This window comes from Rugamonas rubra (assembly GCF_900114705.1).
GTDB lineage: Bacteria > Pseudomonadota > Gammaproteobacteria > Burkholderiales > Burkholderiaceae_D > Rugamonas > Rugamonas rubra.
The window spans coordinates 1-57,264 of the sequence record NZ_FOTW01000012.1; the positions used below are offsets into that span (position 1 = coordinate 1).

The following is a 57,264-nucleotide window of genomic DNA, read 5'->3' on the forward strand; positions in this document are numbered from 1 at the left end:
CCGTCGAGGGGATCAACCAGGAGATCTGGGGCGCGTGCATCGCCTACAACCTGGTGCGCCTTGAAATGGCCAACGTCGCCGCCGACGCTCAATGCAACCCCACCGACATCAGCTTCGTCCGTGCATTTCACATCATTCAATACGAACTAACATGGGCCGCCGCGACTCGCGCCTATGGCAAGCTGCCTTCCCTACTACAAAGAATGCGGCAAAGGCTAGTCACAGAACTGACTGTCAAACGACCCGGCCGTCATTTTGACCGGGTCGTCAAATCAAAGGCACAGCGCTACCCATACAAGAAGTCAAAAGCTTAAGTCAACGGCATTAGGGTCAGTGCCGACATTCGGACACGGGCTCGGCAGTTGGCCTAGCCGGCCAGCGCCGCGCCGTCCTGGGCGCGGCCGGCGCCGTCGTCGGACTGCTGGTGGGCGATCGGCGGTAGCAGGGCGGCGGCCTGCCACACCGGCGCCGTGTCGAAGGCGCTGACCCAGGGCAGCACCTCGGCCGACGGCATCGGCCGGGCGATGCCGAAGCCCTGCGCCAGGTCGCAGCCGAGCCGCATCAGCAGCGCGCCGTGCGCCACCGTCTCGACACCCTCGGCGATCACGCCCAGCTCGAAGGCGCGCGCCAGGCCGATCACCGCGCTGACCAGGTGGCGGTCGTCGCGGTCGACCAGCATGTTGCGCACGAAGCTCTGGTCGACCTTCAGGACGTCGGCCGGCAGCCGCTTCAGGTAGCTCATCGACGAGTAGCCGGTGCCGAAGTCGTCCAGCGCGAAGCTGATGCCCAGCGCCTGGCAGGCCAGCATGATGGCGCGCACGTGGCCGACGTCGCTCAGCGCCGACGACTCGAGGATCTCCAGCTCGAGCATGTACGGCGGTACGTCGGGGAATTCGGCCAGGATCGCCGTCAGCCGTTCGACGAAGTCGTTGCGTTGGAAATGGCGCGCGGCGATGTTGACGCTGACCACCCAGTCCGGGTCGAAGCCGCGCCAGCTCTGCAGCTGGCGCAGCGCCTCGCGCAGCACCCATTCGCCAATGTCGACGATCAGGTCGGTGTGCTCGACGAAGGGCAGGAAGTCCATCGGCCCGACCACGCCGCGCTCCGGGTGCTGCCAGCGCAGCAGCGCCTCCATGCCGACGATGCGGCCGCGCCGCATGTTCAGCTTGGGCTGGTAGTACAGCCGCATCTCGCCGCCGCGCAGCGCGGCGCGCACCTCGGTGCGGCGGTTGTGGTGGGTGCGCACCTGTTCGTCGAGGTCGGCGTCGAAGAAGTGGTAGCGGTTGCGCCCGGTGATCTTGGCCTGGTATAGCGCCTGGTCGGCGTGGCGCAGCAGCTGGTCGGCGCTGGTCTCGCCGTCGCGGTACAGCGCCACGCCGACGCTGGCCGACATCTTGACGGTCTCGCCGTCGCACTGGTAGTCGAGCGCCAGCGCCGCCAGCAGCCGCGCCATGGCCTGCTCGACGGCGCCGCGGCCGTCCATCTGCGGCAGCAGCAGCACGAACTCGTCGCCGCCCAGCCGGGCGACGTAGTGGCGCTGGCCGGCGAAGTCGTGCAGCCGGCTGGCGACCTGCTTGAGCACCTCGTCGCCGACCGCCTGGCCCAGGCCCTGGTTGATCCCTTGGAAGTGGTCGAGGTCGAACAGGCACACCGCCAGCAGTTGCTGGCGTTCGCGCGCCTGCTCGAGCTCCTGCTCGAAGCGGCTGCTCAGCGCGGCGCGGTTGGGCAGGCCGGTGAGGACGTCGTGGTTGCTCTGCCAGGACATCTGCTGGATCAGGTGGCGCTTCTCGCTGACGTCGCGGAACACCAGCACCGAGCCCTGCACGCGGCCGGCGCTGTCGCGGATCGCGGCGGCGGTGTACTCGACCATGCGCACCTGGCCCGACAGGTGGCGCAGGCTCTGGCCGCCGGCCTTGACCACCGCGCCGCCGGCGTAGATCGCGGCCATCGCCTTGAGCAGCGAGTGCTGGCCGAAGTTGTTGGCCAGCACGAAGGCCTGGTGCAGCTCCATGCCGCGCGCCTGCGCCTCGTCCAGGCCGGTGAGCGTCTGCGCCACGGCGTTGAAGGTGAGGATGCGGCCGGCCAGGTCGGTGGTGACGACGGCGTCGCCGATCGAGGCCAGCGTCACCTCGATGCGCTCCTTCTCGGCAAGCAGCTGGGCCTGGGCCGAGCGGGTCTGCGCGAGCTGCTCGCCGAGTTGCCGCTGGCTGCGTTGCAGCGAGCCGACCAGCGCCTGCACCTCCTGCGCCATGTTGTTGAAGGTGGCGGCCAGCGCGCGCGCCTCCAGCGTGCCGCGCAGCGGCAGGCGCACGCCGTGCTCGCCGGCCTGGAAGCGGTCGGTGGCGCGCGCCAGCCGCGCCAGCATGCGCTTGTTGGAGTAGATCAGCAGGCCGAGCAGCAGGTAGATCAGGCCGACATTGAGCGCCGAGATTTGCGCCTGCTGGCGCACCGTGTGCCAGACGCGGTTGAGCGGCAGCGTCGGCTCGAACGTCATTTCCAGGGTGGCGTTGGTCGACAGGGCCAGCTCGCGGCTCAGCGGCTGCAGCGCGTGCAGCGCCTGGAACCAGGCCGGCCCGGTCGGCTCCGGTTTGACGCTGCGCACCGCCTCGAGGTGGCCGCCGGGATAGTCGAGGCGCACGGCGCTGGCGTCCTGGTTGAGCAGCAGGGCGCCGGCCAGCGCCGTCTCCAGCGCGGCGCGGTCGGGCAGCGCCAGGCCGCTCTTCAAGGTGGTGTTCAGATAGTCGCCCAGCTCCTGGGCGTCGAGCTGGTAGCGCAGGTTGGCGTCGGCCGCCTCGGCCTCGATCAGCAGCGAATAGCGCACGCAGACGACCACCGCGATGAGGGCGAAAATGGGCACGAACAGGCGCGTGTAGGTGCCCATCCGCAGCCAAGACGACAGTAGTTTCCTCAGCAACGGCATAGGTGGTGGGTAGGTTCCGGCAATATTGTCCTCAAGCATTATTACCGAAAATTCCGGCGCGTTGCATTTTTATTTGAAAACGGTTTCAAAGTGGCGGTTCCTGCCGTGTGTAGCGTGCGGTTCGCCTGCCGGACGAGACCAAGCGTGCAGCGACACGAGGCGTTAGCGGAGGGGGCGGGAAAATCGCCTCCACAGTCGGGACGGTCAGCGGAAGTGATCGTGTATAAACGATCTTGAATAAACACTTTGATCGTCTATACTGAATCAATTATGGAGTAGCGCATACCTACTAGGCGATCAAATGGAATTTCAAAAATTGCGTCTTTCGCAGGTTGATCGGGCAGTGAGGTTGGCCTCTGCGCCGCCACGCCCGTCGCCGGGCTGGATTCAGACGATTCGAACGGCACTCGGTATGACAACACGCCAACTCGCCGGACGTCTTGGCGTTAGTCAAAGCACGCTGACAGCGTTGGAAAAATCAGAGGCGGAGGACCGGATCACCTTGCAGTCGTTACGTAGGGCCGCCGAGGCGCTCGATTGCGAGCTTCAATATGTCCTGGTGCCGCGTTCCTCGTTGAAACGGCGAGTCGAGGATCGCGCACAAGATGTTGCGCATGAGCGTGTCGCTCGTGTCTGGCACAGCATGCGTCTGGAGGAACAGGCGCCTACCGCGCAGTTGGATAAAAAAGAGGTGTCCAGGGTACAGCGTGACCTTCTGGATAACAATTGGAAGCAACTGTGGGACTAGGCATCGGCCAGGTGCACGCGCCAGGCGCAACGCCACTTGACCCGGATGAGATGGCGGGCCTCATTCCAAGACATATCACGCTAAAACGCGAATTGGACGAATTCGAGCAGGCGAACATACTTGCCGCGCAGGCGTGGGCGGAAAAGCGTGTGAAGCAGAATGTACTGAGCGAGGCCTATGTTCGGCGCTTGCACAAGAAAATGTTCGATCGCACCTGGCGATGGGCTGGTACCTTTCGCAAGACTGAAAAGTCCATCGGTATCGATCCTCTGCAAATTGGCGTCGGCCTGCGCAATTTGTTGGACGATGTTCAATGCTGGCGCGAGTTCAACACCTTCTCCCTCGACGAGCAGGCCACACGCTTGCACCACCGGCTGGTGTGGATTCATCTTTTCCCCAACGGGAACGGCCGCCACGCCCGACTCTTTACCGACGTGTTTTTGCGTTCATGCGGCGCGCGTCCGTTTTCCTGGGGGCGGATCGAACTGGTGCATCCATCGACGACACGCAGCGCGTACATCCATGCATTGCAGGCGGCGGACCGCAGGGACTATGCGCCCCTGCAGGCTTTCGTGCGCACCTAGTACGACGACACTACTCGGCCAGCAGCTTCTCGATGTCGCCGACCAGCTCCTCGGGCTTGGTGGCCGGGGCGTAGCGCTTGTAGACGGTGCCGTCCTTGCGCACCAGGAACTTGGTGAAGTTCCACTTGATCGCCTCGGTGCCGAGCAGGCCGGGGGCCTCCTTCTTGAGCTGCTTGAACAGCGGGTGGGCCTGCTCGCCGTTGACGTCGACCTTGGCGAACAGCGGGAAGCTGACGCCGAAGTTCTTCTCGCAGAAGGCGCCGATCTGCTCGGCGCCGCCCGGCTCCTGGCCGCCGAACTGGTTGCAGGGAAAGCCCAGCACCACCGCGCCGCGCTCCTTGAACTGCTGGTAGACCGCCTCCAAGCCCTTGTACTGCGGCGTGAAGCCGCACTGGCTGGCGGTGTTGACGATCAGCAGGACTTGGCCCTTGTATTGGGCCAGGTCGGCGGGCGCGCCGGCCAGCGTGGCGGCGGCGTGGTCGTAGATTGTCGTCATCAGATGATCCCCAAGTGTTCGGTTCCGGCCGAGAGGTCGCGGTTTTTCGCCGCCTTGCCCTCGAGCTTGATGGCCAGCCGCAGGTCGTTGACCGAATCGGCGTTGCGCAAGGCGTCCTCGTAGCTGATTCTATCCGCTTCGTGCAAATCGAACAGCGACTGGTCGAAGGTCTGCATGCCCAACTCGCGCGATTTCTTCATCAGCTCCTTGATCTCGTGCACCTGGCCCTTGAAGATCAGGTCGGAGATCAGCGGCGAGTTGAGCAGGATCTCGATCGCCACGGCGCGCCCGGCGCTTTCCTTGAGCGGCACCAGGCGCTGCGAGATCATGCCCTTCAGGTTCAGCGACAGGTCCATCAGCAGCTGCTGGCGGCGCTCCTCGGGGAAGAAGTTGATGATGCGGTCGAGCGCCTGGTTGGCGCTGTTGGCGTGCAGCGTGGCCAGGCACAGGTGGCCGGTCTCGGCGAAGGCGATGGCGTGGTCCATGGTCTCGCGGTCGCGGATCTCGCCGATCTGGATCACGTCCGGCGCCTGGCGCAGCGTGTTCTTCAGCGCCACCGCCCAGTCCTCGGTGTCGACGCCGACCTCGCGCTGGGTGACGATGCAGTTCTTGTGCGGATGCACGTACTCGACCGGGTCCTCGATGGTGATGATGTGGCCGTAGCTGTTCTGGTTGCGGTGGTCGACCATCGCCGCCAGCGTGGTCGACTTGCCCGAACCGGTGGCGCCGACCATGATCACCAGGCCGCGCTTGGACATGACGACGTCCTTGAGCACCTCGGGCAGGCCGAGGTCGTCGAGTTTCGGGATCTCGCTGGTGATGGTGCGCAAGACCATGCCGACCGAGCTCATCTGCACGAAGGCGGAGACGCGGAAGCGCCCCAGCTCGCCCGGGCTGATGGCGAAGTTGGCCTCCTTGCTCAGCTCGAAGCCGGCGCTCTGCTTGTCGTTCATGATCGAGCGCGCCAGGTCGACGGTGTGGGCCGCCGTCAGCACCTGGGCCGAGACGGGCGTCAGCTTGCCGTCGATCTTGATGGCCGGCGGGAAGCCGGCGGTGATGAACAGGTCCGAACCTTTTTTGCTGACCATCAGGCGCAGCAGGTCGGACATGAATTTGAATGCCTGGTCGCGTTCCATGCTGGTTCCTATCCGGGGAAGTTGTCGGGGATCTTGGCGGCGGAACGGGCCGCCGCCGCCGAGATCACGTTGCGCCGCACCAGGTCGGTCAGCGTCTGGTCCAGCGTCTGCATGCCGACGTTGCTGCCGGTCTGGATCGCCGAGTACATCTGGGCGATCTTGGCCTCGCGGATCAGGTTGCGGATGGCCGGCGTGGCCACCATGATCTCGTGGGCGGCGACGCGGCCGCTGCCGTCCTTGGTCTTGAGCAGGGTCTGCGAGATCACCGCCTGCAGCGACTCCGACAGCATGGCCCGCACCATCTCCTTCTCGTCGGCCGGGAAGACGTCGACGATGCGGTCGATGGTCTTGGCGGCCGACGAGGTGTGCAGCGTGCCGAACACCAGGTGGCCGGTCTCGGCCGCCGACAGGGCCAGGCGGATGGTCTCCAGGTCGCGCAGCTCGCCGACCAGGATCACGTCCGGGTCCTCGCGCAGCGCCGAGCGCAGCGCGTTGTTGAACGACAGCGTGTGCGGCCCCACCTCGCGCTGGTTGATCAGGCACTTCTTCGACTCGTGGACGAACTCGATCGGGTCCTCGATGGTGAGGATGTGGCCGTACTCGTTCTCGTTGACGTGGTTGACCATCGCCGCCAGCGTGGTCGACTTGCCCGAGCCGGTCGGCCCGGTCACCAGCACCAGGCCGCGCGGCTTGGAGGCCAGCTCGGCGAAGATGCGCGGGCAGTTCAACTCCTCCAGGCTCATGATCTTCGACGGGATGGTGCGCAGCACCGCCGAGGCGCCGCGTTCCTGGTTGTAGGCGTTGACGCGGAAGCGCGCCAGGCCGGGGATGGCGAAGGAGAAGTCGACCTCGAGCATCTCCTCGTAGGCCTTGCGCTGGCCGTCGTTCATGATGTCATAGATCATGCCGTGGACTTCCTTGTGCTCCAGCGGCGGCAGGTTGATGCGGCGCACGTCGCCGTGCACCCGTATCATCGGCGGCAGCCCGGCCGACAAGTGCAGGTCCGAGGCCTTGTTCTTGACCGAGAATGCGAGAAGTTCTGAGATGTCCATTTATAATCCCTGTGCCTGGGGTTGAGGGCGGGGCCGCCGGGATCGCACACCGGCCGCCGCTGAAACTGTTCCACGCTGATGCTTAACCGATGTTGCCCACACTATACGCTCACTGATTATGTCCACAATCGCCCAGAACTTGCAAGCCGTCGCCTCGACAATTGTTTCCACAGCCCAAGAAGCCGGCCGCGCGGCCGACAGCGTGCGCTTGCTGGCGGTGTCCAAGACCTTCGGCGCGGAGGCGGTGCTGGAGGCGGTGCGGGCCGGCCAGCGCGCCTTCGGCGAGAACTACCTGCAGGAGTCGCTCGACAAGATCGCCGCCGTGCGCGCCGCGCTGGCCGCGCGGCCGGACGAGCCTGCGCTGGCGGCGCGGCCTGGCGAGCCGGCGCTCGAGTGGCACTTCATCGGCCCCATCCAGAGCAACAAGACGCGCCCCATCGCCGAGCACTTCGACTGGGTCCACACGGTCGAGCGCGAGAAGATCGCCCAGCGCCTGTCCGAGCAGCGCCCGGCCGGCATGGCGCCGCTCAACATTTGCCTGCAGGTCAACATCAGCGGCGAGGCCAGCAAGAGCGGCGTGGCGCCGGCCGAGCTGGCCGAGCTGGCCCGGCGCGTCGCCGCGCTGCCCAATCTGCGCCTGCGCGGCCTGATGGCGATCCCCGAACCGACCGAGGACTACGCCGAGCAGCGCGCCGCCTTCGCCCAGCTGCGCCAACTCTACGAACAACTGCGCGCCGACGGCCTGGCGCTCGACACCCTGTCGATGGGCATGTCGGCCGACCTGCGCGCCGCCGTCGTCGAGGGCGCCACCATCGTGCGCGTCGGCAGCGCCATCTTCGGCGCGCGCCACTATCCGGCCGCCCACTAATCCATCCAGACCACCACGAGAGACAGACATGAACGCAAGCGCACTGAAAATCGCCTTCATCGGCGGCGGCAACATGGCCTCGGCCCTGATCGCCGGACTGGCCGGCAAACTGACGGCCGGCGCCAACATCCACGTGGTCGACCCCAACGCCGCCGCGCTGGACAAGCTGCGCCAGCAGTTCGGCGTCAGCACCGCGCCGGCGGCCGACGCAGCGCTGGGCGCGGTCGACGTGATCGTGCTGGCGGTCAAGCCGCAGAGCATGCGCGAGGTGGCCGCCCAGCTGTTGCCGCTGCTGAACCCGGCGGCCAGGCCGCTGATCCTGTCGATCGCCGCCGGCATCCGCGCCGCCGACCTGTCGCGCTGGCTGGGCGGCTACGGCGCCATCGTGCGCTGCATGCCGAACACGCCGGCGCTGATCGGCCTGGGCATCACCGGCATGGTCGCCGCCGACGGCGTCAGCGCGGCGCAGAAGGAGGCCGCCGACGCCATCCTGAAGGCGGTCGGCGCCACCGTCTGGCTGGCCCACGAAGGCTTGATCGACCCGGTGACGGCGGTCTCGGGCAGCGGCCCGGCCTATGTGTTCTACTTCATCGAGGCGATGCAGCAGGCGGCGCTGGAGATGGGCCTGAGCGCGCAGCAGGGCAGCGAGCTGGCGCTGGCCACCTTCGTCGGCGCGGCGCAACTGGCGGCGCAGTCGAGCGAACCGGTGGCGCTGCTGCGCGAGCGCGTCACCTCGAAGGGCGGCACCACCTACGCCGCGCTGAGCAGCATGGAGCAGAGCGGCGTCAAGGACGCCATCGTCAAGGCGATGAAGGCGGCCGCCGAGCGCGGCCGGGAATTGGGCAATGAGCTGGGCGAGGAGCTGGGCGGCGCCTAAGCAGGGCGCCGGCCCGCTCAGGGCGTTGGATCGCCGACGTACTTCTGGTAGATGGCGGCGTAGCGGCCGCTGTCCTTGAGCTGCTTGAGGCCGGCGTTGAAGTCGTCGCGGATAGTTTTGTCGCGGAACACCGGGCGGTAGTCCTGCGGGTTGAGCTTGACGAAGCGTTGCTCGACCGTCGGCTTGGGGACGAAAGCCTGCTCGCGCTGCAACTGCAGGGTGAAGTAGCGGAAGATGTTGCGGTCGCTCAGCGCCACGTCGTAGCGGCCCTTGTCCAGGGTGAGTACCTGCAGCGTCTGGTTGTTCTGCTCGTAGTAGCGGCCGGCCTGGCGCACCGGGTCGAGCCAGTCGGGATAGCGCTTGATGGCGCCGACGAAGGCGATCACGTTCAGGCCGCGCAGGTCTTCGGGCTTGCGGAACTGCAGCTTCCTGTCCTTCAAACTGATCAGCACGTTGTCGTAGAACACCGCCGGCTCGCCGTAGTGGCCGCCGACGGCCGCCAAGTCCTCGCCCAGGTCGGTCATCGCCGCGTCGACCTCGCGCGCCTTGAACACCATCGGAATCCGCACGAAGGAGTAGTACTTCGGCACCAGCACGTGGCCGCGATAGGCCAGCGCCTGGCCGATGACCTCCAGTTCGATGCCGGAGTTCGTTTCCGGGAAGCAGTAGGGCGGGATCTTTTCGCCGAAGGCCATCTTCACGTCGGCGGCGCCGGCGGCGTCGAGCCAGGCCAGCGACAACAATAGCGCCCGCGCCGACGGCGCGGCCAGGAGGCGGTGAAAGAGGGGCCGGCGGAGGGGGCGACTTGCCATGGGTTCGATTCGGCGGGCGGTTTGCTGAATCCTATTGTCGCGTCAAGTTGCCATGCAGATCAACTAGTTTATGTCGTATAAGCTTGCCCCGCCGGGGAAACGGCGGCGGCTCCGCCCGCCGCCGTCCGCGCTTATTTACGGGCGATCAGCATGCCGGCGATGACGCCGATCGCCGCGCCCAAACCGACCGCCTTCCACGGATTGTCCTGCACATACACCTGGGTGCTGCGGGCCGCCTGGCGGCCGCGCGCCAGCACGCCTTCCTCCAGCTTGCGCAGGTCGGTCTTGGCGGTCAGCAGCGCGTCCTCGAAGTGGCGGCGCGCCTTGCCGACCTCGGCGCCGACCTCGGTCTTGCTGTCGTCGAGCCAGGTCTCGGCCTCGTGGATGACGTTCTGCAAATCGCTCATCAGCTTGTCGCGCGCGGTGGCGTTGGCGGCCTGGCTGCGAGCCAGGTTGTCGTCGCCGGCCTTGCCGTTCTGTTGGGTGGGTTCCATGCTTGACCTTTCGAGGGATGCGCGGGCGCGCGGGAAAAAAGCCAGTGTATAGGCTGCGGCCCGGCGCCGGCTATGCGCCAGATCAATTCCGCGCTAGCGCAGCGCGTAGTCCAGCGCCACGCCGGCGAACACCACGGCGCCGAGGATGTTGTTGTGGCGGAAGGCGTAGAAGCAGGCGTCGCGCTGGCGGCCACGGATCAGCGTGTAGTGGTAGACGGCGATGGCGGCGGCGCCCAGCAGGCCGGCGACGAACCAACCGCGCAGGCCGGCCTGCCAGCCGCAGGCCAGCGTCAGGCCGAGGTGGACGGCGTAGCACAGCATGACGGCGGCGACGTCGTAGCGGCCGAAGGTGATGGCCGAGGTCTTGATGCCGATCTTCAAGTCGTCGTCGCGGTCGACCATGGCGTACTCGGTGTCGTAGGCGACCGCCCAGAACACGTTCGACACCAGCAGCACCCAGGCCAGCGCCGGCACCTGGTTCTGCACGGCGGCGAAGGCCATCGGCACGCCGAAGCCGTAGGCCACGCCCAGGTAGGCCTGCGGGATGGGGAAGAAGCGCTTGAAGTAGGGGTAGGTCAGGGCCACCAGCAGGGCCACCACCGACAACTGCTTGGTCAGCAGGTTGAGCGGCAGCAGCAGGCAGAAGGCCAGCAGGGCCAGCAGGGCGGCGATGCCGAGCGCCTCCTTGCCACTGACCTTGCCGCTGGTGACGGGGCGCTGGGCGGTGCGCTTGACGTGCTTGTCGATGTCGCGGTCGGCGTAGTCGTTGACGGCGCAGCCGGCCGAGCGCATCAGGAAGGTGCCGAGCGAGAAGATCAGCACCAGCGTCCAGTCGGGCTTGCCGGCCGAGGCGATCCACAGCGCGCTCAGCGTCGGCCACAGCAGCAGCACGACGCCGATCGGTTTGTCCAGCCTTAACAGGCGCGCGTACAACTCCAGCTTGGTCATGGAAAGCATCATGGTGTCGGGAAGGGCAAAACCGGCATTATCGCAAATCGCCGCCGGCGCCGCGCAATGCGCTGCCGGGCGGCCACGGCGCAGGGGCGCTTGCCGGCTATTTGTCGCCCAGGCACAGCGTGCTGACGCCGGGCAGTTCGCAGTCGCGCACCACCTCGCAGATGGCGTCGATGGCGGCCTTGCGGGTGAAGCTCTTGCGCCAGACGATGACGACGCGGCGCGACGGCTCCGGCGCGTCGAAGCGGCGGAAGCGCAGCATGCCGTCGGTGGTGTCGAGGTCGGGCACCGAGGCGCGCGGCAGCACGGTCAGGCCGATGCCGCTGGCCACCATGTGGCGGATGGTCTCCAGCGAGGAGCCCTCGAAGGTGCGCTGCATGCCGTTGCCGGGCGAGGAGAAGCGCGCCATCTCGGGACACACCTCGAGCACCTGGTCGCGGAAGCAGTGGCCGTTGCCGAGCAACAGCATGTTCTCCGTCTTCAGGTCGTCGGCGGGGATGGACTGGCGGCCGGTCCAGGCGTGTTGTTGCGGCATCGCCACGACGAAGGGCTCGTCGTACAGGGCCTGCATGGCCATGCCGTGTTCGGGCAGCGGCAGCGCCATGATGGCCGCGTCAAGCTCGCCCTGGCGCAGCATCTCGAGCAGGCGCACGGTGAAGTTCTCCTGCAGGATCAGGGGCATCTGCGGCAGCTTGGCGATCATGCCCTTGACCAGCGGCGGCAGCAGCGAGGGGCCGATGGTGTAGATCACGCCGAGCCGCAGCGGGCCGGCCAGCGGGTCCTTGTTCTGCTTGGCCAGCTCCTTGATGGCGGCCGTCTGCTCGAGCACGCGTTCGGCCTGGGCGACGATCTGCGCGCCCAGCGGCGTGACGGAAATCTCGGCGCCGCCCCGTTCGAACAGCACCACCCCCAACTCGTCCTCCAGCTTCTTGATCGCTACCGACAGCGTGGGCTGGGCGACATAGCAGGCTTCGGCGGCATGTCCGAAGTGTTTCGCTCTTGCAACGGCGACGATGTATTTCAGTTCGGTCAGGGTCATGAATGTATTTGAACACAGGCAATGCTTCGGCGCAATGCATGAAAAGCCACAGGGCGGCGCGGGGAAAGGCGGCGCGCGGCGGGCCGGCGGGCTGGGCAAGAAAATCCATTGTAGCGGAACGCAGTCGATATAATGGCCGGGTGCTTCGCTTTACAACAGTATCAAGAAGGAGGGCCGCGTATGTCCGCCACCTTTGGCCCCGACGAGGCCCAAGCCTATCTGCACAAGCTGCTCAAGGTGATGCACCACATGGGCGGCTCCGACCTGTTCATCTCCGCCGACTTCCCGCCCAGTATCAAGTCGCAAGGGGCGATGAAGCCGCTCAGCGCGCAGCGCCTGAGCGGCGAGGTGACGCGCGCGCTGGCGCTGTCCATCATGAACGACAAGCAGCGCCGCGAGTTCGAGGCCGAGCTCGAATGCAACTTCGCCATCTCGCTGCCCGAGGTGTGCCGCTTCCGCGTCAACGTCTTCGTCCAGCAGCAGTGCGTGGCCATGGTGATCCGCACCATCGCCTCGGAGATCCCGAATTTCGAGAAGCTCGAACTGCCCGAGGTGTTGAAGGAGGTCATCATGACCAAGCGCGGCCTGGTGCTGGTGGTGGGCGGCACCGGCTCGGGCAAGTCGACCACGCTGGCGGCGATGATCGACTACCGCAACAGCAACTCGGCCGGCCACATCATCACCGTCGAGGACCCGGTCGAGTACGTGCACAAGAACAAGGGCTGCCTGATCACCCACCGCGAGGTCGGCGTCGACACCCTGTCCTGGCACAACGCGCTGAAAAACACGCTGCGCCAGGCGCCGGACGTGATTTTGATCGGCGAGATCCGCGACACCGAGACCATGGAGCACGCCATCGCCTTCGCCGAGACGGGCCACCTGTGCCTGGGCACGCTGCACGCCAACAACGCCAACCAGACCATGGACCGCATCATCAACTTCTTCCCCGAGGAGCGGCGCAACCAGTTGCTGATGGACTTGTCGTCGAACCTGCGCGCCATCGTCTCGCAGCGCCTGGTGCGCACCGAGGACGGCAAGGGCCGCAAGGCGGCCATCGAGATTTTGCTGAACACGCCGACCATCGCCGAGATGATTTTCAAGGGTAACTTCCAGGCGATCAAGGAAATCATGCACAAATCGCGCGAGCTGGGCATGTGCACCTTCGACCAGGCGCTGTACGAACTCTATAATAGGGGCCATATCGCCTACGAGGAGGCGATCCGCAATGCCGATTCGGCCAACGGCCTGCGCCTGCAGATCAAGCTGCGCGGCGAGCGCAAGGAGCCCGGCGACGCCGGCCCGGCGGCCGCCAGCGCGCTGAGCATGCAGATCGAGGCCGAGCCGGAGCCGGAACCGCCGGGCCACTAGCGCCGGCGCAACCCCCAACGAAAAGAAACCGATGCCCCAATTCGAATCGAAAGTTTGTACCCGTGAAGACCTGGCCGCGCGCGTCGCCGCGCTGCCCAAGCCGGTGGTGTTGACCAACGGCGTGTTCGACCTGCTGCACCGCGGCCACGTCACCTACCTGGCGCAGGCGCGCGCGCTGGGCGCCTCGCTGGTGGTGGCGGCCAACACCGACGCCTCGGTCAAGCGCCTGGGCAAGGGCGACGACCGCCCGCTCAACGCCTGCGCCGACCGCATGGCCGTGCTGGCCGCGCTGGAGTCGGTCAGCCTGGTGGTCGAGTTCGACGAGGACACGGCGCTGGAGGTGGTGCTGCAGGCCCGCCCGGAGATCTACGTCAAGGGCGGCGACTACGACATGGCGGCGATTCCCGAGGGGCAGGCGGTGCTGGCCTACGGCGGCCGCGCCGTCGCCATCGACTTCGAACACGACCGCTCGACCACCAAGCTGCTCAACAAGATCCGCAACTAGTCAGCGGAGGCGGGCAGGCGCTTGGCGCCATCAAGCGGCCTGCTTGCCGCGCCTTGCTGTGTCCTTAGGTGTTGGCGTGGCCGTCGTCGCCTTCAGATTCGCATACTCGGTCGCGATCAATTTGTACTCGGCGACGACGAATCTCTGAAGCGCTTCGCGCATGAGCGGTTGATAGCCCACGCCACGGCACTCGGCAATTTTCTTGAAGTCGTCGATCAGGTCTTTGGGAAGCCGGATCGAGATCATTTGCATGCCGAGTGATTCGTCGATCTGCGCCTCCAATGCTTGCGGTGCCGGCTTGGCGTGCTCTATGTCGCGGCCGAGTTGTCCCGATTCCCAAGCCTCGGCCGTGCCTTCGATCTTTGCTTTGCCCATGAGGCTCTCCCGAACGTCTTGCGTTACTTGCCCATTGTTTCGTAGATTCTCATTTCAATATCGTTCGCCTCGTATGCGGTAATGACATGCATATTCCCATCACGAACTTGAAACACCACTTTTAGCGAGCGACCGATGTTGGTGTCGGCGATAAACCAGAGCGTAGGTGGATCGCGTCGATGCTGTTCCCTATCGTCAATGAGCAACATTCCACATCGGTTGTCGAAACACTCACAAACTTCCGAGCGAGTCACGTTGTGCATTTGCTTGAGTTTGGCGCGCACCGTCGCAGAAATGACGATTGATCCCACTACGTCACCTTTGTATATACAAAATATACGACTAAGTGTGGCAAGTCACAATGGATTTTTGATACCCGCTAGCTAGTTTAGGCGGTATCCAACCTCTTCGTATTGTCGAACTTGGAGTCCATTGTCGAAAAATGTATATACGCCTTACCGTGGCCTCAGGCGCCGCCGGCGTAGCCGTTCTGGCGCCAGGCCTCGAAGACCACCACGGCGACCGTGTTCGACAGGTTCAGGCTGCGGTTGTCCGGCCGCATCGGCAGGCGGATGCGCTGGGCCGGCGGGAACGATTCGCGCAGCGCCGGGTCCAGGCCGCGCGTCTCCGAGCCGAACACGAACACGTCGCCGGGCTGGAAGCTGGCCTGGCCGAACGGCGACGAGCCGTGCGTGGTCATGGCGAACATGCGCGCCGGATCGGGCTGGACGGCGGCCAGGAAGGCCTCCCAGCTGGCATGCACCTGCATGCGGGCGTACTCGTGGTAGTCGAGGCCGGCGCGCTTGAGCTTGGCATCGTCGAGCGGGAAGCCGAGCGGCTCGATCAGATGCAACTGGGCGCCGGTGTTGGCGCACAGCCGGATCACATTGCCGGTGTTGGGCGGAATTTCGGGTTGAACCAGTACGACGTGAAACAATGCAATCTCCTCAAAAGTCATTCTCAATGCGTTCAAAGCGCCCAATGCGCCCAATGCGCCCAATGCGGTAGTTCTTGGCGCGCTCAACGCGGCGGGGTACGGGCGAACACCAGGTTGCTGACGCGCGCCGCGCCATGGCGTTTGAACGTGGCGGCCAGCTCGTTCAGCGTCTGGCCGCTGGTCATCACGTCGTCGACGATGCCGACGTGGCGGCCGGCCACCAGCGCCGGCTCGGCCAGCGCGAAGGCGTGGGCGATGTTGCCGCCGCGCTGGTGCGGCGCCACGCTGCTCTGCGCGCGCGTCTCGTGCACGCGCGCCGCCAGACGCGGATGCAGGGCCACGCCCAGCGTCCGTGCCAGCGGCCGGGCGATCTCCAGCGCTTGGTTGAAGCCCCGTTCGGCCAGCCGCTGCGACCCCAGCGGCACCGGGCAGAGCAGGGCGGGCAGGACGAAGCCGGGCTGGCGCAGCACGGCGTCGCGCAGCAGTTGCGCCAGCAGCGGCGCCAGCGCCAGGCGGCCACCAAATTTCAGTTGCAGCACCAGCTGGTCGAGCGGGGCGGCGTAGTCGGCCGCCACCACGGTGCGGTCGAAGGCCGGTCCGTCGCGCAGGCACTGGCCGCACAGCGCGGCCATGCCCTTGTGGTCGCTCATACTGTTGCCGCCGGCCAAGCCACTGCCGCCGGCCAAGCCGTTGCCGTCGGCGGCGATGCCGCACTGCGGCCCGGGCAGCGGATTGGCGCATTGTTCACAACGGGGCGGCGCCGGCCCGTCGAGGTACTGCGCCCGGCAGCCCGGGCACAGGGCGTCCGGGCTGGCGCCGCCGCACAGCGCGCAGCTGGCCGGCAGCAGGCCGCGCAGCAGGGCGCCGCGCAGCCGGCGCAGCAGCGCCGCCGGGGCGGTTCCCGTCGCGCGGAAGGGTGGCAAATCGGCGGCGCTTGGCATCGCGACGGCCCTCAACCATGTACACTGCCGACATTATCTCACCTTCGCCCGACCGAACCATGCAAGTGCCAGCCAATCCGCCCAAATTGAGCGCCCCGATCGACCTGGAGCGCGTGCGCGCCCAGTTTTCCCGCCCCGAACGGGTGCAAGCCTCCGATTTCCTGCGCCGCGAGGTGGCCAGCCGGATGTTCGACCGCCTCGGCCTGGTCAAGCTGGCGCCGCAGCGCGTGCTCGACGCCGGCTGCGGCGCCGGTGCCGACCTGGCATTGTTGCAAAAACGGTATCAGGCGGCCCAGATCGTCGGCCTCGACGGCGCCGCCGCCATGCTGCAGGCGGCCCGCGCCCAGGGCGCCTCGGCGGCGCGGCTGACCGGACTCAACCAACTATTAAGTAAGCTGTTGCCGGCCAAGGCCGGCATCGACCTGGTCTGCGGCGACTTCGCCGACCTGCCGCTGGGGCCGAACGCGGTCGACCTGGTCTGGTCCAACCTGGCGCTGCACTGGCATCCGCAGCCGGACCGCGTGTTCGCCGAGTGGCGCCGCGTGATGCGGGTCGACAGCCTGTTGATGTTCTCCTGCTTCGGCCCGGACACCTTCAAGGAGCTGCGCGACGCCTTCGCCGAGGTCGACCTGGCGCCGCACGCGCTGCCCTTCGTCGACATGCACGACTTCGGCGACCAGCTGGTGGCCGCCGGCTTCGCGACCCCGGTGCTGGACATGGAAACCATCACCGTCACCTACGACACGGCGCAGGCCCTGCTGGCCGACGCCCGCGCCTGGGGCGGCAATCCGCTCAGCACGCGGCGCCGTGGCCTGCTCGGCCGCGCCGCCTGGCAACGCCTGTTGGCGGCGCTGGAGCGCGGCCGCCGCGCCGACGGCAAGCTGGGGTTGAGTTTCGAGGTGATCTACGGCCACGCCTTCCGGCCGGCGCCGCGCGTGACGTCCAAGGGCGAGGCGATCATCCGCTTCGACCTGCCGCGCAAGCCGCGCTAGGCCACACTCTGCCACGTAGGGCGGCGCCACGGGCGAACCGCCCGAGTCTGTCCGACACCGGAATGCACATTTCGGCGGCCTTGTCACGCCTTTGTCGCAGGGGTGTGCAAACACGGCCTTGACCATACTTGCATAATGGATTATTTCTTGATGTATGTCAGTTTTCTTGGCTATAATCGGCGACTAATTTTGTCATGATTTCAAGTAAGCACAACAGTTTCTGTTTGTTGTTTTTACAAGACAAAGAATCATTGCTGTTCAGTGTCAACCGTTGGCCCGATAGTAATATGGGGCTGCACGGACCGATGTCAAGGTCCCCGCACTATCACGCCGATGACTGCTCTTCGGCGCGCGGCCGCAGGGATCTGAAGGTGTTAATGGTGCGTTGGCGGTTCAAAACAGCGAATCCCGGCGCCGTTTAAAAAAAATATCTATTTTTTTGGGTGGTTGGGGAAAACATGAAATATGCGAAGCGACTTCAATCGTTGATGCTCGGGCTGTCGTTGACAGCCGCCGGTATCCCAGCGTGGGCGGAGCAGGCGGCCGTCAAGGCGGCCGGCAGCTACACGGCGGCGACGGGCGGCACCGGCGGACCGGTGCCATTTGAGTTGAACCTGCAACCACCGGCCACCGAGATCGCGGCCCAGATCTACGACCTGCACACCTGGATGATGGTCGTTTGCATGGTGATCTTCGTCGCCGTGTTCGGCGTGATGTTCTACTCCATCTTCAAGCACCGCAAGTCGCTCGGCCACAAGCCGGCCACCTTCCACGAATCCACCACCGTCGAGATCGCCTGGACCGTGGTGCCCTTCCTGATCGTCATCGGCATGGCCCTGCCGGCCACCCGCACCGTGGTCGGCATGAAGGACACCACCAACGCCGACATCACCATCAAGGCCACCGGCATGCAGTGGAAATGGGGCTACGACTACCTGAAGGGCGAGGGCGAGGGCATTGCCTTCCTGTCCAACCTGTCGACCCCGCGCTCCCAGGTGGGCTCGCCCGGCGTCGAGCCGACCGAGAAGCGCGGCGAGAACTACCTGATCGAGGTCGACAACGAGGTTGTCGTGCCGGTCGGCAAGAAGATCCGCATCGTCACCACCGCCAACGACGTCATCCACGCCTGGTCGGTGCCGGCCTTCGGCGTCAAGCAGGACGCCATCCCCGGCTTCGTGCGCGACACCTGGTTCAACGCCAAGCACACCGGCACCTACCGCGGCAACTGCGCCGAACTGTGCGGCAAGGAGCACGCCTTCATGCCCATCGTGGTCAAGGTGGTCAGCGCCGAGGACTACACGATCTGGGTCGACGGCAAGAAAAAGGAAATGGCCGCGCTGGCCGACGATCCAAGCAAGGTCTGGACCATCGACGAGCTGAAGGTCAAGGGCGAAAAGGTCTACACTAGCAACTGCGCGGTCTGCCACTTGGCCACCGGCAAGGGCGTGCCCAACGCCTTCGCCGCGCTGGACGGCTCCCCTGCGGTGACCGGGCCGAAGGCCGAACAGATCAACGTGCTGCTGCACGGTAAGAAGAGCGGTAAGTTCCCTAGCGAAATGCCTGCATGGAAGCAATTGTCGGACACCGAGATCGCGGCTGTGATCACCTACACCCGCAATACCTGGTCGAACAAGGCCGCAGAAAACATCGTTCAACCAGCCGAAGTTGTGGCTGCACGCAAGTAATTAGGAGCTTTAGATGAGCACAAGCACAATCGATCACGCCCACGATCAGCACGACCACGCGCACGACCATCCGCACGGCCTGTCGCGCTGGTTGTTCGCCACCAACCACAAGGACATCGGCACGCTCTACCTGTGGTTCTCCTTCATCATGCTGCTGTCCGGCGGCGTGCTGGCGCTGATGATCCGCACCGAGCTGTTCAAGCCGGGCCTGCAGTTCTTCCAGCCCGAGTTCTTCAACCAACTGACCACCATGCACGGCCTGGTGATGGTGTTCGGCGCCATCATGCCGGCCTTCGTCGGCTTCGCCAACTGGATGATCCCGCTGCAAGTGGGCGCCTCCGACATGGCCTTCGCGCGCATGAACAACTTCTCCTTCTGGCTGCTGCCGCCGGCCGCGATCCTGCTGGCGACCTCCTTCCTGGTCCCCGGCGGCGCCACCGCCGCCGGCTGGACGCTGTACGCGCCGCTGTCGAGCCAAATGGGCCCCGGCATGGACATGGCGATCTTCGCCATGCACCTGATGGGCGCCTCCTCGATCATGGGTTCGATCAACATCATCGTCACCATCCTCAACATGCGCGCCCCCGGCATGACGCTGATGAAGATGCCGATGTTCTGCTGGACCTGGCTGATCACCGCCTACCTGCTGATCGCCGTCATGCCCGTGCTGGCCGGCGCCATCACCATGACGCTGACCGACCGCCACTTCGGCACCTCCTTCTTCAACGCCGCCGGCGGCGGCGACCCGGTGATGTACCAGCACATCTTCTGGTTCTTCGGCCACCCCGAGGTCTACATCATGATTCTGCCGGCCTTCGGCATCGTCTCGCAGATCCTGCCGGCCTTCGCCCGCAAGCAGCTGTTCGGCTACGCCTCGATGGTCTACGCCACCGCCTCGATCGCCATCCTGTCGTTCATCGTCTGGGCCCACCACATGTTCACCACCGGCATGCCGGTGACCAGCCAGCTGTTCTTCATGTACGCCACCATGCTGATCGCCGTGCCGACCGGCGTGAAGGTGTTCAACTGGATCGCCACCATGTGGAAGGGTTCGATGACCTTCGAGACCCCGATGCTGTTCGCCGTCGGCTTCATCTTCGTCTTCACCATCGGCGGCTTCACCGGCCTGATCCTGGCCGTCACGCCGATCGACATCCAGCTGCAGGACACCTACTACGTCGTGGCCCACTTCCACTACGTGCTGGTGGCCGGCTCGCTGTTCGCCCTGTTCGCCGGCTTCTACTACTGGTCGCCGAAATGGACCGGCCACATGTACAACGAGACCATGGGCAAGCTGCACTTCTGGCTGTCGCTGATCACCTTCAACATCACCTTCTTCCCGATGCACTTCCTGGGTCTGGCCGGCATGCCGCGCCGCTACGCCGACTACCCGGCGCAGTTCACCGACTTCAACGTGGTGGCCACCATCGGCGCCTTCGGCTTCGGCCTGTCGCAGGTGTTCTTCCTGTTCTGCGTGGTCCTGCCGACCATCCGCGGCGGCAAGAAGGCGGCCGACAAGCCGTGGGAAGGCGCCGAGGGCCTGGAATGGACCGTGCCTAGCCCGGCCCCGTTCCACACCTTCGAAACCCCGCCGACGTTCAAGTAATGGCGCGGCGCGCCGGCGGAGCTTCTCCGCCGGCGCGCCCACCGACAGGAAAAGCCGACCATGTCCCAACCGAACAAACCGAACAACCTGAAAACCGGCCTGATCCTGGCGTCGCTGGCGCTGGTGTTCTTCCTGTCCGTCTTCATCAAACGCATCTGGCTGAGCTGACGTGGGCGCCGACCAGGAGACGCGCGGGCAGAACCGCAAGATGCTCGGCAAGCTGATCGTCATCGCGGTGATGATGTTCGGCTTCGGCTACGCGCTGATCCCGGTCTACAAGCAGTTGTGCGAGGTCTTGGGCATCAATGTGCTGACGCAGAAGGACGGCACCGTCGAGCTGGACAAGAACACCCAGGTCGACAAGAGCCGCAGCATCACCGTCGAGTTCGACGGCAACGCGCAGGGGCCGTGGCGCTTCCGTCCGGTGGTCTCCAGCATGCAGGTGCATCCGGGCGAACTGGCCACGGTGATGTACGAGGTGGTCAACACCCAGGCGCGCACCGTCAACGCCCAGGCCATCCCCAGCTACGCGCCGCAAAGCGCCACGCCGCACTTCAAGAAGGTCGAGTGCTTCTGCTTCAAGCAGCAGACGCTGAAACCGAACGAGGCGCGGCAGATGCCGGTGGTGTTCTTCATCGACCCGGCGCTGCCGAAGGAAGTGAAGACCATCACGCTGTCGTACACGTTTTTTGAAATTGCCGGCCTCGACAAGACCGCCGCCAATTGAACGCAAGTGAAAGCAAGGTGTCAGAGATGAAACAAGAAAGCAAGCCGCGGCAATACGCCTCCTTCCTGTACTCGTTGAAGGCGGTGTTCTGGTCGTTTACCGGCTTGCGCCGCAAGAGCGACTTCGACAGCGACTCGGCCAAGCTGAACCCGGTGCACATCGTCATCGCCGGGCTGATCGGCGTGGCCTTGCTCATCACCGTGCTGATCACCATCGTCAAGTTGGTCGTACCAAAGTAAAAAAGTAGCTATTCTCGAATATAGTTGATTTAGGGAGATGAAGATGAGTTCACATAACGCCGCGGCACCGTACTACTTCGTGCCAGGTCCGTCCAAGTGGCCGATGCTGGCCGGCCTGACCCTGTTGCTGACCATGATAGGCGCCTCGGCCTGGGTCAACGACGTGTCCTGGGGCCCGTACCTGAACTTCGCCGGCCTGGCCGGCATCATCGCGGTGCTGTACTTCTGGTTCGGCGACGCCATCGGCGAGTCCGAGAAGGGCCTGTACAGCCAACGTGTCGACCACTCCTACCGCTGGTCGATGGCTTGGTTCATCTTCTCCGAGGTGATGTTCTTCGGCGCCTTCTTCGGCGCCCTGTTCTACGCCCGCAGCATCTCGATGCCGTGGCTGGGCGACATCGACCACAAGTTCATCTGGCCCGACTTCTCGGCCCAGTGGGGCAACATCGGCCCGGCCGGCACGGTCGAGGAATTCAAGACCATGGGTCCGTTTCCGATTCCGACCATCAACACCGCGCTGCTGCTGACCTCGGGCGTGACGCTGACCATCTCGCACCACGCGCTGCGCGCCGGCCACCGCGCCAAGACCGCCTTCTGGTTGGCCGCCACCGTGCTGCTGGGCGCCGTCTTCATGGGCTTCCAGGTCTACGAGTACATGCACGCCTACAGCGAGCTGAACCTGAAACTGACCTCGGGCATCTACGGTTCGACCTTCTTCATGCTGACCGGCTTCCACGGCTTCCACGTGACGATGGGCGCGATCATGCTGTCGGTGGTGCTGTACCGCGTGCTCAAGGGCCACTTCACGGCCGACAACCACTTCGCCTTCGAAGGCGCCGCCTGGTATTGGCACTTTGTCGACGTGGTCTGGCTCGGCCTGTACATCGTGGTTTACTGGCTGTAACGGGGTTATAATTCGCGGCGGTCGACCGCGATGCAAAAGAGCCGCAGGCGGGAGTTCCCGCCGCGGCTTTTTTGTTTAGGGAATGCTTGTCAGCCCAGCGGCGCGCATCGAGGGTCAGACCCTAGGGTCTGACCCTGGCTTCCGCTAGCGGGGCCTCAGCGGATGCCGGTCGGGGTGATGTAGCCGAGCTTGTAGCCGAGCAGGATCAGCAGGAACAGGGTGATCGAAAAGCCCACCCGCAGGGCCAGCGCGCGCACCGTGTTGTTGCTCCTGCCCTTGTCGCGCATCAGGTAGAACAGCGCCGATCCCAGGCTGCCGAGGATCAGGATGAAGGCGATGGCGACGGCAATTTTCATGGGTTGGGCCAGCTGTAAATTGAATAAGGCACCATTGTAATGCGTATCGGCTTCCGTTTTCGCCTGGTTCCCTGCATCGCCACCGTGTTGGTGGTGGCGCTCGGCATTTCCCTGGGCAACTGGCAGCAGCGCCGCGCCGAGCAGAAGACGGCGCTGCAGCACAAGCTGGCCGAGGGCAACGCCGCCGCGCCGCTGGGCCTGTCCACCGGCGGCGCGGCCGCCTTGCCGCTCGATGCCGCCGCCGCCGCCGCCATCGAGTACCGCCGCGTCCGTTTGACGGGCGAGTTCCGCCGCGACTGGCCGCTGTACCTCGACAACCGTCCCTACCAGGGCCGCGCCGGGTTTTATTTGCTGATGCCGTTTAGAATGGCCGGATCGGACGTGCACGTGCTGGTCGAGCGCGGCTGGCTGCCGCGCAACATGGCGCAGCGCGAACAAATGCAGCCCTACGCCACGCCGGCGGGGCAGGTCACGCTGGAGGGCGTCGTCAAACTCAGCGCCGGCCACGTGATGCAACTGGGCAACGCGGCGCCGCTGGCGCCGGGCGCCATCGTGCAGAACGTCGAGCCGGCCCAGCTGGCCGCCGCCGGCGCGATGGTGGTGCAACCTTTTGTGGTCGAGCAGAGCGGGCCGGCCGTGCCGCTGGCTTCGCTTGATTCGGCCCAGCCGGCCGCCGGCGACGACGCCAAGCTGGTGCGCGACTGGCCGGCGCCGGCGCTGGGCGTGGAAAAACATCGCGGCTACGCGTTCCAGTGGTATGCGCTGGCGCTGATGGCCGTCCTCTTTTTTGTCTCTACTGGATTCAGACGTGGAAAATAAACCGCAACAAGATCGCTCCGCCTCCCCGCAAGCCGCGCCGGACGACGCGCGCCAAGTGCGCGCCGGCCGTTGGAAGCTGCTGGCCGTGTTGGCCGTGTGCGCCATGCCGCTGGTCGGCTCCTACTTCGCCTACTACGTCGTCAAGCCCGGCGGCCGTACCAACTACGGCGCGCTGATCGACCCGCGCGACCATCCCATCCCCGCGCTGGGCAGCGCCACGTTGGACGGCAAGCCGGCCGGGCTGGACGACTACAAGGGCAAGTGGATCATGCTCAAGGTCGGCCCGTCCGACTGCCAGAAGGATTGCCAGGACCAGCTGTTCGCCATGCGCCAGCTGCGCACCATGCAGGGCAAGGAGATGGAGCGCATCGAACGGGTCTGGCTGATCACCGACATGGAGCCGCTGGACACGCTGCTGCTGCGCGTCAACGACGGCACCCGCATGCTGCGCGCCCAGGCCGAGGCGGTGGCCAAGTGGCTGCCGCTGGAGCAGAACGCCGCCGGCGCCAAGGCCGCCGAGCACATCTACCTGATCGACCCGATGGGCCACCTGATGATGCGCTTCCCCAAGGACGCCGACCCGTCCAAGGTCAAGAAGGACCTGTCCAAGCTGCTCAAGGCTTCGGCCATAGGCTGACCCGCCATGCACCTCTCCACCCTGGCCCAACTGGCGCTGACCGGGCTGATGGTCGCGCTGCTGCCGCTGTCGCTGGTCTGGACCTCGGCCGACAGCAACAAGTACCGCAAGCTGGTGTGGGTTTGCGCCTTCCTCACCTTCGACCTGATCGTCTTCGGCGCCTTCACGCGGCTGACCGACTCCGGCCTCGGCTGCCCCGACTGGCCCGGCTGCTACGGCCTGGCCAACCCCTTCCTGGCGCACGCCGAGATCAGCGCGGCCGAGGCGCTGCTGCCGAGCGGCCCGGTGACCGTCGCCAAGGCCTGGATCGAGATGATCCACCGCTACCTGGCGATGGGCATCGGCGTGCTGATCACGGCGATGCTGCTCCAGTCCTGCTGGCAGTGGCGCAAGCGGCGCGCGGCGGAATACTCGCCGGTCCTGCCGGCGCTGCTGTTCCTGGCGGTCTGCGTGCAGGGCGCGTTCGGCGCCTGGACCGTCACGCTCAAGCTGCAACCGGTGATCGTCACCATCCACCTGTTGCTGGGCATGGGCCTGCTGGCCCTGCTGGTGTGGTACGGTGGCCGCCAGGACCAGTTGATCAAGCCGGTGCGCGCGGTGACCGCCTCGCCGCCGGCGATGCGCAACATCCGCCTGCTGGCGGCCAGCTCGGCCCTGCTGCTGCTGGTGCAACTGGCGCTGGGCGGCTGGACCAGCACCAACTACGCCACCCTGGCCTGCACCGACTTCCCCCTGTGCGGCGGCAAGCTGGTGCCGGCGATGGACTTCGAGCACGGCTTCGCCCTCTGGCGCGAGCTGGGCAAGACCGCCGCCGGCCACTACCTGCCGTTCGCCGCGCTGACCGCCATCCACTGGGTGCACCGCAACTTCGCCTTCGTCGTCGCCGTGGTGGTCGGCTACACCTGCTACCGCGCCTGGGGCCACCGCGCCCTGCACCGCACCGCGCGCGGCCTGGCCGTGGTGTTGGCGCTGCAGCTGGCCACCGGCGTGGCCACCATCTTCCTCAGCTTCCCGCTGGCGCTGGCCGTGCTGCACAACGCCGGCGCGGCCCTGCTGGTGGTTTTACTGACCATGTTAAACTACCGGGCCAAATTCCAATACGAGATCGCGCAGAAGGCCGCCGCCAGCGCAGTATTCCCGCACGCTACGACTGCCAGACACCACCCATGACAAGCCAAACCGCAACACGCAAGCCCACCCCGCGCATCGCCCAGTACTGGGCCCTGACCAAACCCCGCGTCACCCAACTGGCCGTGTTCTGCGCCGTGATCGGCATGTTCCTGGCCACCGACGAGCTGCCCAACTGGCGCGTCGTCATCGCCGCCACCTTCGGCATCTGGCTGCTGGCCGGCGCCGCCTTCGCCGTCAACTGCCTGGCCGAGCGCGAGATCGACGCGCGCATGGCGCGCACCGCGCGCCGGCCGATGGCGATGGGCGACATCTCGGTGGCGCAGACGGTGGTGTTCTCGGCCATCATCGGCGGCGCCGGCATGTGGATCCTGTACGCGCTGGTCAATCCGCTGACCATGTGGCTGACCTTCGTCACCTTCGTCGGCTACGCCGTCATCTACACCATGGTACTCAAGCCGGCCACGCCGCAGAACATCGTCATCGGCGGCCTGTCCGGCGCCATGCCGCCGGCGCTGGGCTGGGCCGCCGTCGCCAACGACGTGCCGATGCAGGCCTGGCTGCTGGTGCTGATCATCTTTTTGTGGACGCCGCCGCACTTCTGGGCGCTGGCCATGTACCGTCGCGACGACTACGCCAAGTCCGGCCTGCCGATGCTGCCGGTCACCCACGGCATGCCGTTCACCCAGTTCCATGTTTGGCTGTACTCGATCGCGCTGGCCGCCACCACCATGCTGCCCTTCGCCGTGCACATGAGCGGGCTGATCTACCTGGCCTGCGCCGTCGTGCTCAACGCCATATTCCTGCGCCACGCCTGGAAGATCTACCGCCACTACACCGACCTGATCGCCCGCAAGGCCTTCACCTGGTCGATCATTTACCTGTCGTTGCTGTTCGCCGCCCTGCTGGTGGACCATTACCTGAAATTCTGACCATGAAAAAACTGCTCACCCTGTTGCTGCTGTCCCTGTCCATGCTGTTGGCCGCCTGCGGCCAGAAACCGCCGATGGAGTTCAAGAACACCGACCTGACCGGTCTCGACTACGCCAAGGGCTTCAACCTGACCGACCACACCGGCAAGGCGCGCACCCTGGCCGACTTCAAGGGCAAGGCGGTGGTGGTGTTCTTCGGCTATACCCAGTGCCCCGACGTCTGCCCGACCACGATGGCCGAGATGGCCGCCGTGATGCAGCAGCTGGGGCCGCAGGCCGACCAGGTGCAGGTGCTGTTCGTCACCGTCGACCCCGAGCGCGACACCCAGGCCCTGCTGGCCGAGTACGTGCCGGCCTTCGACAAGCGCTTCCTCGGCCTGTACGGCACGCCCGCGCAGACGCTGGAGGTGGCCAAGGAGTTCAAGGTGTTCTTCGCCAAGGTGCCGGGCAAGACGGCCGGCAGCTACACCGTCGACCACACCGCCGGCAGCTACGTCTTCGACAAGCAAGGCAAGCTGCGCCTGTTCGTCCGCCACGGCCTCGGTCCCGGCCCCATCGTGCACGACCTGAAACAGCTGCTGTCCTAAGCTGCCGCCCTAGGCTTTTGTTGTAGTCCTGTTATCCTGCGGGGAGGGCGCGCTTGGTGCGCGCCCGCCTTTTCCCAACGGAGCAGCATGGACCCACGTTTTCAACCCTACACCCGGCTCGCCGCCACCGTTCTGCTGGTGATCGGCTGCCTGATCGTTCTGCGTCCCTTCCTGCCGGCGATCCTGTTCGCCGCCGCCATCACCATCTCCAGCTGGCCCTTGTACCTGATGCTGCTGCAGCGCCTGCGCCGCCGCCGCACCCTGGCCGCCGCCTTGATGAGCTGCTCGCTGACCCTGCTCATCATCCTGCCGCTGGCCCTGGTCACCTACAACATCGCCGACAACGCCAGCGGCTTCTACGACCAGATCCGCGCCGGCATCGACGCCGGCACCATCGCGCCGCCGGCCTGGCTGAAGGACCTGCCGCTGGTCGGCGAGGCGGCCGACGCCTACCTGCGCCAGCTGCTCGGCAGCCGCGACGAGCTGATGGCCGTGGCCAGGCGCCTGCTCGAGCCGGCCCGCCACTTCCTGCTCGGCGGCGGCCTGGTGCTGGGTAGCGGCGTGGCCCAGGTCAGCCTGGCGGTGTTCGTCAGCTTCTTCCTCTACCGCGACGGCGAGGGCATGCTGGCGGCGCTGGCGCGCGGCATGGACCAGCTGCTCGGCGAGCGCCGCGCCGAGCTGGTCGACACCGTCAGCCGCACCGTGCGCGGCGTCATGTACGGCCTGCTCGGCACCGCGCTGGCGCAGGCCGGCGTGGCCGCGCTCGGCTTCGCCATCGCCGGCGTGCCGGCCGTGGCGCTGCTGTCGGTGGCCACCTTCCTGTTCTCGCTGATCCCGGTCGGCCCGCCGCTGATCTGGGGCGGCGCGGCGATCTGGCTGTTCAACGAGGGGCGCACCGGCTGGGGCATCTTCATGCTGGTGTGGGGGATGTTCCTGATCAGCGCGGTCGACAACGTGGTCAAGCCGATGCTGATCAGCCGTGGCAGCAGCCTGCCCTTCATCCTGGTGCTGCTCGGCGTGATGGGCGGCGTGCTGGCCTTCGGCTTTGTCGGCCTGTTCATCGGCCCGACCCTGCTGGCGGTGGCGCTGGGCCTGCTGCGCAACTGGACCGGCGCGGGCGACGCCGCCGCCGACTAGAAGTTGAACATGCCGGCGGCCAGCTCGGCGCCGACGTGGCGGCTGTAGATGGCGCGCAGCGTGCCGTCCTCGCGCATGGCGTGGATGGCCTGGGCGAACTGCTCGGCGGTGGCCTCGGGGATCAATTGGCGCGACAGCACCAGGCCGCCGACGATGACGTCCTTCGGCGCCCAGTCGAGGATCCTGACGCCGTCGGCCAGGTCGCGTTGGCGCGACAGCGGCGCCAGGCTGGTGTTCAGCGCCAGCACCGCCTGCACCCGGCCCAGTTTGAACAGGCGGATCAGCGAGCCGTAGTCGGCCGTCTCGTAGACACGGCCCTCCTTGCGCAGCTGGGCCAGCCAGGCGTCGTAGGTGGGGCCGTGCTTGAAGCTCTTGATGACGGCCACCTTGTAGCCGGGTTCGGCGAGAAAGCTGGCCAGGTCGTGCACGGCCGGCTTGCTGTTTTTTTGCAACAGAACGTAGTTGCGCGAGGTGAAATAGGGCAGGAAGCGGGCGAACTGCAGGCGCTCCGGCGTGGCGATGCCGGACACCGACATCGGCAGCGTGCCGCCCTTCAGGTTGGTCCAGATGCGCACGCGCGAGTCGACCGAGGCGTGGAAGCGGCAGCCCAGCCGCTTGCCCAGCTCGTCGACGATGTCCTTGTCGATGCCGGCCCACTGGCCGTTGCCGTCGCGGTAGTACAGCGCGCCGTGCTCGTAGAAGGCCACCGCGATGTCGCCGCAGTCGAAGGCGGGCAGCGGCGCGGCCCGTGGCGCGCCGACGCAGCAGAGCAGGGCGCCGGCCAGAAAATGTCGCTTCAGCACCGCGAATCTCCCGAAAAGGCCCCGAGCGGGGCTCAATCCTGTTCGTCCGATTCCGTGCCGCGTTCGCTCTTCGGAATCACCTTGACCAGCAAAATGCGCGGCCCGTTCATCTTTTTGGCAACGATGTCGAAACTATTAAAGCTGATGCGCTGGCCCTGCTTGGGGATGTCGCCCAGTTTCAGCATGATCAGTCCGCCCACCGATTCTACATCCTCCAGGCCCAGTTCCTCGTTTTCGATGTCGATGCCGAGCCGGCGTTCGAGCGAGAAGATGGGCAGGCTGGCCTTGCCGACCAGGGTGCCGTCGGGTTGCTTGAGCCAGTCGTTCTCGTTGAGGCGGAACTCGTCGTGGATCTCGCCGACCATGGCGCCGAGCAGGTTGTCGAGGGTGATGAAGCCGACCGGCCGCTTGCCCTTTTCGCCGATCAGGGCGAAGTGCGGCGCGCCGTCGCGGAAGCGGCGGAACAACTCCAGCGCCGGGGTGCGCGCCGAGATCGTCTCCACAGGGCGCAGCAGCGGCGCCAGCGAGGTGATCGGCTTGCCGTGCTGCTGGGCGAAGAACAGGTCCTTCAGGTGGATCACGCCGAGCACGTGCTCGCCGTCGGCGTCGTAGTAGGGATAGCGGCTGAAGCGGTTGCGCAGCATGGTTTGCAGGTTGTCGTCGAGCGGCAGGTCGGCGCGCAGCGCGATCACCTCGTGGATCGGGCGCATCAGGTCGGACACGGCCAGGTCGGAGAAGTCGAGCGAGTGGGCCAGGATGTTGCGCTCGTCCTTGTTGAACTTCTCGCCCGGCTGGCTGGTGCGCAGGATCAGTTTGAGCTCGTCGACCGAGTAGTGCGAGTCGTGGCCGCCCTTGCCGGCCAGGCCGGCCAGGCCCAGCACCAGGTTGGCGCTGGCGTTGAGCACCCAGATGGCCGGGTACATGGCCCAGTAGAAGGCGTACAGCGGCAGCGCGCTCCACAGGCCGACCGCCTCGGGCAGGCGGATCGCCAGCGACTTGGGCGCCAGTTCGCCGACCACGATGTGCAGGAAGGAGATGATGCTGAAGGCGAAGGCGAAGGCGATGCCGTGGATCAGCTCGGGCGAATCGACGCCGAGCGCGTGCAGCAGCGGCTCGAGCAGGCCGGCGAAGGCCGGCTCGCCGATCCAGCCCAGGCCCAGCGAGGCCAGCGTGATGCCCAGCTGGCAGGCCGACAGATAGGTGTCGAGCTGGCCGTGGACGGTGGCCAGGATGCGCCCGCGCAGGCCCTGGGTCTTGGCGATGGCGCGGATGCGGGTGCGCCTGAGGGTGACGATGCCGAATTCGGCGGCGACGAAGAAACCGTTGAGCGCGACCAGGAACAGGGCGAGCAGGACAAGCAAAAGGTTATGCATAGCGGCGCACTTGGGCGGCTGTTAAAACATGCATCTTAAACGACCTTGCCGACTAGGGGGGGAAACCGGCCGCCCCGCCCGTGCAGATGAGACCGGCCGGTTGCTCATATGGCGTCGTCGAGCGCGCAATCCTCGGGCGAGTAACTGAGCACCAGGTCGCCGATGCTCAGCTGGGCCGGCGCCCGCTGCAGGTCGATGGCGCCGCTGTCGTCGCACAGGTAGAGCCTCAGGTAGCTGTCGCGGCCGTCGGTGAGCATGCCCGACAGGGCGACGCGCAGGTTGCCGTTCGCCAGTTGTTCGATGCGGGCGAACAGGCACTTGACCTGGCCGTGCGTTGCGATCGATTGGATGCGCAGTTGCTGGCAGTCGACGACGCTGTTGTAGAAACCGCCGGCGTCGCCGACCTGCAGCATCAGGAAGCGGCTGTGCTCGGCTTCGCGCCGCAGCAGGAAACGCACGGTGGCCAGGGTCAGCGTGGCGATCGGCAGCTGCACCGTCAGATGCTTGTGGCCGGCGGCGTCGGCCTGCGCCCGCAGGCGCAGCCAGGCGCCGTCGCGCTGCAGGTCGACGCCGTCGGCCAACAGCGCCAGGCCGCTGCCTTGCTCCAGGACGGGCAGGGCGGCGGCGCCGTTGCACAGGCTGTCGCGCAGGATGCGGGCGAAGCGCTGCGCCCGCTCGCCCGGCGGGGGCAGCACGCGCTTGTCGTTGTGCAGCGTGCCCTGGCTGCTCCAGCCGCAGACGCTGGCGGGCAGGGTCGGGGCGAGCGCGGCCGGCGGCGCCAGGCTGGCCGCCAAGTCCTGCACCTCGCCCAGCAGGTGGCGGGCGATCTGCTGGGCGAACGGCACCGAGTGGACATAGTAGAGGGTGTCGGGCACGATGTAGCCGACAAATTGCGCGTACAGCTCGCCCAGGCGCTCGAGCAGGGCCTCGGCCTGCTGGGGTTGCCAGCCCATTTCCGCCGCCAGTTGCCGCGTCAGCGCCGCCCGCACCTCGGCCGGCGGCGCCCGGCCCGCCGCCGCGTCGATCCACGCGGCGTCGGCGCGGCCGTCGATGCCGAGCTTTTGTTGCAGGCGCTCCCAGGAGGCGATCGACAGCAGTTCCAGCGGCAGCAGGCTGACGCGCTGCAGAATATTGCTCGCCGCGCCGATCTCGACAAAGCTCAACATCCAGCCCTGCAGCAGGGCGGCCAGCGCCACGCCGGGGAACAGCTTGTGCAGCGACTGCAGCGACGGCAGCGGGGCGCGGAAGGTGAGCACATAGCTGGCGTCGAGATGGTAGGCCTGGTAGTAGTCCAGCGCCTGCGAGGCGGCGCGCGCACCCAGGCCCGACATGGGGCTGATGGCGATTTTTTCGCCCACCCATTGATAGTGTTCGCCCAGGCGTTGCAGGATCGCCTCGGGCAGCATGCCGGCGTATTGCGGCGGCAGCCGCGTGCCCTTCGACCTGACCTTCTTGGTGCGTTGGTGGTGGCCGTTGAAGTCGCTGACGAAATTGCTGTTCCAGTGCGACTCGAACAGGTGGGCCTCGCCCAGCAGCAGCACCTCCTCCGCCGAGTTGAGCAGGCGACCGAGGATGGTGGTCCCGCTGCGCGCGTGGCCGAGCACGAACAATTTGCGTCCCTTGACAGTGTCCAATCCACCCTCCCGTTGAGCTACCGTTGGCGACCCGCCGCGTTCGGGTCGAAGATGCTGGCGATGCCGGCCCCGCTCAGCAGGCTGACCCGGCTGACGGCGAGCGCGACCGGGTGGTCGAAATGCAGTTGGCCGTTCTCGCCGCACAGGTAAATCCGCGCATAGCAGTCCTTGCCGGGGCCGACGATGCCCGCCAGCGACAGCACCAGCTCGCCGTCCGCGAGCGGGCGGATGGCGCTGCACACGCCCAGCGACGCGCCGCACGAGGCGCTGTCCGTCACCTGTATGCCGGCGCCGTCGAAATAGCTGTTGAAGAAGCCGGCGTCGTTGCCCATCTGGAGCATGAAATGCCGCGCCGTCTGGCGCGCCGGCAGCCGCACCTCCAGGGTGGTCAGGCACAGTTCCCCTATGTCGACGGGGAAGGTGATGTGTTTGTGGGCGGTGTCGGCGCAGGCGCCGGCCAGGTTCAGGCGGGCGCCGTCGAAGCTGGTCCGCACGCCGTCGGCCAGGAAGTGGCGGCCGGCCAAGTCGAAGCGCCGCACGGCCCCGGCGCCGGCCAGCAGCCGGCCGGCGCACATCTCGGCGAGCTGCCGGCGCGCGGCGTCGGCGTCGTCCGCCGCCGGCGGCGCGCCGGCGTCGCCGTCCGCCGTCCAGACCAGGCTGCGGCCGGCCGGCGCGGCGGCGCCGTCGCCGGCCGCCTCGAACGGTTCGAGCGGCTCGAACGGTTCGAGCGGGGCGGCCGGCCCGGCGTGCTCCGGCGCCAGCACGATGCGCTGGAACGCCGCCTCGACCTCGTCGCTCCACAAGCGGCGCCAGTCGCTCAGCTTGCCCGTCCAGGTCGGCGTGGTGCAGCCGATCGACTGTGCGCGGATCAGCTCGGCCGCCTGCGCGTCCACCGTGGTCCCCAAAAATGCCGCTAGCGCGGCGATGGCGGCGGCCGCCGCCGGCGCGTCGTCGCCGGTCAGCACGTCGAAATCGACGACGAAGGTGTTCGGCAGCTCTTGCCACGGGCGGATCCGGCGCGCGTGGATGGCGATGCCCTCGCCGAAGGAGGCCAGGTAGGCCAGCATCTTGTCCGGGCCGTCCGGCAGCGGGCACCAGCGCACGTCCAGCTCGCCGCGAAAGCGCATGCCCCTGGCGCTCAGGCTGGCGACGAAGCGCATGGCGGAGACGGCGACGTCGCGCAGGTTGCGCTTGGCCAGGACGATCTTGAAATCGGCCAGCGCGGCGGCGTTCTTGGCGTTGAACGGGACGTGGCCCTGGACGAACTGGCCGGGGCCGACCAGGCGGAAGAGGTCGGCCACGTCGAGCGCGTACTCCTGCCAGTACGGGCGGCCCTGCTGGTTCAACTTGAGGCAGCGGCGGTCCTGCACCACGTCGTCCTCCACCTTGGGCGAGACATGGATGCCGCCGTAGACCAGGCCGAGGCGCTCCAGCAGGGTGCTGGTGAAATGGGTGCCGCTGCGCGGCAGGCTGATGACCACGGCCTTGCAGCGGCCGGGGCTGGTCTTGTTCCAGACCAGCAGGTCGTCGTTGCCGTCGTTGTAAAAAATCGGCAGGCCGGACAGGTTGTGCACCGGCAGGCCGGCCGCCGTGATCCGTTTTAACAGGTCCTCATCCATTCGTCGTCATCTCCGGCGTTCCATTTGGGCGGCGGCGCATCAATCCGCCCGCGCCTGCGACGGCCACAGCGTGTGGTGCTGGTGCCAGCGGTTGTCGTTGTTGATCCAATACTGGGCCGGCAGGCCGAAGAACTGGTGCGAGCGTTGCGCCGCGTCGATCCAGTACCAGACGCGCTCGAGCGCGCCGGCCTGGCCGTAGACTTTTTCCAGCCCCTCGCTGCCGCCCAGGGCCACCAGCTCGTCGACGCGGCGGTAGGCCAGGCGCAGGTTGTCCAGGCCGGCGCTGAACTGCTCGATGCGCGCGTATTCCGCCGGAAAACCCAGGCGCAGGTAGTCGGCCAGGACCGAGGCCAGCTCGACGTCGCTGCACTGTTTGTCCATATACGATTTTTGGTAATGCAGCGCGCGGCGGAACAGGGCGGCGGCCACCCGCGGGCCGCGCCGTTCGAGTCCGTAGCGCATGCCGCCCGGGGTGCGGAACAGATACCAGGCGCGCAGGTCCTCCAGCTCCACCAGCGGGCTTTGCGTGGTGCGCGCCTCGGGATAGTTGAGGAAGACGCCGAGGGTCTCGGGCAGGCTGACCACCTTGATCGAGGGCAGCACGCGGTTCTTGAACTCGGTGTCGCCGGCGCCGCGGAACTGCGTGTCGTAGTAGCCGTGGCGCTGGTGTATCGATTTGCGGTACAGCGCGCCGACGTAGCTGATGTAGCAGCAATCCAGATAGTGGTCCTCCTGCATGCGGAAGGAGCGGTCGTAGGCCATCACGTCGCGCTGGTAGCGGCCGTCCTGGTCGACCTCGGTGACCACCGCGCTGCCCTGCACCCAGTCGACCTCGGCGTGCTCGTCGAGATAGTCGGCCAGGATGGCCAGCGCGTCGGGGCGCAGGCCCTCGTCGAGCCCGAGGAAGGCCAGGTAGGCGCCGCAGGCCAGGTCGATGCCCCGGTTCCAGGCGGTCTGTATCGACTCGCGCTGCGGCGTGCGCACGTACAGCGAGCGCAGGCCGCGCTCGGCCGCCCGGCGCAGGCGCGCCGGCAGCACGGTGTCGGTGGCGTCGGGCGAATGGCTGTCGATGAAGACCACCTCGGTGAGCGCCTTGCTGGCGGCGGTGAAGCGCTCGAGGCCGGCGACGAAGGCGTCGGCCTTGTCGGCGCCGTTGTAGACCGAGACGATCAGCGTCACCCTGGCGCCGGCCGGCTCGCCGCCGCGCAGGTCGAGGCGCTGCTCGAAGGCGAGCGGCGGCGTTTGGTAGCTGGCGGCGGCGCGCGCCGACAGGTAGTCGTAGATGGCCTGTTGGTCGCCGCGCGCCATCAGGCGCACGCAGTTCGCCTCCTCCGGCAGGCGCTGGCGCTCGAGGATGTCGGCGATCTCCTCGCACCGCGCCGGGTCGTGGCGGCCGCTCAGGCGCGCCACGCGCAGTTGATACACGGCGTACAGCAGCTCGTTGCCGCGGCGTTTCTCCCAGCCGGCGAGCAGGCTGTACAGCGGCACCCGGCTGCCGCCGTGGACCATGCCGGACAGGAAGGGCAGGTCCGCCTCGACGGCGTCCAGCGCGCCCGGCGCGGCGGCGCCGTGGCGGCACAGCGCGGCCAGGTCGCCGACCCGGCAGGCGGCGTCGAACTGCTCGGCGGCGTAGGCGGGCTGGATGGGAACGCTCTGCTTGCCATGGAAGAAGGCGCGGTAGCGCTCCATGGTGTCCTGCGCCAGTTGTTGGCGGATGCGGCCGATGCCGCGCTCGACCTTGGCGCGGAACGGCGCGAACAGGGCGTCGGCCCGCTGCCGCGCGGCCGGCTCGGCGCTGGCGCTGTGGCGGTACACGTCGGCCAGCGCCATGCCGCTGCCGCGGCCGGGCGGACAGCCGTCCAGATACTGGCGCAAGGCGGCCCGGTGGCGCTCGTAGTTGGCCAGCAGGTCCTCGATCTGCGCGTACTGCGCCAGCATGTCCCGCGGATCGATGCGCACGAACGGCAGGCCGGGATAGACCTCGTCGAGGTAGTCGCAGACGCCGCAGGCGGTGCTGACCACGGCGGGGCAGCCGGCCAGCAGCGCCTCCAGCACCACCAGGTTGAAGGTGTCGTAGCGCGACGGCGCCACCAGCACCATGCGCTCCGTGCCGAGCCAGCGTTGCATCTCGCCGGGGGCGACGCTGTGCCGCGTCAGCGTCAGCTTGCGGTGCGCCGCCAGCGTGTTGAGGATGTCGGCCGAATCGTGGCCGTTGATCGACACGGCGGGGCCGACCAGGCGTATCCTGCCGTAGGCCTCCCTGGGCAGCTGCGAGCACAGCACCACGAACAAGTCCGGCCCCTTGAATTTTTCCTGCCGGCCGACAAAGCACAGGTCGGGCGGCGGCGGCGGCGTTGCCGCGCCCGCGTCCGCGCCGGCCGCGCCCGGCCACGGCCGGCGCCCGGCCCGGCGCGCCGGTTGCGGATCGACCAGCAGGGCGGGCAGGCGCAGGCGCTCCGACCAGGCGGCCGTGTAGCGCCGGCTGATGCCGTAGCGCAGGTCGGCGTAGCGGTACAGCAGGTCCTCGAACTCCTGCAGGATTTCATGGCCGCCGAGCCGGCCGTCCCAGTTGTCCAGCAGCGCGCCGGAGAGCACGCCGTGCATCGACAGCGAGACCTTGCCGATGCCGACGTGGTGGAACTGCATGCAGGCGTGCAGAAACACGGCGCAGGGGAGGTAGTCGGGAATGTCCAGCACGTCGAAGGACAGCGAGGCCACCGACGCCGCCATGTCGAGCAGGTAGCAGATGTCGTAGGACTTGCTGTCGACGATGGTGGCCGCTTGCTCGCCCGGCACGCCGGGCGAAAACTGCTCGATGTTGCGGCGGTAGACGTCGGTCATCGGCACGGGGAAGGCGTTGGCCGGGATGGCGGCGTGGTCGACCTCGCCGGAGGCGAAGTAGTGGAACTCGATGTCGGGATGGGCGCGGATCAAATCGCTGAAGAAGCGCTGGCCGCCGCCGATGGTGGAAAAAATATTCGTCTCCGCTACCAGTATTCTCATCGCTCCAACCTCTTTCTATGTGCGCGCTGCGAACCGAACCCGATTGTAGTACCAAAGCGGCGCGGCGGGCGCGCCGGCGCCGCGCCGCGTTCAATACAGCGCCAGGTCCCGCGCGGTGTCGACCTCGCCCCATTCGCCGTGGTAGGGCAGCGCGGCGACCGCCACGCGCCGCGCCTCGAGCACGCATTGCAGGGTGGCGGTCATGTGCATGGCGTCGCGTTGCGGCGGCGCCATGCCGCGGCGCAGCCGTTGTATTTCCGCCCAAGCCGGCGGGGTCAGGCGCAGCAGGCCCATGTACTGGCCCTCGATCTGCGCCAGCGTGTCGGGCCGCCGGCCGATCTCCAGCAGGCTGCCGTCGGCGGCCAGGCGGAAGGTCTCGGCGTCGAGCAGCGGGTCGCCGAAGCGGCGGGTCCACAGGGCCAGCCAGTCGGGGTCGTAGGTGATGGCCAGCTCGGCCGGTGTGCGCATCAGCGCCTCGACCGCCGCCGGCGCGTAGAAGATGTCGGCGTAGCTGACCACGCAGGGCTGCGCGCGCAGCCAGGCGTCGGCGCAGGCGAGCGAGGCCACCATGTTGCCGCGCTCCCAGGCGGGGTTGTGGAAGCTGTGCTCGGCGCGTCCGGCCAGCAGTTCGGCCCGGTAGCCGGTGACGATGGCGATGTGTTCGATGCCGGCGGCGCGCAGGGCGCCGATCTGGTGCTCGAGCAGGCTGCGCCCGCGCAGCTGCAGCAGGCATTTCGGGGTGGCGTCGCCCAGCTGGCGCATGCGGCTGCCGCGCCCGGCCGCCAGGATGATGGCGTGCCTGGCCGGCGCCGTCACGCCAGCACCTCGACCACCCGGCCGGCGCAGTCGATGCGCAGCCGCGCGGCGCCGGACCAGCGCCGGTACAGCGCCTCGCCGGCGCCGATCACGGCGGGCAGGCCGAGTTCGCCGGCGCGTATCGCCATGTGCGAGTTGGCGCCGCCCCAGGCGGTGACCAGGCCGGCGATGGGATAGGCGAACAGCCAGTCGAAGCCGGGGTCGGCGTGCGGGATGCAGACGATGGCGCCGGCCAGGCGGCCGCGCTGGCCGCTGTGGGCGACCGGCGCCACCACCCGCCTTTGGGTGATGAAGTTGGGGCTGCTGGCGGGCCATTCGAAGGCCCACACCTGGTCCGGCCGGGTGATCAGCGGCGGCAGCGAGGTGGCCAGCGTCTCGGCGTGGCGGGCGCGGCCCGCGTCGATGCTGTGGCGCAGCAGCCGGGCCGGCTCGGCGGCGGCCACGTGCAACTCGTGGAACACGCCGATGTCGCAATACGCCATGTCCTCGCGCGAATGGCCCAGGTGCGCGCCGTAGTCGCCGATCAGCGCCAGGGCGTCGGAGAGGTTGCGGGTGAAGGCGAACTTGGCCGACTCGCGCAGGGCGATGGCCTGGCGCAGGAAGTCGAACAGCGCCGCCGGCCCGGTGCGCAGGCCGTGCGTCTCGAGCAGGGCGCCGACGTGGCGCAGCTGCGCGCCGCTCGGCGTGAACGGCGCGTCCGGCGCCGGCGGCCGGGGCGGCTGGCGCCAGTCGAAATACAGCTCGGGCGCCTCGTCGTAGCGCGGCGAGAGGATGTTGTAGGTGCCCGGCCGCAGGTGGCCGTAGCGCGCCAGGAAGGCGGCGCGCGGCAGCGCCGCCCGGTCGCGCGCCATTTGGCCGGCCACCGTGCCGGCGCTGGCGTTGAAGGCGTCGTAGTCGGCCGGCGACAGCACGCCGGCGGCCACCAGCGACTGCAGTATCTGTACGGCGATGAAGCCGGCGCGCGCCAGGCCGGCGAAGGGCAGGGTGCCGTAGCGCTTGGCGTCCTCCAGCAGCCAGTAGATCCGTTCCAGCGGATCGGCCGGCGCGGCCAGCAGGGTTCGGCGGCGCAGCTCCAGCGTGTCGATCTTGGCGGCGTCCTGGCGCCAGCAGCCCGGGCCGGGCTGGACGATGCGGTTGGTCAGCCGGCGCAGGCTGTCGGCGATGGCGCCCTGTTCGGCGGCGCCGAAGCCGGCCGCGTCGAGCCGCCGCAGCCGCTGCGGCAGGTCCAGCGTGTAGCAGGAGAAGACGATGTCGAATTCGACCTTGTCGTGCAGCGCCGGCTCGGCCAGCAGTCGGCCGACGTAATGGTCGACCAACCGGCCGGCCAGGGCGTCGTCCAGGTCGGCCGGGATGAAGGAGTTGAAGGACAGGCGCACGTCGATATAGGGCAGGCCGAAGAAGTGCGGCATCAGCGGGAAGCTGCGCAAGTTGCGGTAGCCGTAGTTGTGGCGCTGGTAGGCCCAGATCGCGTCGGTGACCAGGTCGCGGTACAGCGACAGGGCCAGCGGCAGCGGGCGCACGCCGATGATCTCGGCCGGATTCCAGTCCGGCATGACGCCGTAGGCGGTGTTGCCGCCCATTAGGAAGGGGTGGGGCCGCATGCCGCGGCTGACCTTGTCGTGGATGCGCTGCAGCCGCTCGGCCTGCGCCGCCTCCGCCTCGGGCGGCCGGGCCAGCAGCAGCGGACGGGCCTGCAGCAGCCACAGGGTCTCGCCCCGCCCCCGGCCGCCTTCCTGGTCCCGGTCCTGGTCCGCTGCCGTCACGGCGAACTCGCAATCGACCGGCGCGCCGGCGAACAACGCCAGCAACTCCTCGAGCAGGGCCAGCACCGGGGCCAGCGGGCGCGGCGGCGCCAGCGGCGCGCGCGCCGCCTGCTGCCAGGTGCGGCCGCCGGCGCCGGCGGTCACCAGGCTGGTGTCGGCGCCCTCGGTCCAGTTCACCACGCGGTAGGGCGCGCAGGTGTTCGGGTCGTGCGAGAAGGCCACGCCGGAGCGCAGCACGCGCCGCAGCATCGGCTGCACCAGCACCTCGTCGGCGCCGTCGGGCGCGCCGTAGGAGGCGACGACCCGCTCGACGGCCCGGGCCAGGCCGGCCGCGTCGACATCGGCGAGCGAGAGGAAGGCGCCGGCCTGCGAGGCGGCGCCGGCGTCCTCGCGGCGGCAGCTGGAGCGCACGATCCAGGGGCCCCGGCCCAGGCCGGCGGGCACCCGGGCCAGGCAGCCGGCGCGGTCCGCCCGCCAGGCCGCCACGCTGAAACACACCAGCGGCGCGACGCGGGCGCTGCGCAGCCGCCCGCGCAGCAGCGCCAGCGTGGCCGCCTTGCCGGCGTAGGCGCAGGGCGCCGGCGCGGCCCCGCTCATGCGGCCGGCTCGCGGCGCCGGGCCGACCAGGCCCTGGTCAGGTAGCTCGCCTCGATGCGGTCCAGGCCGGCGATGCGGCGCTCGACGAAGGCCAGGAAGGCGGCGAATTTTTCCGCCCCCAGCTGGACGCGCAGGTCGTTGACGGAGCGCCAGGCGCCCAGGTAGCGCTCGGCGCTCATGCTCACCACGTGGCGCCCCTCCAGGTAGACCACGTCGTCGAAATAGGGCGAGGCGCACAGCCTCTCGGTCAGCGTGGCGGTCATGCCGGAACGGCCGGACGAGACGCGTTGCAGGTCCGGCCGCAGCGTCGCCAGCTGGGCCTCGATCTCCAGCAGCAGCGGCTGGAGCTCGATCTGGCGCGGATTCCACAGGGCGGTGAAGCGGCCGCCGGGGCGCAGCAGGCGGTGGCACTCGCGCGTGCCGGCGTCGAAATCGACCCAGTGGAACGACGAGGCCATGGTCAGCCAGTCGCAGCATTGCGGCGGCAGTCCGCTGCGCGCGCCGTCGCCCTTGACCCAGGCGATGGCGGTGCCGGCCGCGTCGGCGCAGTCGGCCATGCCGTGGGCGCGCATGTCGTCGTTCGGCTCGACGGCGGTGGCCGAGCGCACGCCGCGCGCGGCCAGCATGCGGGTCCAGATGCCGGTGCCGGCGCCGACGTCGACCACGTCGAGCCGCGCCGCCGGCCGCTCCAGCAGGCCGAGCAGGGCCGACAGCACCGCCGGGCAGTAGTCGGGCCGGTGCCGCGAGTAGTCGGCGGCCAGCCCGGTGAAGTCGCCCGCTGCGCGCGCGGCGGGCTTCATGGCGCCAGCCTCGCTTCGAGCAGGCGCATCAACTCGTCGGCGCAGGCCGGCGCGTCGCGGCCGGGGGCGAACTCGAGCAGCCAGTCGGCGCCGTCGGGCTCGTCGACCGCCAGGTCGAGTCCGGCCACCTGGCGCATCCGGCCGGCGTCGTAGTCGCGGTAGATGCCCTTCGGGTCGCGCCGGCGCAGCTCGTCGAGCGGCGTCTTCAGGTAGACCTCGACATAGCCCGGCAGGTGGGCGCGGTTCCAGGCGTAGACCTCGCGGAACATGCCGATGGTGGCGATCACCACATGCAGCTCCTGCGCCGCGATCAGGCGGCACAGGCGGGCGTAGCGCAGCGCCAGCTCGAGCCGGCCGGCGCGGCCGTGGTGGGCCGTGCCGGCCGCCGCCGCGCCGAACACCTCGCGCAGCTGGTCGCCGTCCAGCAGCACCAGCGGCAGGCCGCGCGCGCGCATGCGCTGCGCCAGGTGGCCGGCCAGCGTCGACTTGCCCGCGCCCGACAGGCCGGTGATCCAGACGATCATGGCGCGCCCCCCGCGTCGCGCCGCGGCGCGGCCGGCGCCGGCTCCGCTTCGAGCCGCGCGTCGCACAGGAACAGGTGGTCGCCGGCGGCGCCGTCGAAATCGAGCACGCCGCAGTCCTGCATCAGATACAGGCGGCACAGCAGGGCGTCGACGGCGCCGTCGAACTGGAAGCCGATTTCGCAGCGCACCCAGCCGTCGTCGAGCGGCTGCGCGGCGGCGTGCAGCAGCCGCACGCCGGGCGTCGCCGTGCGGCGGTAGGCGCGCGCCTGCGGCAGGTCGAAGCAGGCGCAGCACCAGGCCGGGCCCGCCGTGCACTGCAGCATCAGGTGGTTCAGCGTGCCCGCCCGCGCGGCGACGTTGAAGCTGTGGCGGCCGCGCCCCTGGGGCAGCGGCACCAGTTGGCCGATGATGCGCCGGGCCGCCGTGGCGCTGGTGGCGGCCCGCGTGTGGCGCTCGAACGGCGCCGCGCCGCTGTCGGCGTCGGCGATGGTCGTCGCCAGGCCCTCCATGTGCCAGCCGGGCTGGGCCAGGTGGCGGGCGTCGCGCAGGGCGTTGACGGCGGCGGCCGGCTGGTCGGACGCGGCCCGGGCGGGGCCGGCGCGCAGGTCGGCGGCCATGCGGCGCACCAGCAGGTCGACGTTGTCGACCAGGCGCATGGCGTCGCCCATGTTGCCGCGCACCCGGGCCGGTCCGACCGGCTGGCCGTAGACGGCGCGCCAGCCCGAGCCCAGCCGCAGGTTCAGTACGGCGCCGGTCAGCGGGGCGAGGAAGGCGTTGATGTCGGCGAAGGCGCGGGCCGCGCGCGCCGCCGCCGAGTTCGCCGAGTTCGCCGAGGCCGCCGCGCCCGGCCCGGCGGCCTCGGCGCCTGTGTCCTCGTCTGGCTCGCCGCCGTCCCACACCTCGACATCGGCATGGACGCCGCAGGACTTGGCCAGGCGCACGAAGCCGCGCGGATCGGGATAGTCGGCGGCCGGGCGCGCGCCGCGCGGCGCGGCGCCGGCATAGCCGAGCTTGAGCAGGGTGCTGCGGCAGCGCGCCTCGACCATGGCGATGTCGTCCCGCCATTCCGGCGCCACCACGGTCGGCTGCGGCGTGTAGATGCCGGCCAGTTCGATGACCCGGGCGCGCATTCCGGCCGTCACCTCGAGGCCGAGGAAATCGCACAGGCGGTCGATCTGGCGCGCCGGATCGCGCCGGTAGTCCTCGCGCCGCACCAGCAGCAGGCGCTCTTGCCGCAGCCAGGACTCGGCGTGGTATTGCAGTCCCAGGTAGAGCGGCAGCATCAGGTCGGGATCGAGTTGCGCGATGAAAGTGGCGAAGCCGTCGCCGGCGATGGAGCGCTTGTTGTAGGCCGACACCAGGACGTCCTTGAAGTCGCGCACCACATAGATTTTTTTACAGTTGCGCCACTCCGGGCGCGGCAGCGAATGCGTGCTGATCGCCTCGAGATGGTCGCGGAAGCGGAAGCTGTCCTCGGCCAGCATGGCGGGACAGTATTTTCTGACGAAGCCCTGCGGCTTGCCGCGGTGGCGGTAGCGATGGGTTTGCCGTTCGCCGTCGTAGTCCCAGATGTGCACCCAGTCGTCGAACCGCTCCGTGTAGCTCCATTTGACATGCAAGGCCAGCAGTACGTTGTCCACCCAACTCCTGCCGCAAGGCGTGATGTGCGAGGCGACGACGATTCGGTCCATAGTGCGGTATCCCGGGCATGGTGGGCGCCGCTCGCGGCGCGGCGCAACTGGCCGAGTATGCCATGGATTGCGGCGGATTTATCGGCCTCGTTGTCGTCGCGTTCCGGCCCTGTGGCGAGGCCGTATCGCGGGCTGGAGTTCGGCGCCGCGCTGTGTCATGATGGATCGTATCTATGACGTCAAGCCGGCGGGAGAACCATGGACGATGAACTGGAATCGGGGCCGGCCGCGTCGGCCGAGCGTGGCGCCGCGCGGCTGCGGCGCCACGCCGCCAGCGTCACGCGGGCACGCCGCGCCGAGCTCAACGGGCACCGCAGCGCCATCGTCTGGTTCACCGGCTTGTCCGGCGCCGGCAAGTCGACCCTGGCCCACGCGCTGGAGGAGCGGCTGCACCGGATGGGCTGCCGCACCTTCGTGCTCGACGGCGACAACGTGCGGCACGGCTTGTGCGCCGACCTGGGGTTTTCGGACGCGGCGCGGACCGAGAACATCCGCCGCGCCGGCGAGACCGCCAAGTTGTTCGTCGAGGCCGGCGTCATCGTGCTGACGGCGTTCATTTCGCCGTTCCAGGCCGACCGCCGCCTGGTGCGCGCGCTGGTGGCCGGCGCCGATTTCATCGAGGTGTATTGCCGTTGTCCGCTGGCCGTCTGCGAGCAGCGCGACGTGAAGGGGCTGTACCGCCGCGCCCGCGCCGGCGAGATCGCCCAGTTCACCGGCATCTCCTCGCCCTACGAGGCGCCGACGGCGGCCGAGCTGGTGGTCGACACCGACCGGCACACGCTGGAGGCCTCGGTCGAGCTGCTCTGGGCGGCGCTGCGCGAGCGCGGCCTGCTCGCGGCGGTGTTGCCGCGCCTGGCCGGCGCCTGAGATGGCGCGGCGTTCGCCCTCCGCCGAGCCGAGCGATCCGATCGCCTGCCTGAACGCCTGGATGGCGCGCGGGGACGGCGCCGCCGGGCCGCGCTGGCGGCGCTATTACGAGCCGGTGCCGCAACTGTCGCGCGGCGCGCCGCTGCCCATCCTGGGTATCATGGTGCTAGTGTGGCAGTTGCGCCGCGACGATCTGCAGGCGCTGTACCCGCTCGACAGCGAGGCCGGCCGGCTCGACTTCATCGCCTGGTGCCTGCTTCACGGCCGGCGCGAATACCGCGCCCTCGAGGAGGCCGGCGCGCTGTGGCGGGCGCTGGCGCGGCCGGCCCGCTTCGCCGGGCCGCCGCTGGCGGCGGACGACGCCGGCCACGCGATCTCCTGGAAGATGCTGCTGATGGTGCGCGGCCGGCCCGACCTGGACTTCGACGGCGCCACCGTTGCCGGCCGCGCCGCCCTGCTGCTCTGGGCGCTGTGCCACGCCGGACGCGAGCTCGGCGCGTACTGCGCCGCGCTGGCGCCATGGCAGCTGGCGTTCCTGCAGTCGCCGGGCGCCGCGTCCGGCGGCGCCTGGAGCCGGGTGCAGGAGCTGGTGTATGCGCAGCGCGCCGACGTGCGCGCGGCCTATCCGCTGCCGGCCGGCGCGGCGGCCTACCTGGCCTGGTTCGCCCGCTTCGCCGCCGACGAAACGCCGCTGTCCGCGCCGGCCGCAATGGACGACGAGCCGGGGCCGGGGCCGGGGCCGGCCGCCGCCGCCACGCTGCGCCTGCCGGCCGGCGTGAACGTCGTCGGCCACGCCTACGGCCAGCTGGGCATCGGCGAGGACGCGCGCATGGCGGTGCGGGCGTTGGACAGTGGCGGCATCGCCGTCACCCTGCTCGACGCGCCGCCGGGGCCGCGCATCCCGCGGAACGAGCGCAGCATGGCCGGCCGTGTCGGCACGCGGGCGATCTATGGCAGCAACCTGTTTTGCCTGACGGCGCTGGAGCAGGGCCGCTACGTCGCCGAGCACGGCTGCGCCATCCTCGAGGGGCGCCGCAACATCGGCTACTGGCCCTGGGAGCTGGCCGCCTGGCCCGAGCAGTGGCGGCATTTGTTCGCCCTGGTCGACGAGGTGTGGAGCTCCAGCGAGCACACCTGGCGGGCCGCGCTGGGCGCCAGCCCGGTGCCGGTGCGGCAGCTGCCGATGGCGGTCGAACTGCCGGCGCCCAGCCGGCTCGCGCGCGGCGACTTCGGCCTGCCGCCACGGGCCTGCCTGTTCCTGTTCACCTTCGACCTGAACTCCTCGGCGCGGCGCAAGAATCCGCAGGCCTGCGTGCAGGCCTTCCTGGCGGCGTTCCCGCGCACGGGCCGGGACGCGCTGGACGCCGAGCGGGTCGGCCTGGTGATCAAGGTCCATCCGCCCGCCGCGCCGGAGCCGGAATGGCAGGCCCTCAAGGCGCTGCACGCCAACGACCCGCGCATCCACCTGATCGAGCGGACGCTCGACAAGGGCGACCTGCTGGCGCTGTGCCACAGCTGCGATTGCTTCATCTCGCTGCACCGGGCCGAGGGCTTCGGCCGTGGCATCGCCGAGGCCATGTTGCTCGGCAAGCCGGTGATCGCCACCGGCTACTCCGGCAACCTGGCCTTCACCGACCAGGACAACGCGTTGCTGGTGCCCTACGCGCTGACGCCGCTGCGCGCCGGCGACTATCCGTTCGGCGAGGGGCAGTGCTGGGCCGAGGCGGACGTCGCCGCCGCCGCGCGCCTGATGCGCCAGGTGCTGGCCGAGCCGGCGGCGACGGCGCTGCGGGCGGCGCGCGGCCGCGCCACGGTCGTGCGGCGGCACGGCGCCGGCGTGGTCGGCGCGGCCTACGCCGCCGCGCTGGCGCCGGCCGAACCGGACGCGGCGCGGCTCGGCGGCGCCGCGCCGCGGCTGGACGGACGCGGCCCGGCGCTGCTGATCTGCGACGCGGCGGCGAGCGGGCCGGCCGGCCACTATCTGCACTACACGCTGTGCCTGGCCGGCGCCGGCCGGCGCCTCGGCATGGCGGTGCGCGTGCTGTGCCAGCGCGCGCTGGCCGCCGCGCCGCCGGCGCTCGACGGCGTCGCCTTCCATGCCGCCTACGCGCAAGCCTGGCGCGGCGCCGACCTGCGCCAGCTGCCGCGCTTCGGTCCCGGCCATCCGGTGGCCGACACGCTGGCCGCGCTCGACGCGCTCGGCGCCGGCGCGGCCGACCTGGTCCTGGTGCACACCCTGGGCCTGTTGGAGATGCAGGCGTGGCTGGACTGGCTGGTCGAGCTGGCGCCGGCGCGGCTGCGGGCGCTGCCGGCCTGGCGCTTCGTGCTGCGTTTCGATCCGGCCGCGCTGGAGGGCGGCGCGGCGCCCGGCTGGGGCGCGCTGCGGCGGCGGCTCGGCGCGCGCCAGGCCGAGCTGGCGCAACGGGTGCGCTGGTTCGCCGACACCGAACGCCTGGCGGCGCGCTACACGGCCCTGCTGGGCCTGCCGGTGGCGCTGGCGCCGATTCCCTTCGACCAGCGGCCGTTGCTGGCGGCGCTGCGCCGTGGCGGCGTGCGGCGGCGGCCGGCGGGGCCGGCGACGGCGCTGTACCTGGGCGACGCGCGGCCCGAAAAGGGCATCGAGGCCCTGCCGGCGCTGGCGCGGGCCTTGTGGACGTCGCACCTGCGCAGCGGGCGGCTGCGGCTGGTGGTGCAGGCCAACCTGAACCTGCCCGGCGGCCAGGGCGGCGCCGCCGAGGCGGTGCGCGCGCTGGCCGGCTATCCGGCGCCGATGGTGGAGCTGATCCACGCGCCGATGGCGCCGGTCGACTACTACCGCCGGTTGGCCGAGGCCGACATCGTGCTGCTGCCCTACGACGCCGCCGCCTACCGCGCGCGCAGCTCCGGCATTTGCGTCGAGGCGCTGGCCGCCGGCAAGCCCATCGTGACCACGGCGGGGTCCTGGATGGCCTCGCAGGCCGGGCCGGAGCAGGCCGAGCTGATCGACGGCGCGCACGCGCTGCCGGCCGCGCTGGCGGCCCTGCTGGAGCGCCTGCCCGCAGCGGCGTCGGCGGCGCGGCGCGCGGCGCCGCGTTGGCGCCGCGCCGCCGATCCGCTGCGCTGCCTGCGGCAATTGCTGGCCGAAGCGCCGCCGAGTCCGCCGCCAAGCCTGCCGGCGGCATCGTTCGACCCGCCGCCGGCCGGCCACGGCAGCCTGGCCGCCTTGATCGGCGCCTGCCGGCCGACGGAGCCGCAATGGCGCTGGCCGCCGCCGCGCCTGCCCGAGCTGGCGCCGGGGCAGGCCGACGCGATCGCGCTCGATGGCCGTGTCGACTTGCTCTATGTCGGCTCGGCGCGGCCGGGCGAGGTGGCCGGCCTGCGCGATTTCCTGGACGCCGTCTATTTCCCCCATCTGGCGGCCTTGGGCGTCACGCTGGTGGTGGCCGGCGCCGTGTGCGGGGCGGCGCCCTGGCCGAGCTGCCGCACGCTGCTGCTGGTCGGGACGCTGGCCGATCCGGCGCCGCTGCAGGCCGCCGCCGCGTTCTGCATATTGCCGGCGGCCGGCGCCGACGGCGGCGACGTGCGCGCGCTGGTCGAGGCGCTGCGCCGGATGTGCCACAACTTGCATGACGCTAGTCCGGCGCCGCCGCCGGCATGGACGCCGGCCTGGCTGCTGGCCAACCGGCTGCTGCTCGCTTGGCTGGGCGACGGCTGGCACGCGGCGGTGCCGGCCGACGGACTGGCGCCGACGGCGCTGCCGCAGGCGCAACTGCGCGCCTTGCTGGCGCTGGCCTTGCCGGCCGTGCTGGCCAGCGCGGCCTGCGACGGCATGCCGGCGGCGGCGCGCCGATACTTGTGCGAGGCGCCCGAGCGCGCCGTCGCCACGCTGCTGACCTTGGCCGGCGTCCTGCCGCCGCCGTCGGCGCCGGCACCGCCCGGCGCCGTGCGCGCCACGCTGGTGGCGCACGGCGCCCTCGAGGCGCAACTGCTGGTGCGGCTTTCCCGCCCGCGGCCGCAGGGGCCGGCGCCGCGACTGGCGTTGCGCTGCGCCGGCGCGCCGCTGGCGCCGGCGGCGCTGGCCGCCGACGGTCCGCAGCACGCCAGCTGCCGCTTCGTCCTGCCGCTCGAGCGCGGCTTCCCGTACTTCCAGCTGCTCGACGTGCTGCTCGAGCTGGCGCCGGCGGGCGGCTGGCGTATCGATAGCGTCCTGCTGCACCAGTTCGCCGGCACCGCCCTGCTGGAGCGCCCGGCGCTGCAGCAACTGCAGCCGCAGTTGCACGCGGCCGAGGCCGACGCCGACGGCGGCCGCTTCGCCTGGACGGCGCAGCCCTCGCTGGCATTGGCGCTGCCGTGCTGGCGCGGCGGCGACAGCGTGGTGATGCTGCAGACGGCCGGCCTGGGCCGCCACGCGCCGGCCGACGTGGCGCTGCGCGCCGGCGCCACGCCGTTGGCGCTGCACTGCGCCGACGACGGCCACGGCGCGCTGTTGTCGGCCACCCTGGCGGCCCGGCCGGCCTGGCCGTTCGAGCCCTTGTGGCGGCTCGACGCGCCGCATGTCGAACAGGCGGCGGCGGGCGATGAGCGCCTGATCGGGCTGGCCTTGCGCGGCATCGCGCTGGTCGCGCAGCCCGGATTATTTCCAGCGGGGAATTGAATGCGCGGCGCCTGGAAAAATTTCCATTCGTGCTAGAAAAGCCACAGCGGCGCGCCGTCTTTTCCTGCTATCCTGAGCGCACGAGATGCCGCCCCCGCGGCGTGAACATCGGCCGGAACACCGTGGAGATTGTGGATGATATCTGCTTGCCGCGTATGTGATTCAAACGAGTTGGAACTGGCGATCGACCTGGGGCAGCAACCCTGGTGCAACCACTTCTTAAAGGAAAGCGAGCTCGGCCGCGAGCCGTTTTATCCGCTGCGCGTCGTCTACTGCCACGCCTGTAGTACGGCCCAGCTCGACTACACGGTGCCGAAGGAGGTCATGTTCGGCGACCACACCTACCTGTCGGGCGTGACGCGCTCGCTCAGCGCGCATTTCCGCGGCGTCGCCGAGACCACGCTGGCGGACTATTTCGCCGGCCGCGACGCCGCCTCGATAAGCGTGCTCGACATCGGCTCCAACGACGGCACCCAGCTCAAGCACTTCCAGGCGCTGGGCTGCCGCGTGCTGGGCGTCGAACCGTCCAAGGCGACGGCGGCGCTGGCCAACGCCGCCGGCGTGCCGACACTGCAGCGCTACTTCAACGCCGAGCTGGCGCGCGAGCTCGACCAGCGCTTCCAGATCGTCAACGCGGCCGGCGTCTTCTTCCACCTCGAGGAGCTGCATTCGGCGGCCGACGGCATCGGCCTGGTGCTGGCCGAGGACGGCGTGTTCGTGGTGCAGTTCCTGTACATGAAGAGCATCGCCGACAACCTGGCCTTCGACCAGATCTACCACGAGCACCTGCTGTACTACAACCTGCGCACCATCGAGGTGCTGCTGAACCGGCACGGCATGGCGCTGTTCGACGCCTACCTGTCGCCCATCCACGGCGGCTCGATGATCGCCTCGGTGGCGCACGCCGGCCGCCGCCCGGCCAGCGCGCGCCTCGAACAGCTGCGCCGCGCCGAGGACGACAGCGGCGCCAACGCGCTGGCCACCTACCGCGAGCTGGCGCGGCGCATGGCGCTGATGAAGGAAACCAACCTGGCCTATCTGCGCCGCTGCAAGGACGAGGGCAAGGTGGTGTTCGGCATGGGCGCGCCGGTCAAGGGCAACACCATGCTCAACTACTTCGGCGTCGGCACGCAGTACATCGACGTGCTGGTGGAGAAGAACCCGCTGCGCGACGGCCTGTACTCGCCCGGCATGCACATCCCGGTGGTGATGGAGGACGCGCTGGCGGCGCCGCCCGACGTGTACTACGTGCTGGCGTGGAACTTCAAACGCGAGATCCTGGCCAACAACCAGCACCTGCTGGCGCGCGGCGTGGAGTTCTATTTTCCGGTCAATCCGAAAGAGGCCTAGATGCGCGTATTCGTCACCGGCGCCACCGGTTTCCTGGGCGGCGCCCTGTGCCGCCGGCTCGGCGCCGACGGCCACGAGGTCACCGCCGTCGGCTCGGCGGCCTGCGACCTGCGCCAGGCCGGCGCGCTGGAGCGCTACAGCGACACCGTGTTCGACCGGGTCTACCACCTCGCGGCCTGGACCCAGGCGGGCGATTTCTGCCTGCGCCATCCGGGCGAGCAATGGCTGGTCAACCAGCAGATCAACACCAATGTGCTGGACTGGTGGCGGCGCCGCCAGCCGCAGGCCAAGCTGGTCTGCATGGGCACCAGCTGCGCCTACGCGCCCGGGCTGGCGCTGGCCGAGGAGAACTACCTGGCCGGCGAGCCGATCGCCAGCCTGTTCAGCTACGCCCACACCAAGCGCATGCTCTACGTCGGCCTGCGCGCGCTGGCCGCGCAGTACGGCCTGCGCTACCTGTGCCTGGTGCCGAGCACCCTGTACGGCCCCGGCTACCACACCGACGGCCGGCAGATGCACTTCATCTTCGACCTGATCCGCAAGATCCTGCGCGGCCAGCGCTACGGCGAGCCGGTGCTGCTGTGGGGCGACGGCTGGCAGCGCCGCGAGCTGGTGCTGCTGGACGACTTCGTCGGCCTGATGCTGCAGCTCGAGGGGCGCTGCGACAACCAGCTGGTCAACGTCGGCGCCGGCGAGGAGTTCACGATCCGCCACTTCGCCGGCCTGATCTGCCAGCTGACCGGCTACGATCCGCGGCGCATCGACTACGACACGGCGCGCTACGTCGGCGCGCAATCGAAGTGCCTGGACACCGCCAAGCTGCGCGCGCTGCTGCCGCAGCACCGCATGACGCCGCTGGCCGAGGGCCTGGCGCGCACCGTGCGCTGGGTCGAGCAGCACGCCCTGCATCCGTCCACCTAGGAACGCCGCCATGTTGATCGTCTCGCGCACCCCGCTTCGCGTCAGCTTCTTCGGCGGCGGCACCGACTACCCCGAGTATTTCGAGGAGCACGGCGGCGCCGTGCTGGGGTTGGCCATCGACAAGTACATCTACCTCGCCGCGCTGCGCCTGTCGGGCATCCAGGCCTACAATTTCCGCCTGTCGTATTCGAAGGTCGAGCATCTCGACGAGGTCGGCGCCATCGAGCACCTGGCGGTGCGCGCCGCCTTCCAGCACTACCGGGTCGAGGCGCCGCTGGACATCAGCGTGATGGCCGACATGCCGGCCAACTCCGGCCTGGGCAGCTCGTCGGCGTTCAGCGTCGGCCTGCTGAACCTGATCGCCCACCTGAACAACGAGAACGTGACCAAGCTCGACCTGGCGCTGCGCGCCATCCACCTGGAGCACGACCTGCTGCGCGAGAACGTCGGCGTGCAGGACCAGCTGCACGCCGCCTTCGGCGGCATCAACCGCTTCGACTTCGACGGCAAGCGCTACCGCATCACGCCGATGGCGATGCGCGGCGAATGCCAGCAGCACCTGCTGCGCTCGATGCTGCTGGTGCACACGGGGATCGCGCGCCACGCCTCGGAGGTGGTCGACGAACAGCTCAGGCGCACCCGGGGCGGCGCCATCGACGCCCAGCTGGGCGGCATGATGGGCCTGGTCGAGGAGGCGGCGGCGACCCTGCTGATGGGGCAGCCGGAGACCATGCTGCGCCGGCTCGGCGCCATGCTCGACGAGGGCTGGCGGCTGAAGCGCTCGATCTCGCCCTACGTCAGCACGCCGGCCATCGACGAGCTGTACGCCAAGGCGAAGCGCCTGGGCGCGCTCGGCGGCAAGCTGTGCGGCGCCGGCGGCGGCGGCTTCCTGCTGGTGCTGGTGCCGCCCGAGGAGCGCGCCGCCTTCATCGAGCGCATCGCGCCGGCGCGGGTGATCAGCATCGGCCTCGACACCGAGGGCACCAAGATACTTTACCGCTGAGGGCGGCAACGCGGCGCCCGGCGCCGGCACATGGAAAAGGAGGGCGGGGTGAAGATATTGTTGGCGGTGGAGAACGTCTTTTCGTCGATCGGCGGCGGCCAGCGGGTGTATTCCAATCTGATCCGGGCCCAGCCCGGGATCGATTTCTACTACTTCGCCGGCGGTCCGGCCGAGCCGGCCGGCCGGCCCGCCAACGCCCGCCCGCTGGTCATCGGCGACGCCTACCGGCGCAACGCCGCGCGCTTCGCCGGCGCCGCGCCCGAGGGCAAGACCTACGACCTGTGCTATCTGCTCGACATGGCCGCCGCCGCCTCCTGCCTGTCCTTCGACGTGCTCGACATCCCCGACTACCTGCCGCTCGGCGCCCTGCTCAAGGAGTGCCTGGCGTTCCACCAGGCGCGCGTCGGCAAGGTGGTGCTGGCGCTGCACGGCACGCTGTCGAACGTGCTGGCCGACTGTTGGGACGAGCGGCCGTTCGACCTGCGCGTGCTGATGGAATACGAGGCGCTGCTGTACCGCTACGCCGACCTGCGCTACGGCATCAGCCAGCGCTACCTGGCGGAATGGCAGTCGCGCTGCCGGCTGCCGGCGCTGCTGTTGCAGCCGAGCCTGGCGCTGGCGCCGGCCGGGCCGGCCGCCGCCGACACGCTCGATGCCACCGCCGCCGACGACGCCGCCGATGCCGCCGAAGCCGCGGGCGCGGCGGCGCCGGGCGGGCGGCCGGCGCCGCCCGACCTGTGCTTCGTCGGCCGCCAGGAAAAGTGCAAGGGGCCGGACCTGTTCGTGGAAATCTGCTCCAACCTGCCGCGCCACAGCTACGGCCAGATCCGCCTGGTCGGGCCGACGGTCAACATCAACGGCCACCGCTCGGAGGTGGCGCTGGAGCGGCTGGCCAGGAACCGCTCGCTGACGCTGCACCAGGAGAGCGTGGCGCCGGACCAGATGACGGCCTGGCTGCGCCGCGGACGCAAGGTGGTGCTGCTGCCGTCGCGCCGCGACACCTTCAACCTGGTGGTGTTGGAGGCCCTGCTGAGCGGCTGTCCGGTGGTGCTCAGCAGCGCCTGCGGCGTGTGCGACTACCTGGACCAGGCGTATCCCGGTTTGCCGCACGTGCGGCTCGACCCCGAGCGGCTCAGCGCCAGCCACGACGCCATCGTCGACCTGCTGGAGCACTACGACGAGCGGCGCGCGCAACTGCGCCACTACCTGGCGCGCCATCCGGCCGTCGCGGCGGCCGGCGTCGACATCGCCGCCGTGTACGGCGCCGAGCAGCCCGGCAGCGCCGAGACGGCCGCCAGGCAGGCCGTGGCGAACATCTTCGCGGCCTTCCGGCCGCTGCTGATCGACGGCATCGCCGCCGCCGCCGCCGAGCTGGCGCGCGATTGCGGCGCCCGGCTCGAGGCCTTCGCCAGCGACGGCGCGCCGGCGCACTGGAACGGCGGCTACGCCGCGCAGCAGTTCCGCGCCGCCTGCCGGATCGGCGAGGCGCAGCGCCTGTTCGGCGTCGAGGGCGGCCTCAAGCCGGCGCTCGACGCCGTCGCGGCGGCGCTGCCCTGGCTGGCCGAGCAGGTCCACGGCGGCAACCGCGTCAACCTGTACCGCCTGATGGCCGGCTGGGAGGCGCAGCGCGGCAACGAGCTGCTGTTCGCCACCTACCAGCTGCGCATCTTCCGCCTCAGCGGGCGCTATCCGCCGGCCGAGGTGGCCGAGGTGGCGCGCATCCTGCGCCAGCACGGCCACGCCGAGGAGGCGCGGGCGCTGGCGCTGATCGGCGACGGCGACGCCGGCGCCGTCTGCGCCTACCTGCGGCAGCGCGCCGGCGCCGACTACCGGCCGGCGGCGGTGGAGTTCTGCGCCAGCGTCGACCACCGCGACGCCGCCCTGCCCAAGGTGTCGGTGATCGTCTCGGTCTACAACGGCGCCGACAAGGCCGAACTGTTCATCGCCAACCTGGAGCGCATGAGCGCGCGCAGCAAGGCCATCGCCGAGCTGATTTTCGTCGACAGCAACTCGTCCGACGACACCGCCGGCGTGCTGCCGGCCCGCCTGGCGCTGGCGGCGCGGCGCGGCGTGCGCGCGCTGTACGTGCGCACGCCGGCGCGCGAGACCATACAGGCGGCCTGGAACCGGGGCATCGAGCTGGCGCGCGGCGGCTACCTGGCGTTCCTCGGCCTGGATGAAAAGGTGCGCGGCGACGCCTTCGAGATCCTGGCCGACCATCTCGACCGCCATCCGCAGACCGACTGGGTGCAGGGCAACGCGGTGGTCACCGAGGTCAATCCGCAGGGCTCCTACGTGCGCGACGTGATGCTGTACGAGCGCGCCATCGAGCAGCAGGAGATGCACTATCTCGACTGCGCCTGCATCAGCTACGTCGGCGCGCTGTACCGCAAGTCCATCCACAGCCGCTTCGGCTACTACGACACGCGCTTCCGCGGCGCCGGCGACACCGAGTTCAAGAACCGCGTGCTGCCCTTCATCCAGGTCGCCAGCCTGCCCGAGACGCTGGGCGTCTTCCTCAACTATCCGGAGGCGCGCACCACGCAAAGCCCGATGGCCGAGCTGGAGGACCTGCGCGCCTGGTACCTGTTCCGCACCGAGGGCGGCCTGCGCTACGGGCTCGAGGCGCGGCCGGCGGCGCTGGCCGTGCGCCTTTTCCACAGCGCCATGCATTACCGAAAATGCTATATGGAGGGCTGGTGCAGCGACGTCGAGCTGGCGCTGGCGCTGGGCCGCTACCTGGCGCACAGCCGGCCGGCCGAGTACGCGCGGCTGGAGCAGCTGATGCCGGGGCTGGAGAGCCTGCAACTGGCCTACCGCCGCTTCGACGAGCTGGCCGCGCCCGGCGACCGGCAGGGCCTGGAGCAGCTGTACCTGCAGACGGGGGCGCTGGAGCGGGTCTGGTACTGGCTCGACGCGGCGCGCCGCAGCCACCGCTTCTTCGGCGCCGCCGCCGAGTACTGGATCGTCAACGACAACCGCTGGCACCAGCACCACCCGCTGTGGCCTTCGCTGCCGCAGAGGCATCATCTGGAGCGCGCGGTCGACGGCGCCGAGCTGCTGGCCTGGCGCGACCTGGGCGAGGTGCTGGGCGCCTGCGGCTCGGCGTCGAGCGAGGTCGACGTCGAACAGGCCTGGGCCACCGGCCGCACCGGCCAGCTGTTGCAACTGATGGGGCAGGCCAGCCTCGACGTGATGGTCGCGCTGCCCGAGGCGCTGGCGCGCGACGGCGCCGTGCTGGCCCGCTTCGAGCACCTGGCGCAGGCCGCCGGCGCGACGCTGGTGCTGGCCGGCTTCGACGCCGAGGGGCTGCCACGGCGCGTCGCCGGCGTCTTCGCCAGTGGCGCCATCCGCTCGGCCCGTCCGCTCTACGCGGCGGCCAAGCTGCTGGTCTTCCCCTGGGACGGCGCGCAGGCCGCCGGCGCCGTGGCGGCGCTGCTGCAGGCGCTGGGCCACGGCAAGCCGGTGGTGCTGTCGCGCGCCATGCTGGCCGCGCTGAAACAGCGTTTTCCGGCGCTGCCTTGCGACGAGCTGCCCTGCGCCGCCGACGACGCCGAACTGGCCGCCTGGTGCGCCGAGCTGGCGCGCGACGCCGGCCGGCGCGCCGTGCTGCGCGCCTACGCGATCAGCCTGGCGCGCCGGCTGATCGGCGGCGGCGAGGTGGCGCTGGCCGAGCCGGGGCCGTACGCGCCGCCGGCCGCCCTGGTCGAGTGGCGCGGCGGCGCCGCGGCGGCGGCGGTGGTCCGCGCGCCGGCGCCGCCTGCGCCGTCGGCGCCGCCTGCGCCGTCGGCGCAGCTCGACGCCGTGCGCGACGGCGCCGGCCTGCGGGTCTTGCTGGAATCGGACCTGACCGCGCGCAGCGTCGGCCGGCGCCGCTTCGCCGTCTCGCCCGACAAGCTCGACGCCCTGTTCAAGCAGCTGGCGCCGGCCCAGGCGCGCGGCGAGTTGGGCCAGGCGCAGTGGGCCTTCCTGTTCGAGCCGGTCTGCGCCATGCCGCGCGGCGAGGGGCTGCGCTTCACCCGGGTGATGGCCATGGTGTGGCAGGCGCGCGCCGACCTGCGGCAACTGTATCCCCTGCTCGACGGCGCCAGCCGGCTCGAGTTCGTCACCTGGTGCCTGCTGGCCGGCAGCCGCGAGTATCCGGCCCTGCGGGTCTGCCTGGACGGCGCGGCGGCGGCCGAGCTGGAGCGGCCGCTCGAGGGCCTGGCCGGCGCCGCGGAATGGGACGCGGCGCTGCCGCGCGTGCTGCGGCTGCTGCGGCCCTGGCGGCCCGACCTGGCGCGGCTGTTCGACCTGGGCCAGGCCGCCTCCAGGCGGGACTACCTGTACTGGTATCTGCAGTGCGGCCGGGCGGAACTGCAGCTGAGCCAATTCGAGCTGCCGGACGGCCTGCGCGGCCTGCTCGAGCGCGCGCTGCCGCTGCGCGACGGCGACGGCGGCGCGCACAGCATCAGCGGGATGATGCAACTGGAGCACCAGGCGCGCGCCGACCTGCGCCAGGCCTTCGACCTGGCCACGGCCGGCGGCATCGAGGCCTACACCGCCTGGCACCGGCAGCACGGCGTGCGCCCGCTGTGGCGGCGGGACGGCGCCGGGGCCGCGGCCGGGATGCTGCGCGCATGAGCCGGCGCGACGAGGGATTCGTCCGCCGGGTCAGCCGCTCCGGCCTGCCGCTGTTCCAGCAGGACGACGACAGCCCGGTGATTTGGCCCAGGGTGCGGCCGGGCCGGCCGCCGGCGCTGGTGGTCAGCCTGCCGCGCAGCGGCACCCACCTGGGCAGCGAGCTGCTGCAGGGGCTGGGGCTGGTGTTCGGCGGCCTGCACCTGTCGCCCGAGCTCGAGCCCGACATCGTGCAGGACCGGCGCAGCTACGTGATGGCGGCCGACGGCCGGCTGGAGTGGCAACAGTTCCAGCTGCCGCTGGAGGACCTGTTCGCCATGGTCGGGCCGGGCCAGGTGGTGCAGGGGCACGTGCCGTTCAGCCCGGCGATCGCCGCCGCGCTGGCCGGCTTCCGCATCGTCTACATGGAAAGAAGCCTGCGCGACGTGGCGGTCTCCTCGATGCGCTTCGTCGCCGGCCTGCGCGCCGCCGGCCTGGCCTATCCGGACCACTACGACATGGCCTGGTGCGACATGGCGGACGGCCCGGCGCGGATGCTCGCCTATCTGCGCGGCTTCGGCGGCGGCCTGCGCGGCATGCTGCGGCAGATCCAGCCCTGGCGCGCGCAGCCGAACAGCTTCGTGCTCGATTTCGACCTGTTGACCGGCGCCGAGCCGGCGGCGGCGGTGGCGCAGCTGCGCGCCCTGGCCGACTTTCTCGGCGCGCCGGTGGGCGCCGAACGGGCCGAGCGGATACTCCGGGCGGCGCTGGGCCGCCTGACCCACAGTTGGAGCGGCCGCCTGAGCCGCTGGCAGGAGCTGTGGGACAGGGAGGTGGAACAGGCCTTCGCCTATTTCGTGCTCGACGAGAACGCCTATTTCGGCATGCCGGACCGCCTGCCGACGCCGACGCCGGCGGCCGGCCGGCCGCTGGCCCTGCTGGCGCTGCCGGGCGAGAGCGGCGTGCGGCGGCGCGCGCTGGCGCCGGACGGCGCCCGGCCGCCGCCGGCCGCGCGGCTCGACCCGGCGCGCTGCGTCGGCGAGGGGCTGCGCTTGGAGGCGGGCGCCGGCGGGCTGCTGCTGAGCGCGCTCGACCACTACGCCGACCACCAGCACGCCAGCCTGCCGGCGGCCATGGCGGCCGGCCCGGTGACCTTCCATTTCGAGCTGCCGCCGGGCCAGCACAACAGCCGCCATCTGGTGGCGCAGGTGGGCGGCGCGGCCGGCTACTTCAGCAGCTACATCGACAGCTTCGGCGTCGGCGTGACGGCGATCGAGTCGGGCGGCGACTGCGCCGCCATCGCCACCCGCGTCGAGCAGCGCGCCGACGGCGCGCTGGCGGTCGCCGTGGCCGGCCGCGTCGCCGGCGGCGCCGACTGCTATGTGCGGATCTACCTGTGCGGCGCGGACGGCC

General features: G+C 69.3%; 49 protein-coding genes and 1 pseudogene (1 of these 50 only partly in view). 27 read left to right on the forward strand and 23 right to left on the reverse strand.

What is annotated here, in order from left to right; genetic code table 11:
- Nucleotides 1-314: pseudogene (locus BM252_RS31010) on the forward strand (IS4 family transposase); the annotation flags it as partial.
- Between the two features lie 53 nt (nt 315-367).
- On the opposite strand, the gene BM252_RS13310 reads toward BM252_RS31010, so the two are convergent.
- A complete protein-coding gene (locus BM252_RS13310) occupies nt 368-2,881 on the reverse strand; it encodes a putative bifunctional diguanylate cyclase/phosphodiesterase (RefSeq protein ID WP_093388123.1) in 2,514 nt (837 codons plus the stop codon).
- A 340-nt stretch (nt 2,882-3,221) separates the two neighbouring features.
- On the opposite strand from BM252_RS13310, the gene BM252_RS13315 reads away from it, so the two are divergent.
- Both BM252_RS13315 and BM252_RS13320 read left to right on the forward strand, forming a co-directional pair.
- Nucleotides 3,222-3,668 carry a mobile mystery protein A gene (locus tag BM252_RS13315; RefSeq protein ID WP_093388124.1) on the forward strand — a complete coding sequence of 149 codons (447 nt, stop codon included), beginning with the start codon at nt 3,222-3,224 and terminating at the stop codon, nt 3,666-3,668.
- The gene (locus BM252_RS13320; RefSeq protein ID WP_245774240.1) at nt 3,647-4,252 is read left to right on the forward strand and encodes a mobile mystery protein B; all 606 of its coding nucleotides are present in this window, start codon (nt 3,647-3,649) and stop codon (nt 4,250-4,252) included. The genes BM252_RS13315 and BM252_RS13320 overlap by 22 nt, the downstream gene beginning before the upstream one ends.
- Nucleotides 4,253-4,262: 10 nt before the next feature.
- On the opposite strand, the gene BM252_RS13325 is transcribed toward BM252_RS13320, so the two are convergent.
- From BM252_RS13325 to BM252_RS13335, 3 genes are read right to left on the reverse strand one after another with little or no spacing between them, the layout of a single operon-like run.
- Nucleotides 4,263-4,748, reverse strand: coding sequence for a glutathione peroxidase (locus tag BM252_RS13325; protein ID WP_093388128.1), 486 nt, complete (start codon nt 4,746-4,748; stop codon nt 4,263-4,265).
- Nucleotides 4,748-5,884, reverse strand: coding sequence for a PilT/PilU family type 4a pilus ATPase (locus BM252_RS13330; RefSeq protein WP_093388129.1), 1,137 nt, complete (start codon nt 5,882-5,884; stop codon nt 4,748-4,750). The genes BM252_RS13325 and BM252_RS13330 overlap by 1 nt, the downstream gene beginning before the upstream one ends.
- Nucleotides 5,885-5,892: 8 nt before the next feature.
- Nucleotides 5,893-6,936, reverse strand: coding sequence for a type IV pilus twitching motility protein PilT (locus BM252_RS13335; protein WP_093388131.1), 1,044 nt, complete (start codon nt 6,934-6,936; stop codon nt 5,893-5,895).
- Nucleotides 6,937-7,054: 118 nt separating this feature from the next.
- Between BM252_RS13335 and BM252_RS13340 the strand changes: the two genes are divergently transcribed.
- The gene (locus BM252_RS13340) at nt 7,055-7,804 is read left to right on the forward strand and encodes a YggS family pyridoxal phosphate-dependent enzyme (protein ID WP_093388132.1); all 750 of its coding nucleotides are present in this window, start codon (nt 7,055-7,057) and stop codon (nt 7,802-7,804) included.
- Between the two features lie 28 nt (nt 7,805-7,832).
- A complete protein-coding gene (proC, locus tag BM252_RS13345; protein ID WP_245774241.1) occupies nt 7,833-8,681 on the forward strand; it encodes a pyrroline-5-carboxylate reductase in 849 nt (282 codons plus the stop codon).
- A gap of 17 nt (nt 8,682-8,698) precedes the next feature.
- On the opposite strand, the gene BM252_RS13350 is transcribed toward proC, so the two are convergent.
- From BM252_RS13350 to BM252_RS13365, 4 genes are all read right to left on the reverse strand, one after another.
- The gene (locus tag BM252_RS13350) at nt 8,699-9,493 is read right to left on the reverse strand and encodes a substrate-binding periplasmic protein (RefSeq protein WP_217429908.1); all 795 of its coding nucleotides are present in this window, start codon (nt 9,491-9,493) and stop codon (nt 8,699-8,701) included.
- A gap of 131 nt (nt 9,494-9,624) precedes the next feature.
- On the reverse strand, nt 9,625-9,987 hold the full coding sequence (locus BM252_RS13355) for an ElaB/YgaM/YqjD family protein (RefSeq protein WP_093388133.1): 363 nt from the start codon (nt 9,985-9,987) through the stop codon (nt 9,625-9,627).
- A gap of 93 nt (nt 9,988-10,080) precedes the next feature.
- On the reverse strand, nt 10,081-10,935 hold the full coding sequence (ubiA, locus tag BM252_RS13360; protein WP_093388315.1) for a 4-hydroxybenzoate octaprenyltransferase: 855 nt from the start codon (nt 10,933-10,935) through the stop codon (nt 10,081-10,083).
- Nucleotides 10,936-11,041: 106 nt separating this feature from the next.
- Nucleotides 11,042-11,980, reverse strand: coding sequence for a hydrogen peroxide-inducible genes activator (locus tag BM252_RS13365; protein ID WP_093388134.1), 939 nt, complete (start codon nt 11,978-11,980; stop codon nt 11,042-11,044).
- A 180-nt stretch (nt 11,981-12,160) separates the two neighbouring features.
- Between BM252_RS13365 and BM252_RS13370 the strand changes: the two genes are divergently transcribed.
- Complete coding sequence (locus BM252_RS13370) at nt 12,161-13,348, forward strand: PilT/PilU family type 4a pilus ATPase (RefSeq protein WP_093388135.1); 1,188 nt, start codon at nt 12,161-12,163, stop codon at nt 13,346-13,348.
- A gap of 31 nt (nt 13,349-13,379) precedes the next feature.
- Nucleotides 13,380-13,853 (forward strand): D-glycero-beta-D-manno-heptose 1-phosphate adenylyltransferase, encoded by a 474-nt coding sequence (gene rfaE2, locus BM252_RS13375; RefSeq protein WP_093388137.1) that lies wholly within the window; start codon nt 13,380-13,382, stop codon nt 13,851-13,853.
- Nucleotides 13,854-13,883: 30 nt separating this feature from the next.
- Here rfaE2 and BM252_RS13380 read toward each other — a convergent pair whose 3' ends face one another.
- The 4 genes from BM252_RS13380 to BM252_RS13395 all read right to left on the reverse strand — a co-directional run bounded on the left by BM252_RS13380 (nt 13,884) and on the right by BM252_RS13395 (nt 16,106).
- A complete protein-coding gene (locus BM252_RS13380; protein ID WP_174900518.1) occupies nt 13,884-14,228 on the reverse strand; it encodes a CopG family antitoxin in 345 nt (114 codons plus the stop codon).
- Between the two features lie 23 nt (nt 14,229-14,251).
- Nucleotides 14,252-14,539, reverse strand: a complete 288-nt coding sequence (locus BM252_RS13385) for a BrnT family toxin (protein WP_217429909.1) — start codon at nt 14,537-14,539, stop codon at nt 14,252-14,254.
- 155 nt (nt 14,540-14,694) lie between these two features.
- Nucleotides 14,695-15,165: a tRNA (uridine(34)/cytosine(34)/5-carboxymethylaminomethyluridine(34)-2'-O)-methyltransferase TrmL gene (gene trmL / locus BM252_RS13390; RefSeq protein WP_093388140.1), complete on the reverse strand. Its 471-nt coding sequence runs from the start codon at nt 15,163-15,165 to the stop codon at nt 14,695-14,697.
- 83 nt (nt 15,166-15,248) lie between these two features.
- Nucleotides 15,249-16,106, reverse strand: coding sequence for a ComFC family protein (locus BM252_RS13395; protein ID WP_093388141.1), 858 nt, complete (start codon nt 16,104-16,106; stop codon nt 15,249-15,251).
- A gap of 59 nt (nt 16,107-16,165) precedes the next feature.
- Here BM252_RS13395 and BM252_RS13400 point away from each other — a divergent pair, with 59 nt between their 5' ends.
- The 7 genes from BM252_RS13400 to BM252_RS13425 all read left to right on the forward strand — a co-directional run bounded on the left by BM252_RS13400 (nt 16,166) and on the right by BM252_RS13425 (nt 22,259).
- Nucleotides 16,166-17,098, forward strand: a complete 933-nt coding sequence (locus tag BM252_RS13400; protein ID WP_093388143.1) for a methyltransferase domain-containing protein — start codon at nt 16,166-16,168, stop codon at nt 17,096-17,098.
- Between the two features lie 458 nt (nt 17,099-17,556).
- Entirely contained in the window at nt 17,557-18,783 is a 1,227-nt protein-coding gene (coxB, locus tag BM252_RS13405) for a cytochrome c oxidase subunit II (protein WP_174900519.1), read from the forward strand.
- A gap of 13 nt (nt 18,784-18,796) precedes the next feature.
- Nucleotides 18,797-20,389, forward strand: coding sequence for a cytochrome c oxidase subunit I (ctaD, locus tag BM252_RS13410; protein ID WP_093388146.1), 1,593 nt, complete (start codon nt 18,797-18,799; stop codon nt 20,387-20,389).
- Nucleotides 20,390-20,449: 60 nt separating this feature from the next.
- Nucleotides 20,450-20,557: a cytochrome oxidase small assembly protein gene (locus tag BM252_RS31405; protein ID WP_217429910.1), complete on the forward strand. Its 108-nt coding sequence runs from the start codon at nt 20,450-20,452 to the stop codon at nt 20,555-20,557.
- A 1-nt stretch (nt 20,558) separates the two neighbouring features.
- Nucleotides 20,559-21,116, forward strand: coding sequence for a cytochrome c oxidase assembly protein (locus BM252_RS13415; protein WP_093388148.1), 558 nt, complete (start codon nt 20,559-20,561; stop codon nt 21,114-21,116).
- Between the two features lie 26 nt (nt 21,117-21,142).
- Nucleotides 21,143-21,355: a DUF2970 domain-containing protein gene (locus tag BM252_RS13420; protein ID WP_093388149.1), complete on the forward strand. Its 213-nt coding sequence runs from the start codon at nt 21,143-21,145 to the stop codon at nt 21,353-21,355.
- A gap of 43 nt (nt 21,356-21,398) precedes the next feature.
- Nucleotides 21,399-22,259: a cytochrome c oxidase subunit 3 gene (locus BM252_RS13425; protein WP_093388316.1), complete on the forward strand. Its 861-nt coding sequence runs from the start codon at nt 21,399-21,401 to the stop codon at nt 22,257-22,259.
- A 155-nt stretch (nt 22,260-22,414) separates the two neighbouring features.
- Here BM252_RS13425 and BM252_RS13430 read toward each other — a convergent pair whose 3' ends face one another.
- Entirely contained in the window at nt 22,415-22,615 is a 201-nt protein-coding gene (locus tag BM252_RS13430) for a twin transmembrane helix small protein (protein WP_093388151.1), read from the reverse strand.
- A 39-nt stretch (nt 22,616-22,654) separates the two neighbouring features.
- Between BM252_RS13430 and BM252_RS13435 the strand changes: the two genes are divergently transcribed.
- The 6 genes from BM252_RS13435 to BM252_RS13460 all read left to right on the forward strand — a co-directional run bounded on the left by BM252_RS13435 (nt 22,655) and on the right by BM252_RS13460 (nt 27,855).
- Nucleotides 22,655-23,434 (forward strand): SURF1 family protein, encoded by a 780-nt coding sequence (locus BM252_RS13435; protein WP_093388152.1) that lies wholly within the window; start codon nt 22,655-22,657, stop codon nt 23,432-23,434.
- Entirely contained in the window at nt 23,424-24,071 is a 648-nt protein-coding gene (locus tag BM252_RS13440) for an SCO family protein (protein WP_425442314.1), read from the forward strand. Before BM252_RS13435 ends, BM252_RS13440 begins: the two co-directional genes overlap by 11 nt.
- A gap of 6 nt (nt 24,072-24,077) precedes the next feature.
- Entirely contained in the window at nt 24,078-25,241 is a 1,164-nt protein-coding gene (locus BM252_RS13445; protein WP_093388154.1) for a COX15/CtaA family protein, read from the forward strand.
- Nucleotides 25,238-26,131, forward strand: a complete 894-nt coding sequence (cyoE, locus tag BM252_RS13450; protein WP_093388155.1) for a heme o synthase — start codon at nt 25,238-25,240, stop codon at nt 26,129-26,131. Before BM252_RS13445 ends, cyoE begins: the two co-directional genes overlap by 4 nt.
- Before the next feature lie 2 nt (nt 26,132-26,133).
- Nucleotides 26,134-26,718 (forward strand): SCO family protein, encoded by a 585-nt coding sequence (locus BM252_RS13455; protein WP_093388157.1) that lies wholly within the window; start codon nt 26,134-26,136, stop codon nt 26,716-26,718.
- A gap of 87 nt (nt 26,719-26,805) precedes the next feature.
- Entirely contained in the window at nt 26,806-27,855 is a 1,050-nt protein-coding gene (locus BM252_RS13460; protein WP_093388158.1) for an AI-2E family transporter, read from the forward strand.
- Here the strand turns inward: BM252_RS13460 and BM252_RS13465 are convergent.
- From BM252_RS13465 to BM252_RS13510, 10 genes are all read right to left on the reverse strand, one after another.
- On the reverse strand, nt 27,852-28,658 hold the full coding sequence (locus BM252_RS13465; protein ID WP_174900520.1) for a substrate-binding periplasmic protein: 807 nt from the start codon (nt 28,656-28,658) through the stop codon (nt 27,852-27,854). The two genes, BM252_RS13460 and BM252_RS13465, sit on opposite strands and share 4 nt — an antisense overlap.
- Nucleotides 28,659-28,690: 32 nt before the next feature.
- On the reverse strand, nt 28,691-30,031 hold the full coding sequence (locus tag BM252_RS13470) for a hemolysin family protein (RefSeq protein ID WP_093388161.1): 1,341 nt from the start codon (nt 30,029-30,031) through the stop codon (nt 28,691-28,693).
- Nucleotides 30,032-30,135: 104 nt separating this feature from the next.
- The gene (locus tag BM252_RS13475) at nt 30,136-31,665 is read right to left on the reverse strand and encodes a hypothetical protein (RefSeq protein WP_139236485.1); all 1,530 of its coding nucleotides are present in this window, start codon (nt 31,663-31,665) and stop codon (nt 30,136-30,138) included.
- A 17-nt stretch (nt 31,666-31,682) separates the two neighbouring features.
- Nucleotides 31,683-33,284, reverse strand: coding sequence for a sulfotransferase domain-containing protein (locus tag BM252_RS13480; protein WP_093388164.1), 1,602 nt, complete (start codon nt 33,282-33,284; stop codon nt 31,683-31,685).
- Between the two features lie 39 nt (nt 33,285-33,323).
- Nucleotides 33,324-36,287, reverse strand: a complete 2,964-nt coding sequence (locus tag BM252_RS13485; protein ID WP_093388166.1) for a glycosyltransferase — start codon at nt 36,285-36,287, stop codon at nt 33,324-33,326.
- Between the two features lie 90 nt (nt 36,288-36,377).
- Nucleotides 36,378-37,103: a phosphocholine cytidylyltransferase family protein gene (locus tag BM252_RS13490; RefSeq protein ID WP_245774242.1), complete on the reverse strand. Its 726-nt coding sequence runs from the start codon at nt 37,101-37,103 to the stop codon at nt 36,378-36,380.
- Nucleotides 37,100-39,463, reverse strand: a complete 2,364-nt coding sequence (locus BM252_RS13495) for a PEP-utilizing enzyme (protein ID WP_093388167.1) — start codon at nt 39,461-39,463, stop codon at nt 37,100-37,102. The genes BM252_RS13490 and BM252_RS13495 overlap by 4 nt, the downstream gene beginning before the upstream one ends.
- Nucleotides 39,460-40,263: a class I SAM-dependent methyltransferase gene (locus BM252_RS13500; protein ID WP_093388169.1), complete on the reverse strand. Its 804-nt coding sequence runs from the start codon at nt 40,261-40,263 to the stop codon at nt 39,460-39,462. The genes BM252_RS13495 and BM252_RS13500 overlap by 4 nt, the downstream gene beginning before the upstream one ends.
- Complete coding sequence (locus tag BM252_RS13505; RefSeq protein ID WP_093388170.1) at nt 40,260-40,787, reverse strand: adenylyl-sulfate kinase; 528 nt, start codon at nt 40,785-40,787, stop codon at nt 40,260-40,262. The genes BM252_RS13500 and BM252_RS13505 overlap by 4 nt, the downstream gene beginning before the upstream one ends.
- A complete protein-coding gene (locus BM252_RS13510) occupies nt 40,784-42,478 on the reverse strand; it encodes a sulfotransferase domain-containing protein (RefSeq protein ID WP_093388172.1) in 1,695 nt (564 codons plus the stop codon). Before BM252_RS13510 ends, BM252_RS13505 begins: the two co-directional genes overlap by 4 nt.
- A gap of 198 nt (nt 42,479-42,676) precedes the next feature.
- Between BM252_RS13510 and cysC the strand changes: the two genes are divergently transcribed.
- The 7 genes from cysC to BM252_RS13545 all read left to right on the forward strand — a co-directional run.
- Complete coding sequence (gene cysC / locus BM252_RS13515; RefSeq protein ID WP_093388173.1) at nt 42,677-43,345, forward strand: adenylyl-sulfate kinase; 669 nt, start codon at nt 42,677-42,679, stop codon at nt 43,343-43,345.
- 1 nt (nt 43,346) lies between these two features.
- Nucleotides 43,347-47,978, forward strand: a complete 4,632-nt coding sequence (locus tag BM252_RS31985) for a glycosyltransferase (protein WP_093388175.1) — start codon at nt 43,347-43,349, stop codon at nt 47,976-47,978.
- Between the two features lie 135 nt (nt 47,979-48,113).
- A complete protein-coding gene (locus BM252_RS13525) occupies nt 48,114-49,328 on the forward strand; it encodes a class I SAM-dependent methyltransferase (RefSeq protein WP_093388176.1) in 1,215 nt (404 codons plus the stop codon).
- Nucleotides 49,329-50,249, forward strand: coding sequence for an NAD-dependent epimerase/dehydratase family protein (locus BM252_RS13530; RefSeq protein ID WP_093388178.1), 921 nt, complete (start codon nt 49,329-49,331; stop codon nt 50,247-50,249).
- A gap of 10 nt (nt 50,250-50,259) precedes the next feature.
- The gene (locus tag BM252_RS13535) at nt 50,260-51,252 is read left to right on the forward strand and encodes a GHMP family kinase ATP-binding protein (protein WP_093388179.1); all 993 of its coding nucleotides are present in this window, start codon (nt 50,260-50,262) and stop codon (nt 51,250-51,252) included.
- Between the two features lie 48 nt (nt 51,253-51,300).
- Nucleotides 51,301-55,875, forward strand: coding sequence for a glycosyltransferase (locus tag BM252_RS31015; RefSeq protein WP_174900521.1), 4,575 nt, complete (start codon nt 51,301-51,303; stop codon nt 55,873-55,875).
- Nucleotides 55,872-57,264 carry the 5' portion of a sulfotransferase domain-containing protein gene (locus BM252_RS13545; protein WP_093388182.1) on the forward strand. Its footprint extends 86 nt past the window's final position, so only the first 1,393 of its 1,479 coding nucleotides appear in the window; it begins with the start codon at nt 55,872-55,874; its stop codon lies off the right edge, out of view. Before BM252_RS31015 ends, BM252_RS13545 begins: the two co-directional genes overlap by 4 nt.

Coding starts and splice junctions, on each gene's coding strand:
- BM252_RS13485 (WP_093388166.1), bottom strand. CDS start 36,287: ATGAGAATACTGGTAGCGGAGACGAATATTTTTTCCACCATCGGCGGC.
- ctaD (WP_093388146.1), top strand. CDS start 18,797: ATGAGCACAAGCACAATCGATCACGCCCACGATCAGCACGACCACGCG.
- ubiA (WP_093388315.1), bottom strand. CDS start 10,935: ATGACCAAGCTGGAGTTGTACGCGCGCCTGTTAAGGCTGGACAAACCG.
- BM252_RS13370 (WP_093388135.1), top strand. CDS start 12,161: ATGTCCGCCACCTTTGGCCCCGACGAGGCCCAAGCCTATCTGCACAAG.
- BM252_RS13445 (WP_093388154.1), top strand. CDS start 24,078: ATGCACCTCTCCACCCTGGCCCAACTGGCGCTGACCGGGCTGATGGTC.
- BM252_RS13315 (WP_093388124.1), top strand. CDS start 3,222: ATGGAATTTCAAAAATTGCGTCTTTCGCAGGTTGATCGGGCAGTGAGG.
- BM252_RS13395 (WP_093388141.1), bottom strand. CDS start 16,106: ATGCCAAGCGCCGCCGATTTGCCACCCTTCCGCGCGACGGGAACCGCC.
- BM252_RS13400 (WP_093388143.1), top strand. CDS start 16,166: ATGCAAGTGCCAGCCAATCCGCCCAAATTGAGCGCCCCGATCGACCTG.
- BM252_RS13340 (WP_093388132.1), top strand. CDS start 7,055: ATGTCCACAATCGCCCAGAACTTGCAAGCCGTCGCCTCGACAATTGTT.
- BM252_RS13350 (WP_217429908.1), bottom strand. CDS start 9,493: ATGGCAAGTCGCCCCCTCCGCCGGCCCCTCTTTCACCGCCTCCTGGCC.
- BM252_RS13420 (WP_093388149.1), top strand. CDS start 21,143: ATGAAACAAGAAAGCAAGCCGCGGCAATACGCCTCCTTCCTGTACTCG.
- BM252_RS13500 (WP_093388169.1), bottom strand. CDS start 40,263: ATGAAGCCCGCCGCGCGCGCAGCGGGCGACTTCACCGGGCTGGCCGCC.
- BM252_RS13355 (WP_093388133.1), bottom strand. CDS start 9,987: ATGGAACCCACCCAACAGAACGGCAAGGCCGGCGACGACAACCTGGCT.
- proC (WP_245774241.1), top strand. CDS start 7,833: ATGAACGCAAGCGCACTGAAAATCGCCTTCATCGGCGGCGGCAACATG.
- BM252_RS13505 (WP_093388170.1), bottom strand. CDS start 40,787: ATGATCGTCTGGATCACCGGCCTGTCGGGCGCGGGCAAGTCGACGCTG.
- BM252_RS13455 (WP_093388157.1), top strand. CDS start 26,134: ATGAAAAAACTGCTCACCCTGTTGCTGCTGTCCCTGTCCATGCTGTTG.
- cysC (WP_093388173.1), top strand. CDS start 42,677: ATGGACGATGAACTGGAATCGGGGCCGGCCGCGTCGGCCGAGCGTGGC.
- BM252_RS13535 (WP_093388179.1), top strand. CDS start 50,260: ATGTTGATCGTCTCGCGCACCCCGCTTCGCGTCAGCTTCTTCGGCGGC.
- coxB (WP_174900519.1), top strand. CDS start 17,557: ATGAAATATGCGAAGCGACTTCAATCGTTGATGCTCGGGCTGTCGTTG.
- BM252_RS13495 (WP_093388167.1), bottom strand. CDS start 39,463: ATGAGCGGGGCCGCGCCGGCGCCCTGCGCCTACGCCGGCAAGGCGGCC.
- BM252_RS13330 (WP_093388129.1), bottom strand. CDS start 5,884: ATGGAACGCGACCAGGCATTCAAATTCATGTCCGACCTGCTGCGCCTG.
- rfaE2 (WP_093388137.1), top strand. CDS start 13,380: ATGCCCCAATTCGAATCGAAAGTTTGTACCCGTGAAGACCTGGCCGCG.
- BM252_RS31985 (WP_093388175.1), top strand. CDS start 43,347: ATGGCGCGGCGTTCGCCCTCCGCCGAGCCGAGCGATCCGATCGCCTGC.
- BM252_RS13380 (WP_174900518.1), bottom strand. CDS start 14,228: ATGGGCAAAGCAAAGATCGAAGGCACGGCCGAGGCTTGGGAATCGGGA.
- BM252_RS13325 (WP_093388128.1), bottom strand. CDS start 4,748: ATGACGACAATCTACGACCACGCCGCCGCCACGCTGGCCGGCGCGCCC.
- BM252_RS31405 (WP_217429910.1), top strand. CDS start 20,450: ATGTCCCAACCGAACAAACCGAACAACCTGAAAACCGGCCTGATCCTG.
- BM252_RS13480 (WP_093388164.1), bottom strand. CDS start 33,284: ATGGATGAGGACCTGTTAAAACGGATCACGGCGGCCGGCCTGCCGGTG.
- cyoE (WP_093388155.1), top strand. CDS start 25,238: ATGACAAGCCAAACCGCAACACGCAAGCCCACCCCGCGCATCGCCCAG.
- BM252_RS13430 (WP_093388151.1), bottom strand. CDS start 22,615: ATGAAAATTGCCGTCGCCATCGCCTTCATCCTGATCCTCGGCAGCCTG.
- BM252_RS13365 (WP_093388134.1), bottom strand. CDS start 11,980: ATGACCCTGACCGAACTGAAATACATCGTCGCCGTTGCAAGAGCGAAA.
- BM252_RS13425 (WP_093388316.1), top strand. CDS start 21,399: ATGAGTTCACATAACGCCGCGGCACCGTACTACTTCGTGCCAGGTCCG.
- BM252_RS13335 (WP_093388131.1), bottom strand. CDS start 6,936: ATGGACATCTCAGAACTTCTCGCATTCTCGGTCAAGAACAAGGCCTCG.
- BM252_RS13525 (WP_093388176.1), top strand. CDS start 48,114: ATGATATCTGCTTGCCGCGTATGTGATTCAAACGAGTTGGAACTGGCG.
- BM252_RS13510 (WP_093388172.1), bottom strand. CDS start 42,478: ATGGACCGAATCGTCGTCGCCTCGCACATCACGCCTTGCGGCAGGAGT.
- BM252_RS13435 (WP_093388152.1), top strand. CDS start 22,655: ATGCGTATCGGCTTCCGTTTTCGCCTGGTTCCCTGCATCGCCACCGTG.
- BM252_RS13310 (WP_093388123.1), bottom strand. CDS start 2,881: ATGGGCACCTACACGCGCCTGTTCGTGCCCATTTTCGCCCTCATCGCG.
- BM252_RS13530 (WP_093388178.1), top strand. CDS start 49,329: ATGCGCGTATTCGTCACCGGCGCCACCGGTTTCCTGGGCGGCGCCCTG.
- BM252_RS13470 (WP_093388161.1), bottom strand. CDS start 30,031: ATGCATAACCTTTTGCTTGTCCTGCTCGCCCTGTTCCTGGTCGCGCTC.
- BM252_RS13460 (WP_093388158.1), top strand. CDS start 26,806: ATGGACCCACGTTTTCAACCCTACACCCGGCTCGCCGCCACCGTTCTG.